56 protein-coding genes and 1 pseudogene (1 of these 57 only partly in view) are annotated in these 57015 nt (G+C 66.8%); 23 read left to right on the forward strand and 34 right to left on the reverse strand.

Features of this window, described 5'->3' with window-relative positions; translation table 11 throughout:
* The first annotated feature begins 152 nt into the window (after positions 1 to 152).
* Both JDV09_RS14280 and JDV09_RS14285 read left to right on the forward strand, forming a co-directional pair.
* Positions 153 to 1145, forward strand: a complete 993-nt coding sequence (locus tag JDV09_RS14280) for a phosphotransferase family protein (RefSeq protein ID WP_221369919.1) — start codon at positions 153 to 155, stop codon at positions 1143 to 1145.
* A 7-nt stretch (positions 1146 to 1152) separates the two neighbouring features.
* Positions 1153 to 2118 (forward strand): NADPH:quinone oxidoreductase family protein, encoded by a 966-nt coding sequence (locus JDV09_RS14285; RefSeq protein WP_221369798.1) that lies wholly within the window; start codon positions 1153 to 1155, stop codon positions 2116 to 2118.
* Between the two features lie 13 nt (positions 2119 to 2131).
* Here JDV09_RS14285 and JDV09_RS14290 read toward each other — a convergent pair whose 3' ends face one another.
* The 3 genes from JDV09_RS14290 to JDV09_RS14300 all read right to left on the reverse strand — a co-directional run bounded on the left by JDV09_RS14290 (position 2132) and on the right by JDV09_RS14300 (position 4103).
* The gene (locus tag JDV09_RS14290; protein WP_221369799.1) at positions 2132 to 2638 is read right to left on the reverse strand and encodes a hypothetical protein; all 507 of its coding nucleotides are present in this window, start codon (positions 2636 to 2638) and stop codon (positions 2132 to 2134) included.
* Positions 2635 to 3258 carry a TetR/AcrR family transcriptional regulator gene (locus JDV09_RS14295; RefSeq protein ID WP_221369800.1) on the reverse strand — a complete coding sequence of 208 codons (624 nt, stop codon included), beginning with the start codon at positions 3256 to 3258 and terminating at the stop codon, positions 2635 to 2637. Before JDV09_RS14295 ends, JDV09_RS14290 begins: the two co-directional genes overlap by 4 nt.
* Before the next feature lie 221 nt (positions 3259 to 3479).
* Positions 3480 to 4103 (reverse strand): TetR/AcrR family transcriptional regulator, encoded by a 624-nt coding sequence (locus JDV09_RS14300; protein WP_221369801.1) that lies wholly within the window; start codon positions 4101 to 4103, stop codon positions 3480 to 3482.
* 100 nt (positions 4104 to 4203) lie between these two features.
* On the opposite strand from JDV09_RS14300, the gene JDV09_RS14305 reads away from it, so the two are divergent.
* From JDV09_RS14305 to JDV09_RS14320, 4 genes are read left to right on the forward strand one after another with little or no spacing between them, the layout of a single operon-like run.
* Positions 4204 to 5034, forward strand: a complete 831-nt coding sequence (locus JDV09_RS14305; RefSeq protein WP_221369802.1) for a mycofactocin-coupled SDR family oxidoreductase — start codon at positions 4204 to 4206, stop codon at positions 5032 to 5034.
* Positions 5031 to 5834 (forward strand): mycofactocin-coupled SDR family oxidoreductase, encoded by an 804-nt coding sequence (locus JDV09_RS14310; RefSeq protein ID WP_221369803.1) that lies wholly within the window; start codon positions 5031 to 5033, stop codon positions 5832 to 5834. The genes JDV09_RS14305 and JDV09_RS14310 overlap by 4 nt, the downstream gene beginning before the upstream one ends.
* Positions 5835 to 5861: 27 nt before the next feature.
* Positions 5862 to 6671 (forward strand): carboxymuconolactone decarboxylase family protein, encoded by an 810-nt coding sequence (locus JDV09_RS14315; RefSeq protein ID WP_308124133.1) that lies wholly within the window; start codon positions 5862 to 5864, stop codon positions 6669 to 6671.
* Positions 6644 to 8131 carry an aldehyde dehydrogenase family protein gene (locus JDV09_RS14320; protein WP_221369804.1) on the forward strand — a complete coding sequence of 496 codons (1488 nt, stop codon included), beginning with the start codon at positions 6644 to 6646 and terminating at the stop codon, positions 8129 to 8131. Before JDV09_RS14315 ends, JDV09_RS14320 begins: the two co-directional genes overlap by 28 nt.
* Positions 8132 to 8667: 536 nt before the next feature.
* Here JDV09_RS14320 and JDV09_RS14325 read toward each other — a convergent pair.
* The gene (locus tag JDV09_RS14325; protein ID WP_221369805.1) at positions 8668 to 8979 is read right to left on the reverse strand and encodes a hypothetical protein; all 312 of its coding nucleotides are present in this window, start codon (positions 8977 to 8979) and stop codon (positions 8668 to 8670) included.
* On the reverse strand, positions 8936 to 10216 hold the full coding sequence (locus JDV09_RS14330; RefSeq protein ID WP_221369806.1) for a cytochrome P450: 1281 nt from the start codon (positions 10214 to 10216) through the stop codon (positions 8936 to 8938). Before JDV09_RS14330 ends, JDV09_RS14325 begins: the two co-directional genes overlap by 44 nt.
* Positions 10217 to 10461: 245 nt before the next feature.
* Here JDV09_RS14330 and JDV09_RS14335 point away from each other — a divergent pair, with 245 nt between their 5' ends.
* The 4 genes from JDV09_RS14335 to JDV09_RS14350 all read left to right on the forward strand — a co-directional run bounded on the left by JDV09_RS14335 (position 10462) and on the right by JDV09_RS14350 (position 12881).
* Positions 10462 to 11070: a TetR/AcrR family transcriptional regulator gene (locus JDV09_RS14335; RefSeq protein WP_221369807.1), complete on the forward strand. Its 609-nt coding sequence runs from the start codon at positions 10462 to 10464 to the stop codon at positions 11068 to 11070.
* A 177-nt stretch (positions 11071 to 11247) separates the two neighbouring features.
* Positions 11248 to 12087, forward strand: a complete 840-nt coding sequence (locus JDV09_RS14340; RefSeq protein WP_221369808.1) for a mycofactocin-coupled SDR family oxidoreductase — start codon at positions 11248 to 11250, stop codon at positions 12085 to 12087.
* Positions 12088 to 12282: 195 nt separating this feature from the next.
* The gene (locus tag JDV09_RS14345) at positions 12283 to 12477 is read left to right on the forward strand and encodes a hypothetical protein (RefSeq protein WP_221369809.1); all 195 of its coding nucleotides are present in this window, start codon (positions 12283 to 12285) and stop codon (positions 12475 to 12477) included.
* Complete coding sequence (locus JDV09_RS14350) at positions 12468 to 12881, forward strand: PIN domain nuclease (protein WP_221369810.1); 414 nt, start codon at positions 12468 to 12470, stop codon at positions 12879 to 12881. Before JDV09_RS14345 ends, JDV09_RS14350 begins: the two co-directional genes overlap by 10 nt.
* A 92-nt stretch (positions 12882 to 12973) precedes the next feature.
* On the opposite strand, the gene JDV09_RS14355 is transcribed toward JDV09_RS14350, so the two are convergent.
* The 7 genes from JDV09_RS14355 to JDV09_RS14385 form a co-directional block, all read right to left on the reverse strand.
* A complete protein-coding gene (locus tag JDV09_RS14355; protein WP_221369811.1) occupies positions 12974 to 14122 on the reverse strand; it encodes an acyl-CoA dehydrogenase family protein in 1149 nt (382 codons plus the stop codon).
* A gap of 20 nt (positions 14123 to 14142) precedes the next feature.
* Entirely contained in the window at positions 14143 to 15288 is a 1146-nt protein-coding gene (locus tag JDV09_RS14360; protein WP_221369812.1) for a thiolase family protein, read from the reverse strand.
* A 5-nt stretch (positions 15289 to 15293) separates the two neighbouring features.
* Positions 15294 to 16103 (reverse strand): enoyl-CoA hydratase/isomerase family protein, encoded by an 810-nt coding sequence (locus JDV09_RS14365; RefSeq protein WP_221369813.1) that lies wholly within the window; start codon positions 16101 to 16103, stop codon positions 15294 to 15296.
* The gene (locus tag JDV09_RS14370; protein WP_308124134.1) at positions 16096 to 17331 is read right to left on the reverse strand and encodes a CaiB/BaiF CoA transferase family protein; all 1236 of its coding nucleotides are present in this window, start codon (positions 17329 to 17331) and stop codon (positions 16096 to 16098) included. The genes JDV09_RS14365 and JDV09_RS14370 overlap by 8 nt, the downstream gene beginning before the upstream one ends.
* A 4-nt stretch (positions 17332 to 17335) precedes the next feature.
* A complete protein-coding gene (locus tag JDV09_RS14375) occupies positions 17336 to 18091 on the reverse strand; it encodes an SDR family NAD(P)-dependent oxidoreductase (protein WP_221369815.1) in 756 nt (251 codons plus the stop codon).
* 16 nt (positions 18092 to 18107) lie between these two features.
* Positions 18108 to 19286, reverse strand: coding sequence for an acyl-CoA dehydrogenase family protein (locus tag JDV09_RS14380; protein WP_372452920.1), 1179 nt, complete (start codon positions 19284 to 19286; stop codon positions 18108 to 18110).
* A 110-nt stretch (positions 19287 to 19396) separates the two neighbouring features.
* Positions 19397 to 20695, reverse strand: coding sequence for an amidohydrolase family protein (locus JDV09_RS14385; RefSeq protein ID WP_221369817.1), 1299 nt, complete (start codon positions 20693 to 20695; stop codon positions 19397 to 19399).
* 245 nt (positions 20696 to 20940) lie between these two features.
* Here JDV09_RS14385 and JDV09_RS14390 point away from each other — a divergent pair, with 245 nt between their 5' ends.
* The 7 genes from JDV09_RS14390 to JDV09_RS14420 are packed head-to-tail and all read left to right on the forward strand — an operon-like array spanning position 20941 to position 26757.
* A complete protein-coding gene (locus JDV09_RS14390; protein WP_221369921.1) occupies positions 20941 to 21471 on the forward strand; it encodes a carboxymuconolactone decarboxylase family protein in 531 nt (176 codons plus the stop codon).
* A gap of 5 nt (positions 21472 to 21476) precedes the next feature.
* Positions 21477 to 22808: an aromatic ring-hydroxylating oxygenase subunit alpha gene (locus JDV09_RS14395; RefSeq protein WP_221369818.1), complete on the forward strand. Its 1332-nt coding sequence runs from the start codon at positions 21477 to 21479 to the stop codon at positions 22806 to 22808.
* The gene (locus JDV09_RS14400; protein ID WP_221369819.1) at positions 22801 to 23130 is read left to right on the forward strand and encodes a hypothetical protein; all 330 of its coding nucleotides are present in this window, start codon (positions 22801 to 22803) and stop codon (positions 23128 to 23130) included. The genes JDV09_RS14395 and JDV09_RS14400 overlap by 8 nt, the downstream gene beginning before the upstream one ends.
* A gap of 40 nt (positions 23131 to 23170) precedes the next feature.
* On the forward strand, positions 23171 to 24412 hold the full coding sequence (locus JDV09_RS14405) for a metal-dependent hydrolase family protein (protein ID WP_221369820.1): 1242 nt from the start codon (positions 23171 to 23173) through the stop codon (positions 24410 to 24412).
* The gene (locus JDV09_RS14410) at positions 24390 to 24824 is read left to right on the forward strand and encodes a nuclear transport factor 2 family protein (protein ID WP_221369821.1); all 435 of its coding nucleotides are present in this window, start codon (positions 24390 to 24392) and stop codon (positions 24822 to 24824) included. The genes JDV09_RS14405 and JDV09_RS14410 overlap by 23 nt, the downstream gene beginning before the upstream one ends.
* Positions 24821 to 25948 carry an acyl-CoA dehydrogenase family protein gene (locus JDV09_RS14415; RefSeq protein WP_221369822.1) on the forward strand — a complete coding sequence of 376 codons (1128 nt, stop codon included), beginning with the start codon at positions 24821 to 24823 and terminating at the stop codon, positions 25946 to 25948. The genes JDV09_RS14410 and JDV09_RS14415 overlap by 4 nt, the downstream gene beginning before the upstream one ends.
* A gap of 14 nt (positions 25949 to 25962) precedes the next feature.
* The gene (locus JDV09_RS14420; protein ID WP_221369823.1) at positions 25963 to 26757 is read left to right on the forward strand and encodes an acyl-CoA dehydrogenase family protein; all 795 of its coding nucleotides are present in this window, start codon (positions 25963 to 25965) and stop codon (positions 26755 to 26757) included.
* Between the two features lie 138 nt (positions 26758 to 26895).
* Here the strand turns inward: JDV09_RS14420 and JDV09_RS14425 are convergent.
* Positions 26896 to 27703 (reverse strand): annotated as a pseudogene (locus JDV09_RS14425) (enoyl-CoA hydratase).
* A 131-nt stretch (positions 27704 to 27834) separates the two neighbouring features.
* Between JDV09_RS14425 and JDV09_RS14430 the strand changes: the two are divergent.
* From JDV09_RS14430 to JDV09_RS14450, 5 genes are all read left to right on the forward strand, one after another.
* A complete protein-coding gene (locus tag JDV09_RS14430; protein WP_221369824.1) occupies positions 27835 to 28554 on the forward strand; it encodes a TetR/AcrR family transcriptional regulator in 720 nt (239 codons plus the stop codon).
* A gap of 319 nt (positions 28555 to 28873) precedes the next feature.
* Positions 28874 to 29998, forward strand: coding sequence for a cytochrome P450 (locus JDV09_RS14435; RefSeq protein ID WP_255605386.1), 1125 nt, complete (start codon positions 28874 to 28876; stop codon positions 29996 to 29998).
* A gap of 55 nt (positions 29999 to 30053) precedes the next feature.
* A complete protein-coding gene (locus tag JDV09_RS14440) occupies positions 30054 to 30890 on the forward strand; it encodes a mycofactocin-coupled SDR family oxidoreductase (RefSeq protein ID WP_221369826.1) in 837 nt (278 codons plus the stop codon).
* Between the two features lie 10 nt (positions 30891 to 30900).
* Positions 30901 to 31992, forward strand: coding sequence for a phosphotransferase (locus JDV09_RS14445; protein WP_221369827.1), 1092 nt, complete (start codon positions 30901 to 30903; stop codon positions 31990 to 31992).
* A gap of 56 nt (positions 31993 to 32048) precedes the next feature.
* Entirely contained in the window at positions 32049 to 33500 is a 1452-nt protein-coding gene (locus JDV09_RS14450) for a WS/DGAT/MGAT family O-acyltransferase (protein WP_221369828.1), read from the forward strand.
* A 1-nt stretch (position 33501) separates the two neighbouring features.
* Here the strand turns inward: JDV09_RS14450 and fadD12 are convergent, their stop codons facing one another.
* Entirely contained in the window at positions 33502 to 35163 is a 1662-nt protein-coding gene (gene fadD12, locus JDV09_RS14455; RefSeq protein WP_221369829.1) for an acyl-CoA ligase FadD12, read from the reverse strand.
* A gap of 5 nt (positions 35164 to 35168) precedes the next feature.
* The gene (locus JDV09_RS14460) at positions 35169 to 35966 is read right to left on the reverse strand and encodes a lysophospholipid acyltransferase family protein (RefSeq protein ID WP_221369830.1); all 798 of its coding nucleotides are present in this window, start codon (positions 35964 to 35966) and stop codon (positions 35169 to 35171) included.
* 61 nt (positions 35967 to 36027) lie between these two features.
* Here JDV09_RS14460 and JDV09_RS14465 point away from each other — a divergent pair, with 61 nt between their 5' ends.
* Complete coding sequence (locus tag JDV09_RS14465; protein ID WP_221369831.1) at positions 36028 to 37089, forward strand: NAD-dependent epimerase/dehydratase family protein; 1062 nt, start codon at positions 36028 to 36030, stop codon at positions 37087 to 37089.
* 20 nt (positions 37090 to 37109) lie between these two features.
* On the opposite strand, the gene JDV09_RS14470 is transcribed toward JDV09_RS14465, so the two are convergent.
* From JDV09_RS14470 to JDV09_RS14560, 19 genes are all read right to left on the reverse strand, one after another.
* The gene (locus JDV09_RS14470) at positions 37110 to 37916 is read right to left on the reverse strand and encodes an SDR family NAD(P)-dependent oxidoreductase (RefSeq protein WP_221369832.1); all 807 of its coding nucleotides are present in this window, start codon (positions 37914 to 37916) and stop codon (positions 37110 to 37112) included.
* A gap of 11 nt (positions 37917 to 37927) precedes the next feature.
* Positions 37928 to 40354 (reverse strand): CaiB/BaiF CoA transferase family protein, encoded by a 2427-nt coding sequence (locus JDV09_RS14475; protein WP_221369833.1) that lies wholly within the window; start codon positions 40352 to 40354, stop codon positions 37928 to 37930.
* 7 nt (positions 40355 to 40361) lie between these two features.
* On the reverse strand, positions 40362 to 41330 hold the full coding sequence (locus JDV09_RS14480) for an enoyl-CoA hydratase/isomerase family protein (RefSeq protein ID WP_221369834.1): 969 nt from the start codon (positions 41328 to 41330) through the stop codon (positions 40362 to 40364).
* Complete coding sequence (locus tag JDV09_RS14485; RefSeq protein WP_221369835.1) at positions 41323 to 42456, reverse strand: M24 family metallopeptidase; 1134 nt, start codon at positions 42454 to 42456, stop codon at positions 41323 to 41325. The genes JDV09_RS14480 and JDV09_RS14485 overlap by 8 nt, the downstream gene beginning before the upstream one ends.
* Positions 42446 to 43714 carry a M24 family metallopeptidase gene (locus tag JDV09_RS14490; RefSeq protein WP_221369836.1) on the reverse strand — a complete coding sequence of 423 codons (1269 nt, stop codon included), beginning with the start codon at positions 43712 to 43714 and terminating at the stop codon, positions 42446 to 42448. Before JDV09_RS14490 ends, JDV09_RS14485 begins: the two co-directional genes overlap by 11 nt.
* Positions 43711 to 44904, reverse strand: a complete 1194-nt coding sequence (locus JDV09_RS14495; RefSeq protein ID WP_221369837.1) for an amidohydrolase family protein — start codon at positions 44902 to 44904, stop codon at positions 43711 to 43713. Before JDV09_RS14495 ends, JDV09_RS14490 begins: the two co-directional genes overlap by 4 nt.
* A 42-nt stretch (positions 44905 to 44946) precedes the next feature.
* A complete protein-coding gene (locus tag JDV09_RS14500) occupies positions 44947 to 46182 on the reverse strand; it encodes a cytochrome P450 (protein ID WP_221369838.1) in 1236 nt (411 codons plus the stop codon).
* A gap of 3 nt (positions 46183 to 46185) precedes the next feature.
* A complete protein-coding gene (locus JDV09_RS14505) occupies positions 46186 to 46380 on the reverse strand; it encodes a ferredoxin (RefSeq protein WP_221369839.1) in 195 nt (64 codons plus the stop codon).
* Position 46381: 1 nt separating this feature from the next.
* Positions 46382 to 47089, reverse strand: a complete 708-nt coding sequence (locus tag JDV09_RS14510) for a TetR/AcrR family transcriptional regulator (protein WP_372452926.1) — start codon at positions 47087 to 47089, stop codon at positions 46382 to 46384.
* Entirely contained in the window at positions 47089 to 47922 is an 834-nt protein-coding gene (locus JDV09_RS14515; RefSeq protein ID WP_221369841.1) for an SDR family NAD(P)-dependent oxidoreductase, read from the reverse strand. The genes JDV09_RS14510 and JDV09_RS14515 overlap by 1 nt, the downstream gene beginning before the upstream one ends.
* 24 nt (positions 47923 to 47946) lie before the next feature.
* Positions 47947 to 48765, reverse strand: coding sequence for an alpha/beta fold hydrolase (locus JDV09_RS14520; protein WP_221369842.1), 819 nt, complete (start codon positions 48763 to 48765; stop codon positions 47947 to 47949).
* On the reverse strand, positions 48762 to 49361 hold the full coding sequence (locus JDV09_RS14525; protein ID WP_372452921.1) for an NADPH-dependent FMN reductase: 600 nt from the start codon (positions 49359 to 49361) through the stop codon (positions 48762 to 48764). Before JDV09_RS14525 ends, JDV09_RS14520 begins: the two co-directional genes overlap by 4 nt.
* Positions 49362 to 50348 (reverse strand): cyclase family protein, encoded by a 987-nt coding sequence (locus JDV09_RS14530; RefSeq protein ID WP_372452927.1) that lies wholly within the window; start codon positions 50346 to 50348, stop codon positions 49362 to 49364.
* A gap of 17 nt (positions 50349 to 50365) precedes the next feature.
* Positions 50366 to 51205 (reverse strand): coniferyl-alcohol dehydrogenase, encoded by an 840-nt coding sequence (locus tag JDV09_RS14535; protein ID WP_221369845.1) that lies wholly within the window; start codon positions 51203 to 51205, stop codon positions 50366 to 50368.
* Positions 51206 to 51207: 2 nt separating this feature from the next.
* The gene (locus JDV09_RS14540) at positions 51208 to 52542 is read right to left on the reverse strand and encodes an LLM class flavin-dependent oxidoreductase (RefSeq protein WP_221369846.1); all 1335 of its coding nucleotides are present in this window, start codon (positions 52540 to 52542) and stop codon (positions 51208 to 51210) included.
* Positions 52543 to 52548: 6 nt separating this feature from the next.
* Entirely contained in the window at positions 52549 to 54270 is a 1722-nt protein-coding gene (locus JDV09_RS14545; protein ID WP_255605392.1) for an FAD-binding protein, read from the reverse strand.
* Between the two features lie 68 nt (positions 54271 to 54338).
* A complete protein-coding gene (locus tag JDV09_RS14550; RefSeq protein ID WP_255605375.1) occupies positions 54339 to 55259 on the reverse strand; it encodes a 3-carboxyethylcatechol 2,3-dioxygenase in 921 nt (306 codons plus the stop codon).
* A complete protein-coding gene (locus JDV09_RS14555) occupies positions 55207 to 56913 on the reverse strand; it encodes a bifunctional 3-(3-hydroxy-phenyl)propionate/3-hydroxycinnamic acid hydroxylase (RefSeq protein WP_308124136.1) in 1707 nt (568 codons plus the stop codon). Before JDV09_RS14555 ends, JDV09_RS14550 begins: the two co-directional genes overlap by 53 nt.
* A gap of 2 nt (positions 56914 to 56915) precedes the next feature.
* A protein-coding gene (locus JDV09_RS14560) for an alpha/beta fold hydrolase (RefSeq protein ID WP_221369850.1) crosses the window boundary here: on the reverse strand, positions 56916 to 57015 show its 3' end. The gene runs 767 nt beyond the window's last position; 100 of the gene's 867 nt are visible here — the last part of the coding sequence; its start codon lies off the right edge, out of view; the stop codon is at positions 56916 to 56918.

Consider the following 57015-nt stretch of genomic DNA (forward strand, 5'->3'; position numbering starts at 1 on the left):
GTGGGGAACCTGTGAGCGAACACGTCGACACCGCGGGGCAGGCCCCGCAATCGGACACCGCGGGGCAGGCCCCGCAATCGGACACCGCGGGGCAGGCCCCGCAATCGGACACCGCGGCCCCGCAGTTGGATACCGCGCGGCTCGCCGACTGGATGGATTCGGCCGCACTACCGGGCAAGGGCGAGCCCCTGACGGCGCGGTTCCTGTCCGGCGGCACCCAGAACGTCATCTACGAGATCAACCGGGGCGAGCAGCGGTGCGTGCTGCGAATGCCGCCCCCGGGCGCCCCCGCCGACCGCGACAAGGGCATCCTGCGGGAATGGCGGATCATCGAGGCGCTCGACGGCACCGAGGTGCCCCACACGGCGGCTGTCGGCGTCTGCGACGACGCGTCGGTGCTGGGCCGGCCGTTCTACCTGATGGGGTTCGTCGACGGCTGGTCGCCGATGGACACCCACGGCCGCTGGCCGGAGCCCTTCAACAGCGACCTGTCCCTGCGTCCCGGCCTGAGTTACCAACTGGCCGAGGGCATCGCGCTGCTGTCCAAGGTCGATTGGCGCGCGAGGGGACTGCAGGATCTGGGCCGCCCCGAGGGCTTTCACGAACGCCAGGTGGACCGCTGGACCGCCTTCCTGCAGCGGATCAAGCAGCGCGATCTGCCCGGTCTGGACGCAGCCACCGACTGGCTGCGGGCGCACAAGCCGCTGGACTTCGTCCCCGGCCTGATGCACGGCGACTACCAGTTCGCCAACGTCATGTACCACCACGGCGCACAGGCCCGGATGGCCGCGATCGTGGACTGGGAGATGGGCACCGTCGGTGACCCGAAGCTCGATCTGGCGTGGATGGTGCAGTCCTGGCCCGCGGACACCGCCAATCCGGAGCCGTCGGAGATGGGTTACGTCGACATGCGGGGCATGCCGTCGCGCGACGAGGTCGTCGCCCATTACGCCGCGGTGTCCGGACGCCAGGTCGATGACCTGGATTACTACCTGGTGCTGGCGAAGTGGAAGCTGGCCATCGTGCTCGAGCAGGGTTTCCAGCGCGCCGGCGACGACGAGAAGCTGCTGGCCTTCGGACCCGTCGTGACGGCCCTGATGGCCTCGGCCGCCGAACTGGCCGAGTCCACCGACTACCGGGGCTAGCACGTCCATGCGTGCCGCGGTCTGCCCGCACTACGGGCCACCGGAGGTGGTGCAGGTGGTGGAGCACACCGCACCGGCGGCCGGACCCGGCCAGGTCGGCGTGCGGGTGGACGCCGCGGCGGTCAACTATCCCGATGTCCTGCTGGTCGCGAACTCCTACCAGATCAGTGTGCCGCCACCGTTTGTCCCGGGCAGCGAGTTCGCCGGCGTCGTCGATGAACTCGGCTCGGGCGTGACGGCTTTCGCCATCGGCGACCGGGTGACCGGGACCGGCCTGTTCGGCGCCTTCGCCGAGCGGGTCGTCGTGGAGACGGCGAGCCTGTCACCCATTCCCGACGGCATCGATGCCCGTACCGCGGCGGCCTCCGGCGTCGCGCACCGCACCGCCTATCACACCCTGCGGTCGATGGCGCGGGTGTCCGCCGGCGACGAGCTCGTCGTACTCGGTGCGGGTGGCGGCGTGGGCCTGGCGGCGGTCCAGCTCGGCGTGGCGCTCGGCGCGCATGTCACCGCGGTCGCCTCATCGGATGAAAAGCTTGAGGTGGCAGGCAATTACGGCGCCCGACGGCTGATCAACCACCGCCATGCGGAGCTACGCTCGGCGTTGCGCGATGCGCTGCCCGACGGCGCGGATGCGGTCGTCGACCCGGTCGGCGGTGAACTCTCCGAGCCCGCTCTGCGATCACTGCGGCGCGGTGGCCGCTTCGTCACGGTCGGCTACGCATCCGGTGTGATTCCCCGCATTCCGCTGAACCTCGTGCTGGTCAAGGGCATTCACATACTGGGGTTCCAGTTCCGGGACGTCGCGCCCGAGGAGTTCGAGCGCAACGAGCGCGAGCTGCACGCGCTGCTGACCAGCGGCCGCGTCACACCCCACATCGGTGCCGTGTTCCCGCTCGACGACACCGTCGGGGCGCTGCGCCTGGTCGGCGACGGCAAAGCGATCGGCAAGGTGCTGATCGAGATGGGCTGACGCCGGGAGCCCCTCAGCTCGCGGGCACCAGGTCCGACGCCACCGACGGGCGCGCCATCACTCCGCACAGAAACGTCTCGGTATCCCCGACCGACGTGTCCCGCGTGTCGGCCGCCGCCAAGGCCTGCGTCTTGAACGCCCGGGCCGCCGCGCTGAGCTGGTGCTGGACCGATCCCACCGTGCTGTGCAGTTCCTCAGGGCACTGTCCGCCCCACAGCGTCACCTCGGTCAGCCCCTGGTCGAGCGCGTTGAGCACACCCTGTCGAACACGCTCATCCCGGGAGAACATGTCGGCCGCCACCGCGACGGTCTGCGGATGTGGGCGGTCGGTCCACTCCCCCAGCGCCGTTTCCAGGTCGTGGGTGCCGACGCCGAGGATCTCCAACGGGCGGGTGTCCTCACAGTCGGCGATCAACACGGTCACATCCCAGCCGGCCATCACCCGATCGACCAGCCAGCCACCGGCGAAACTCACGACCTCCGCCACCGAGGGCGCCACCACGTCGAGTCGATACCTCATCTCATGCTCCTGTCCACCGGCATGAAGTCCCGGGCCAGCATTTCGGCGTACCCCTTGAACACCTCGACGAGGGGAATTGAAGGATCGAGCAGCCATGCGGTCTCCATTCCGTTGACGAATGCCAGGATCTCGACGGCCTTTGCCGACGGATCGAAGTCGTTGCGGTAGCGCCCCTTGTCCTGCGCGCGGCCGATGAGCCCCGCGACGATGTCGACCGCCTCCTGCTGGCGCACCTTGAGGCGGTCGTGGAGCGGCGCGTCGGGCGAGATGTTCTCCACCAGGAGCACGGTGAACGTCCCGACGAGTTCTGGGGCGCGGTGAAAACGCTCGGCGACCCGGCAGATCTCCGCGACGAGGTCGCCGGTGCGGTCGGCATGCAGGTCGTCGTCCAGATCGCGGGCGTCGAGCACGGCATTGAGCAGCTGTTCTTTGGATTCGAAGTGGTGCAGCAGCCCTGCTGGAGTGACGCCCGCTTCACGGGCGATCTGGGCCAGCGAGGTGTTCCGCCAGCCGTTGCGGGCCAGCAGCCGCTCGGCCACCGCGAGAATGCGCTGTTTGCGATCCTCGCCCTTGGCGAGGAGCGTCGCGTACGGCCTGGCCGCCGCCTGGGGTGCGGACACCAAACTCCTTCGTTCAAACCAACCTAGTGAACACACAGTAGGTAGGTTTGGCGGCTGTGACAAGGGTCGCACTTAACAATCTTGTGCACGATTGTCACGGCGCAGGTCAGCGGGCATGCGGCGGTCAGGGCCGCTGTGACGGGTGTGGCCGGCGGGAGCGCCGCCCAGTATCCGATGATCGAATTGCCCGCACGCCGCAGCCTCGAGGAGCGGTGGCAGATTCAGGCCGAGTTCGAACACCTCTTGACCGACTGGCCAACCGACTCGGTCCGCGCCGCCTCGTAGCCACGGGTCAACCAATACACCGTCCGGTCCAGGATGGGGAGGATGTCGGTGACGGCGATCTCGCCCGCCGAGAACCGGCCGAGCAGGCCGTAGATCACGCTGGTGACAACGACGTTGAGGTCGTCGGCGAACTCATCATCGACACCGGCGAGGACTTCCATCCCGGCCGGGGCGACCATTTCCAACCCGAAGCGAAACAGCTTCTGCCCGTTAGGCGATGACCGTACCCGAAAGTAGGCCACGAGCATCTCCGGATGGCTCTCCCAGGGTTCGAAGATAGTGCGGAACAGCCCCATCAACGCGTCATACAGCGATGCGCCGGGTTGCCGCCCATGCACGGCGATGCCCGCGTACCGGTGCTGCCGCGTCCAGTACTCCAGTGCGGCCAAGATCAGGTCGTCGCGCGTCGGACAGCGCTTGTAGATGGTGGCCAGCGACGTCTTCGCCCTGCGGGCCACCTCGCGCAGTTGGACCGCGTCGTAGCCCTCGGTTTCGAGAATCTCGACGACGACATCGAGCAGTCGGTCGCCGTGTTGCCCGGGTACCGAAGGTTGGGTCATCGCCTCTTGCCCTCTCGTACGTAACGTGGTTACTCTAACCTGAGTAACTCGGTTACTCAGGTTCGCGAAGCTCCTGAGCACAGCAACGAAGCGAGGAAAAGTGGGGTCTCTGGACGGCAAGGTCGCCTTCATCACGGGTGTCGCCCGTGGTCAGGGCCGCAGTCACGCGGTGCGGCTGGCCGCCGACGGCGCGAGCATCATCGGCGTCGACATCTGCGCGGACATCGAGTCCAACGGCTATCCGATGGCCTCCCGCGCGGAACTCGACGAGACGGTCGCGTTGGTCGAGGCGGCCGGCGGGAAGATCCTCGGGTCGGTGGCCGATGTGCGCGACTTCCAAGCCGTCAAATCCGCGCTCGATGCCGGCGTGGAACAGTTCGGGCGCCTGGACATCGTGTGCGCCAACGCCGGCATCGCGCCGACGGCCTTCCGTGAGACCAGTATCGAGGAAGACCTGCAGATGTGGACCGATGTGGTCGACGTGAACCTGGTCGGGTCGTTTCATACCGCGAAGGCGGCGATCCCGCATCTGATCGCCGGCGAGCGCGGCGGATCGATCGTTTTCACCAGCTCGACAGCCGGGCTCAAGGGATTCGGCGGCATGCAGGGCGGCGGCCTCGGTTATGCCGCCTCCAAACACGGCATCGTCGGGCTGATGCGCACCCTGGCCAACGCCCTTGCGCCATACAGTATCCGGGTCAACACCGTGCATCCGACCGCGGTCAACACCATGATGGCAGTCAACCCGCAGATGACCGCGTTCCTGGAACATTATCCCGACGGTGGCCCGCACCTACAGAACCCGATGCCGGTGGGCATGCTCGAACCCGAAGACATCAGCGCGGCAATCGCCTACCTGGTGTCGGACGCGGCCAGGTACGTGACCGGGGTGACCTTCCCGGTCGACGCCGGCTTCTGCAACAAGCTATGAGCGGGCGCGTCGAGGGCAAGCGGGTCCTGATCACCGGCGCCGCCCGCGGCATGGGCCGCAGCCACGCCGTGCGGCTGGCCGAGGAGGGCGCCGACCTGATCCTGGTCGACATCTGTGAGTCGTTGCCCGCGGTCGAATACCCATTGGCCACCTCCGATGACCTCGCCGAGACCGCGTGCCTGGTCCGGGAGCACGGGCGCCGCGTGGTCACCCATATCGTCGACGTGCGCGATGAAGCGGGGTTGACGGCGGCGGTCGACGATGGGGTGGCCCAGTTGGGTGGGCTGGACGCGTCGGTGGCCAATGCGGGTGTGCTGACCGGCGGCACCTGGGACACCACCACCGCGCAGCAGTGGCGCACCGTGGTCGATGTGAACCTGATCGGCGCCTGGAACACCTGCCGGGCCGCGATCCCCCATCTGGTCGACCGGGGCGGCAGCCTGATCAACGTCAGTTCGGCGGCCGGCATCAAGGGCTCACCCCTGCACACCCCCTACACCGCGTCCAAACACGGGGTGGTCGGGATGAGCAACGCGCTGGCCAATGAACTTGCCGAATTGAACATCCGGGTCAACACGGTGCACCCGACCGGCGTGCCGACCGGCATGCAGCCGACGACGCTGCACTCGCTGCTGCACGAGCAGCGGGCCGACCTGGGGCCGATCTTCCAGAACGCGCTGCCGATCGTGATGGCCGAGGCCATCGACATCAGCAACGCGGTGCTGTTCCTGGTGTCCGACGAGGCCCGCTATATCACCGGCCTGGAGTTCAAGGTCGATGCCGGCGTCACGATCCGCTGAACCCGGCAAGCAAGAAAAGAGTTTGATGTGACCACATTTGACACCGAGCGACGGGAACGAGGCCGGCAGGCATTCGCCGAGATCATGACGTTCCCGGCACCCGAGGACACTTCGCCGGCGACGACACAACTGCTGGATTTCGTGTTCGCCGAGGTGTGGCGACGGCCCGGCCTGACCCGCCGGGAACGCCGCTTCGTCACGCTGCCCTGCGTCGCTGCGGCCGACGCCGACCAACCGTTGCGCGACCACGTCTACGCCGCGCTGAACAGCGGCGACCTGTCCATCGTCGAGATGCAGGAAACCGTGCTGCATTTCGCGGTGTACGCGGGCTGGCCGAAAGCCTCCTGGTTCAACATGATCGTCGACGAGCAGTGGGAGCGCATCCACCGCGAGCGGGGCCTGTCGGTGCCCGCGCCGGAACCGTTGTCGCCCTTGGCCACACCGAGTGACCCCGAAGCGCGTATCGCCGGTGGCGAGCGATCGTTCAAGGACATCAACTGCCTGGAGTACGCCCCGATCCGGGACAACCCCTATCACGGGGCCGGCATCCTCAACTTCGTCTTCGGAGAGATGTGGCAGCGGCCAGGTCTCGGGATGAAGGAACGGCGCCTGATCACCGTCGCATGCGTGGCCTTTCAGGACGCCGCCTACCCGATCCTGAGCCACGTCTATGCCGCGATGAAGAGCCGGGATGTGTCATTCGATGAAATGGACGAGCTGGCATTGCATTTCGCCGCCCACTATGGCTGGCCGAAAGGTTCCAACCTCAACCAGGTCATCGCCGAGCAGCAACAGCGGGTGCTGCAGGAATGGGCTGCCGAAGGAGCCGCGCCGTGACGCCGGTCGTTCTGCCGGCACAGACCGTCGGGCTGCTGGTCGGAACCGACCGCATCACGGCGACGTCTGCCGACCGGCACGCACACATCTACCCCGCCACCGGAGCCCCGAACGCGACGGTCGCACTGGCCGGCGCCCCCGAGATCGACCACGCCGTCGGTGTGGCGAAGGACGCTCAGCGACAGTGGATGGCGCTCGGTGTCGATGGGCGCCGCGACGCGTTGATCGACCTGGCCGATGTGGTGCACGCGCATCTCGACGACCTCGCCGAACTCAACACCCGCGACTACGGGGTTCCGATCTCGTTCGCCGGCAACGCAATCCTGCTGGAGCAGTTCCTGCGGCACTTCGCCGGATATGTCGACAAACCGCACGGGTCGAGCACACCGGTCAGCGGCAGCTCCGACGTCAACCTGATCGAGCGCGAACCGTACGGGGTGATCGGCGTGGTCGCCCCGTGGAACGGCTCACTGGTCGTGGCAGCCTCCTGCGTCGCGCCAGCGTTGGCGGCGGGAAACGCCTTGGTGTTCAAGCCCTCCGAGCTGGCACCTCTGGCCGCCCTGCGGTTCGGCGAACTCTGCCTCGAAGCGGGCATTCCGCCTGGCTTGGTGAACATCGTCCCCGGTGCCGCTGACGGGGGTGATGCCCTGGTGCGTCACCCCGGAATCGGCAAGATCCACTTCACCGGCGGCGACCAGACCGCCCGCACGGTACTGAAGGCGGCCGCCGATAACCTGACACCCGTCGTCACCGAACTCGGCGGCAAGTCGGCGAGCATCGTCTTCGCCGACGCCGACCTGGACACCGCCGCGGCATTGTCGGCGCACCAGGGCCCGCTGATGCAGTCCGGGCAGAGCTGCGCGTGCGCCAGCCGCATCCTGGTGCACGATTCGGTCTACGACGCCTTCGCCGAGCGATTCCTCGCCGCCATCGGCGCCTCGCGTGTCGGCGACCCGCTGGACCCCACGGTCACCTTCGGGCCGGTCATCTCTGCCGCGTCTGCCGACCGCATACTCGCGGCGGTCGACCAGGCCGTCGACGAACGTGCCGGTGAACTACTCACCGGCGGGCGTCGCCTCACCGAAGGTGCACTCGCACAGGGCTACTACGTCGAACCGACGGTGCTCGGCGATGTCGACAACCGCTCGGCGCTGACACAGACGGAGACCTTCGGGCCGGTGGTCTCCCTTATCCGGTTCAACGACGACGCCGACGCCGTCCGGATCGCCAACGACACCCCTTACGGCCTGAACGGCTTCATGCACACCCGTGACCTCGCCCGCGCCCACACGGTGGCCCGGCAACTGGAATCCGGTTCGGTGTGGATCAACCAGCTGTCCCGGATCTCCCCGCAGGGCCCCTACGGCGGTTACAAGCACAGCGGCGCCGGCCGCACCGGCGGTCTCGAGGGCCTGCAGGAATTCCAGCAGGTCAAGAACATCCGTATCGGGCTGGGCTGACAGACTGCGATCGTGTTCCGCGCGCTACGGCAACGCGTCGCGGCATCGACATATCACCCGGAGCTACGGCACAACACCCGGTTCCTGCCCAACACCCTGCTCACGCGGGCCACGGTCAGGGTCTTCCGCCGGATTCCGCGGCGCGAGCGACCTCATCCGAATACCGGTGTGTGACCACCTTGCCTTCAGGACCGCAGACGAAACCGCCGTGATGTCACGGCCCTCGACCCGCCCGCTGGCAGGACTACGTGGGGTGCGCAGATTGCGCAACCCCACGTACCTCTGTCTATTCGCCGCTCGATTTAATCGTCGCGTTACGCCCCGCTCTTGGCGGTCTCTGCCTTCTCTGGATCGGGGATGGACTGGGTGTCGCCATCGAGGGTCGAGGTGATGTGCCCTGTCACCGACTGGGTGAACTCATTGACCACAGCGTCGGCATCCAGGTTCCCTCGGTTGGCGCCGGTGGCGTCTGTGACATCGATATCGGCGAGGTAGGTAACGCTGCTTTGGCTCGGTCCGTAGATCGCCGATTCGGTTCAATTGAGGATCAGCCCATCCCCGTTGACGTAGTTGGTGTAGGTGACCGTGCGGGTTGTCTGGAACGTCGTCGGATTGACAACCTCGCTGACCACCGCCGCGCCACCGAGCGCGCCCTCATAGGTTCCAGTCGGCGGCAGCGGCGTCGTCTTGGCGACGTATGTGCTGAGCTCAGGGAACGCCGACGGGTCGAAGATCGTCGTGGTATCGCCGTGGCCCAGACCGCGCCGAGCGCGAGCTCCGCGGCCGAATAGCGCGCTGCTCGCGCTACGGCGCGCGATCGAATTCGATGTGCAGTTCGGTGAGACCACGCAGCAGGAACGTCGGCTCATAGGCATAGTTGTGCGCACCGACCCGACCGTGGAACGCCTCGTCGATGCGGACCTCGCTCATCCGGTCCAGTAGTCGGCGCACGGTGATCTGGCCCTCGACCCGGGCGAGCGGCGCACCGGCGCAGGTGTGGATACCCCGCCCGAATGCGATGTGCTCGCGGACGTTCTTGCGGTCGGGCCGGAACTCGTGCGGATCGTCGAACTTGCGCGGGTCACGATTGGCCGCACCCAGGCACAGCATCACGACTGTTCCAGCCGGCAGGTGCACACCACCCAACTCGGTGGTCCTGCGGACCAGGCGGAAATCGACCTTCGTGGGCGAGTGCATCCGCAACGCTTCCTCGATGAACGTCGCTACGCCGGAAGGGTTTTCACGCAACCTCTGCTGGTGCTCGGGATGGTCCCCCAGCACCTGCACCGCAGCGGACAACACCTTGGTGACCGTCTCCTGACCGGCGGCGAACAGGAACGTCGCGGGTTTGACGAGTTCGATCAGCTCGGGTGTCGACCCGTCGGGGTAGAGCGCGGCCGCCATACCGGACAGGACGTCGTCACGCGGTTCAGCGCGCCGGGCGGCCAGATAACCGGCAAACTTGTCATCGAGATATTGCAGCGGGTCCAACGCCACCGGTTGGCCATCGAGGGCACCGACCCGGGTGCCCTCTGGGCGCTCGGCGCCCAGGGCGGCGAGAAACTCGGGGCGGTCCTCTTCCGGTACGCCGAGCAGGTCGATGATGGCCGAGGTTGCGAAAGGTTTGGCGTACTCGGACAGGAATTCACAGCGGCCGTTGTCGATGAACTGGTCGATCTGCTGATCGACCAGTTGCCACATGAAGTCCTCGTTCTCTTTAAGGCGCCGCGGTGTGAGCAGTTTGCTCAGCAGCGAGCGGGCCTTCTCGTGCGCCGGCGGATCCATCACGACCATGTGCTCGTGGATGGGGAATTCGTGGCGATGCGCTTCGATCTGCTCACTGATGTCATCGCCCTCGGGCGTGAAGGGCAATGGCGGGAAGGGACCGCCGATGGCGTTGACGGCCGAGAACGTCGCATGGTCCTTGAATGCCGCCATCACCTCCTGGTAACCGGTGACTGCGACTACCCCCTGATGATGCTCCCGGAAGACCGGGTTCTGCTCGCGCAGGTAATCGAAGTAGGCGTAGGGATCCTGGGCGATCGCCGGGTCGGAGAAGAAGTCGACGTTGGCCAGATCGGTCATGAACGTGGCTGTCCTTTCGGTCCCGAACTCAGTTCCTGCAAAGTTGTGTCGTCAGTCTTCGACGCGTGCCCTTCGCACAACTGCGGATCGACCGACACTCGTCTATTGATGGTCGACATCGCAGACCGCCATTCTTGTCATCCATTCTCATCGAAACTGATCGACCGACCAAATTGTTAGTATGCTGCATACTTACCACGGCGCCGGATCAACGGTCAAGCAATCGAACGGCAGGAGCGCACCGAATGGCGGCACCCCGCAAGGCCCGGCCCGCGGACAACGGTGCACGCATGCGCCTGCTCGAGGCCACGGCGAAAATCATGCGCGACGAAGGCTACGCCGCGGCAACCTCGCGGCGGGTCGCCACCGAGGCCGGTGTCAAACAGGCGCTCGTCTACTACTACTTCCCGTCGATGGACGATCTGTTCGTCGAGGTGCTGCGAGCCGGCGCCGAGGTTTCCCTGGCGCGTATGCGAGATGCGCTCACCGACGACGACCCACTGCTCACGTTGTGGAAGCTGAACAGCGATCTGGGGATGACTGCCCTGAACTCCGAGTTCACCGCGCTTGCCAACCATCGCAAAGCCATCCGCGCCGAACTGAAGGCCTACGCAGAACGGGTGCGTGATATCGAAACCGCCGCCGTCACCGTTGCGCTGCGCGCCAGGGGGATCGACCTCGAGGCCTACCCGCCGGTGGCGGTGTCCATGCTGATCGCACAGACGGCGCGCAGCCTGTGCAACGAGGATGCCGTCGGGGTCACGCTCGGACATCGGGAACTGCGCGATTTCATCGAGCGACAACTGCGCCTTCTGGGCGCACCGGCGCAGGATACGACGGGCTCCGGGCGGTAGGCGCTGGGCACCCGCGGCCACATCGCCGATCCGGACCCGAACGCGATTCGCGCAGCCGCTATTGACAGCCGCGCAACAAACTGCCAACCTTGCTGATCGATCGACCAAATTGCCAAGGAGGGCCGCAGCCGGGCAGAGCAGGTCTTCAGGCGGTCTGAGAGAAGAGGTGGTTCCCCAATGGGCGGACGGGTAGAGGGCAAGGTCGCATTCGTCACCGGTGCGGCGCGCGGACAGGGCCGCAGCCATGCGGTCCGACTGGCCGAAGAGGGCGCCGACATCATCGCGGTCGACGTGTGCGGGCCGATCAGCCCCGACAGCCAGATCGCACCGTCGAACCCCGATGACCTCGCCCAGACCGCGGACCTGGTCAAGAACCTGGACCGGCGCATCATCACCGCGCAGGTCGACGTCCGGGATTACGACGCGCTGGCGGCGGTGGTGGATGGTGGCGTCGAACAGCTCGGACGCCTGGATATCGTGGTCGCCAACGCCGGCATCGGCAACGGCGGCCAGACGCTGGACAGGACCAGCGAAGCCGACTGGGACGACATGATCGGCGTCAATCTCTCCGGCGTCTGGAAGACGGTCAAAGCCGCTGTCCCACACATCCTTTCCGGCGGAAACGGCGGATCGATCGTCCTCACCAGCTCAGTGGGCGGATTGAAGGCCTATCCCCACACCGGGCATTACATCGCCGCCAAACACGGCGTCATCGGGTTGATGCGTACCTTCGCCGTCGAACTCGGCCAGCACTTCATCCGCGTCAACGCCGTCTGCCCCACCAACGTAAACACCCCGATGTTCATGAACGAAGGCACCATGAAACTGTTCCGGCCGGACCTGGAAAGCCCCGGCCCCGACGATCTCGCGGTCGCCGCCCAGTTCATGCACACCCTGCCGATCGGCTGGGTCGAGCCAGACGACATCAGCAACGCGGTGCTGTTCCTGGCTTCCGACGAAGCCCGCTATATCACCGGTGTTCCGCTTCCCGTCGATGCCGGCAGCATGCTCAAGTAGGTGCTGGTGCGGGACCAGAGCAGAAGGTCCGGAGACCGGACTCCATAGGTGGAGCAGTGGCAATCTTCGTCATCGAAACGGCAAATCCCAGAACCAGACGGTGGTCCAGGAATCACGCTCAGCCCTGAAAGTCTGGCCGGGACCTCATTCCAGCTCAGTGTATATATTGTAGACATCCCGATATATACTACCGCGGTGGGAAAGCATCTGATCGATATCGACGAGCAAGCCTTGGAGCAGGCTCGCGTGCAACTGGGCACCTCCACGATCAAGGACACCGTGAACGGCGCCCTGCGAGCAGCTACCGCGCAGCGCAAGCAGCGGGTGACGAACGCCCTGGACGCACTGGCCGCCGCGCCGCTCGACGACCGTGACGACGCATGGCGCTGAGCTACCTACTCGACACAAGCGTCATCAAACGGCTGGCGAACCCCACCGTCCGGCAAGTGGTGCAACCCCTAGCCGAAGCCGGCGAAATCGGCCGTGCTCGCATCACCGATCTCGAGGTCGGATACTCTGCCCGCAACGACCAAGAGTGGGATGAGCTCATCGACGCGTTGAACACGTTCGCCCTGGTCGAGTCGACCGCCGCCCACCACCGCCGCGCGCTGCAAGTCCAACGACTCCTTGCCCAGCGAAGCCAACGAGGGCACAAGATTCCCGACCTACTGATCGCGGCCGCCGGGGAAGAACGCAGCCTGACCGTGCTCCACTACGACGCCGATTTCGACATCATCGCCGCAACCACCGGACAGTCCACCCAGTGGGTAGCTCCCGCAGGAATCATTGACTAACAACTACTTTGAGTGCGATAAGCCCACGCAGGTCAGCAGGCATGCGCCGGCTCGACCCCTGTGACGGGCGTGACCGATGGGGTTCAGGCCCGCTACAGACCGAGCGACTTCGCGATGATGACCTTCATGACCTCGCTGGTCCCCGCGTAAATGCGGGCCACCCGGGCGTCGGTGTATAGCCGGGCGATCGGGTACTCCATCATGTAGCCGTAGCCGCCGAAGAGTTGCAGGCAGCGGTCCACCACGCGCTGCTGCATCTCGGTGCAGAACAGCTTCACCCGGGCCGCATCGGAGCCGGACAGCTCACCTTCGACGTGCAGCGCGACCGCCCGATCGAGCATCGCCTGGGCCGCCTCGACCTCGGTCGAACACGATGCCAGCTCGAACTTGGTGTTCTGAAACGACGCCACCGGGGTGCCGAAGGCCTTGCGGTTCTGCGTGTAGTCGATGGCGGCGGCGATCGCCGAGCGCGCCTGCGCGACCGAGCCCACCGCGACGGTCAGCCGTTCCTGCGCCAGGTTGTGGCCGAGGTAGCCGAACGCCTCGTCCACCTCCCCCAGCACGTTGGCGGCCGGCACCCGGACGTCGACGAAGGACAGCTCCGCGGTGTCCTGAACTTTGCAGCCCATCTTCTCCAGCTCGCGGCCGCGGGTGAAGCCCGCCATGCCGTCCTCGACGACCAGCAGCGTCAGCCCCTTGCGGCGGTTGTCCGGGTCGGTCGACGTCCGCGCGACGACGATGGTCAGGTCGGCCTGCATGCCGCCGGTGATGAACGTCTTGGCGCCGTTGACGATCCAGTCGTCCCCGTCGCGCACCGCGGTGGTGCGCATCCCGGCCAGATCCGAGCCGGTGCCGGGCTCGGTCATCGCGATCGCGGTCAGCAGCGTGCCGGCGGCCAGCCCGGGGAACCACCGCTGACGCTGCTCGGCGTTGGCGTAGTGCAGGAAGTACGGCAGGATCACCTCGAGCTGGGTGCGCACCGTCGACAGCGTCACCAGCGCGCGGGCGGCTTCCTCCTGCAGGACCACGTTGTAGCGGTAGTCGGGCGCACCGCCGCCGCCGTACTCCTCCGGGATGGCCATTCCGAGCATCCCGAGCGACCCCATCTGCTCGAACACCTCACGCGGCATCCGGCCGCCCTTCTCCCAATGCGGATAGTGCGGCACGACCTCCTTGTCGACGAAGTCGCGGGCCAGCTCGCGGAACGCCTCGTGGTCCTCGGTGAACAGATCTCTACGCACTCGGTTTCTTCCTCCAGGTATCAGGCGATCAACTCGACCAGCGTGGCGTTGGCGGTGCCGCCGCCCTCGCACATGGTCTGCAGGCCGTATCGAATCCCGTTGTCGCGCATGTGATTGATCATTCGGGTCATCAGCACCGCACCCGATCCACCCAGCGGGTGGCCGAGCGCGATCGCGCCGCCGAGCGGATTGAGCCGCTCCTCGTCGGCGCCGGTCTCGGCGAGCCAGGCCAGCGGAACCGACGCGAAGGCCTCGTTGACCTCGAACACTCCAACCTCGTCCAGGGCGACCCCGGCCTTGTGCAGCACCTTCTCCGTCGCCGGGATCGGCCCGGTCAGCATCAGCACCGGGTCGGCACCGGTGACCACGCCGGCGCGGTACCGCGCGATCGGGGTCAGCCCCAGCGACACCGCATTGTCCTCGGCCATCACCAGCAGTGCCGCAGCCCCGTCGGAGATCTGCGACGAGTTGCCGGCGTGGATGACGCCGTCCTCCTTGAACGCGGGTTTGAGCCCGGCGAGCTTTTCGACGGTCGTGCCCCGGCGGATACCCTCGTCGGCAACCACCGGCCCCCCGTCGGTCAGCACCGGATGAATCTGGGCCTCGAAGGCACCGCGATCCTGCGCGGCGGCGGCCAACTCGTGCGAGCGGACCGAGTACTCGTCGAGACGGGTACGCGAGAATCCCCACTTCTGCGCGATCAGTTCCGCGGAGATGCCCTGGTTGAAGCTGAAACCGCTGTAGCGGTCCAGGACCTTGGGCCCGTAGGGCATTCCGGTCGAGCGGGCCGCACCCAGCGGCACCCGGCTCATCACCTCGACGCCGCCGGCGACCACCACGTCCTGCTGCCCCGACATCACCGCGTGCACGGCGAAATCGAGCGCCTGCTGGCTGGACCCACACGCCCGGTTGACCGTCGTGCCGGGAATCTTCTCGGGCCAGCCCGCGGCCAGCACCGAGTACCGCCCGATGTTGCTGGACTGGTCGCCGACCTGCGACACACAGCCCCACACCACGTCGTCGATGATCTCGGGGTCGACGCCCGCCCGTTCTACCAGGGCGTTGAGGACCACCGCGGACAGGTCGGCGGCGTGCATCTCCGACAATCCGCCGTTGCGTTTGCCGACCGGTGTGCGGACCGCCTCCACGATCACGGTTTCGCGCATGTTGCTTACTCCGATCCCTTCTCGGTTGTCGATAGATAGGGCGACCAGTCGCCGGTGAACACCGGCTCCCGCTTGCCGGCGAACGCGGCGTACGCCTCCGTCGAGTCGGCCGTCGCGAAGTTCCCAGGCTGGGCGCGGGCCTCGTTGGCGACCGCCTCGCGCAGCGTCGTGCACGCGCCGTCGTTGAGCAACGCCTTGCTCTGCGCCAGCGCGAACGACGGTCCCTGCGCGAGCCGACGGGCCAGGCCCACGACGAACTCGTCGATCTCCTCGGCCGGCCGGACCCAGGTGACCAGCCCCAGCGCATGGGCCTCTTCGGCGTCGATCATGTCGGCCAGCAGCACCAGGCGCTTGGCCTGCTGCAGCCCGACCAGCTTGGGCAGCAGCCATGAGCCTCCGAGGTCGATCGACAACCCCCGCTTCGAGAAGATCTGGCAGAACCGCGATTCCGGGGTGGCGACGACCAGGTCGCAGCCCAACGCCAGGTTCCAGCCGGCACCGACGGCGACACCGGTCACCTTCGCGACGGTCGGTACCGCCAGCTCGTGCAGCGCCAGCGCCACCTCGCTGAGCCTGCGCAGCTTGTGCCGCGGATGAATGGTCTCCCCGGTGCCGACATCGGCACCCGAGCAGAATGCGCCGCCGGCACCGGTGATCACCAACGCCCGCAGGTCGTCTCGCGCCGCCGCGCGCAGCGCGTCGGCCAGTTCTCCCCACAGTTGCGCATCGATCGCGTTGCGCCGGTGCGGACGGTTCAGCGTGAGAGTCCGAACACCTTCGTCGTCGTCGACCAGCAGTACCGGGACGTCACCCATGGTAGGCCGGCCCGATCGCGCCGTCGGCTCGCAGCTGGGCCAATTCCTCTGGCGTCACTCCGAATTCGGTCAGGACGGCATCGGTGTGCTCCCCCAGCCCGGGAATCGCATCCATCGGCTGCTCGAAACCACGAATGACCGGAGGCGGCCGCAACGCCTGGATGTCGCCGTGCGACGTGGCCACCGTGCGCCACCGGTCGCGGGCGGCCAGCTGGGGATGACGGACCACCTCGCTGGGCTTGTTGTAGCGTGAGTTGCCGATACCGGCGTCATCGGCGGTCTTCTGGATCTCGGCGAGATCGTGCTCGGCACACCAGGATCCGATCGCCGCGTCGAGGATCTCGCGATGGGCGCAGCGTCCGGAGTTGGTGGCGAGTCGCGGATCCTCGGCGAGGTCGGGACGGTCGATGATCTCCCTGGCCACCCGCTGCCATTCCCGGTCGTTGGTGGTGCCGAGGACCACCGTCTGGCCGTCGCGGGTGGCGAACGCCCCGTAGGGCGCGACCGCGGGCGAACCGACCCCGAGCGGCTCCTGGTCGATACCAGAATGCTGGGTGTAGGTCAGCGCGTAGCCCATCACGTCGGTCATGACGTCGAACAGGCTCAGCTCGACCGACGGGGCCGGGCCTGCGACCGGGCGGCGGGCACGCCCGTATAGCAGCGCCATGATCGAGATCGCCGCGTACAGACCGGTGGAGAAATCGGCCATCGCCGGCCCGGGCTTCGCCGGCATCCCCGGGTAGCCGGTCACCGCACAGGATCCCGACTCGGCCTGCACGAGCAGGTCGTAGGCGCGCTTGTGGGAGATCGGCCCGCCGGGACCGTATCCGTCGATCTCCACCGGGATGACGTTCGGGTGGCGCTGCGCGAGGTCGGTGGCCGAGATCCCCAGCCGCGCGGTGGCACCCGGCGCGAGGTTGGACACGAATGCGTCGGCCCGGTCGAGCAGTCGGTGCAGCAGTTCCATGCCCGCGGGCGACTTGGTGTTCAGGGTGACCGACTCCTTACCCCGGTTGCACCAGACGAAGTGCGCCGCCAGGCCACCCGGCCCGTTGACGACGTCGTCGTAGTCACGTGCGAAGTCGCCGCCCTTGGGGTTTTCCACCTTGATGACCCGCGCGCCGAAATCGGCCAGCACCCGGGTGCAGATCGGCGCGGCGACGGCCTGCTCCATCGCGACGACGGTGACGCCGGCCAACGGCGCGGTGCTCGGGTCGGGTTGTGTCACGGCTTCACATAACCATGCCGCCATCGACCGGCAGCACCTGCCCGGTGATGTACGACGCGGCATCGGAGGCCATGAACACGAATGCACCGGCGATCTCGGCGGGGTCCGCCCAACGCTTCATCGGGATCCGGTTCATCATGTTGGCCGCGAACTTCTCGTTGGTGCGGATGGTCTCGGTCATCGGCGTGGCCGCCAGTGGAGCCAGCGCGTTCACCGTGATGCCCTTGGTCGCCAGCTCCCGGGCCAGTGACTTGGTGAATCCGATGATGCCGGCCTTGGCCGCCGAGTAGTTGACCTGCCCGAGGGTTCCGGTCAGCCCAGCGGCGGAGGTGACGTTGATGATCCGTCCCGTGCCGCCGGTCGGCAGGTAGGGCAGCGCGGCCTGCGTGACGTTGAACGCGCCCATCACGTGGATGTCGAACAGCAGCCGGAAGGATTCCTGGGTGGTCTTGTCGAACATCGCCGGTTTGGTCACCCCGGCGTTGTTGACGACGATGTGCAGCGCGCCGTCGGCCAGCGCGGCCGCCTGTGCGGCGGCCGCATCGGCGGAATCCCGGTCGGAGACGTCCAGGGCGGCCGACTCCGCCCGCCCACCGGTCTGCGAGATGCGTTCGGCCACCGCGGCGGCGGCATCCTTGTCCAGGTCGGTGACCAGGACCGCGGCCCCCGCGTCGGCGAGCGCGGCGGCGACCGCCGAGCCGATGCCGCCGGCCGCGCCGGTGACCAGCGCAGAACGGCCGGTGAGGTCGAAATAGGTCATCAGTAACGCTCCATCGTCAGTAGCTACGGGGCAGGCCCAGCACGTGTTCACCCAGGAAGTTCAGGATCATCTCCTGGCTGACCGGAGCGATCTTCATCAATCGGGACTCGCGGAAGTAGCGCGAGACGTGGTACTCCTCGGAATAGCCCATGCCGCCGTGCAGCTGCAGGGCACGGTCAGCGGCGCCGAAACCGGCGTCCGCGCACAGATACTTGGCGGTGTTGGCCTCGCGGCCACACGGTTTGCCGTTGTCGTAGAGCCAGGTCGCCTTCCGCAGCACCAACTCGGCGGCGTCGAGCCGGGCCAGCGAATCCGCCAGCGGGAACTGCAGCCCCTGGTTCATGCCGATGGGCCGGTTGAACACGACGCGTTCGTTGCCGTACTTGACGGCCTTCTCCAGCGCGACGCGGCCGATGCCCAGCGCCTCGGCGGCGATCAGCATCCGTTCGGGGTTCAGCCCGTCGAGGATGTACTTGAAACCCTTGCCCTCGTCGCCGACCCGGTGCTCGACCGGCACCATCAGGTCGTCGATGAAGAGTTCGTTCGAGCTCACCGCATTGCGGCCCATCTTCTTGATCGGCCGGATGTCGACGTGGTCGCGGTCCAGGTCGGTCAGGAACAGCGTCATGCCGTCGGTCTTCTTGGCGCCGCGCTTCTCCAGGTCTTCAGGAGACTCGGTACGGGTCAGCAGCAGGATCTTCTCGGACTCCAGGGCCTTGGAGATCCATACCTTGCGGCCGTTGACCCGGTAGTGGTCACCCTCGCGCTTGGCGAACGTGGTGATGCGCGACGTGTCCAGGCCCGCACCGGGTTCGGTGACACCGAAGCAGACGTGCAGGTCACCGTTGACGATACGGGGCAGCGTCGCGGCCTTGAGCTCGTCGGATCCGTGTTTGACCACCGGCTGCATGCCGAAGATCGACAGGTGGATGGCGCTCGCGCCGTTCATCGCCGCCCCCGACCGCGATACCTCTTCGAGGAGCAGGGTGGCCTCGGTGATGCCCAGGCCGTGCCCGCCGTACTCCTCGGGGATCGTCATGCCCAGCCAGCCGCCCTTGGCGATGGCGTCGTAGAACTCCTGCGGGAACTCGTGAGCCTGGTCCTTCTCCATCCAGTAGTGGTCGTCGAACTTGCTCGCCAGCTCCGCGACAGACTTGCGGATCAGCTCCTGATCCTCGGTCAGCTCGAAACTCATGCCACTCGGCATTGCTGTTTCCTCTCGTCCTTCTCACCGCCGAAATGGCATTCCAGCAGGCTCCCACTCGCTGTTTGGCTGCCGGAATGCCAGTTCGGCGGAGATGTCGTTCAGTCGGTGTTGCCGGACAGTTCCTTGGCGCTGGCGGCGAAGTCGGCGAAGGACGTCGTCACGGTCTTGTCCTTGTTGGACAGGGCCTGAATCGAGACGTCGTGGCCCTCTGCGGCCTTGCGCAGCGCACCCACGGTGGCCTGCTCCTTGGGGATGTGGCTGAACGGATCCCAGTGATACCAGCGCATCGCGTTCTGATAGGTCATCTTGTCGACCTCGTCGTCGGGCACGTCGTTGGCCTTGAGCACCTCGTCGAGCTGCTCGGGCGCCCCCGGCCACATCGAGTCGCTGTGCGGGTAATCGGCCTCCCAGCAGATGTTGTCCACCCCGATCTGATGCCGCGTGCTCACCCCCACCGGATCGGCGATGAAACAGGTCAGGACGTGCTCCCGGAACACCTCGCTGGGCAGTTTGCCCTTGAAGTCCTGCCCCGTCCACGTCGAATGCATCTCGTAGGTGCGGTCCACCCGCTCCAGGAAATACGGAATCCACCCGGTACCGCCCTCGCTCAGCGCGATCTTCAGATCGGGATACTCCTTGATCGGGCGCGACCACAGCAGATCGGCGGCCGCCTGCACGATGTTCATCGGCTGCAGCGTGATCATCACGTCCATCGGCGCGTCCGGAGCGGTGATCGCCAACCGCCCCGACGACCCGATATGCACGTTGAGCACCGTGTCGGTGTCGACCAGGGCGTCCCACATCGGCTTCCAGTAGTCGAAATCGTGGAAGCTCGGATACCCCATCGCCGACGGGTTCTCGCTGAACGTCAGCGAATGCACACCCCGCGCCGCATTACGCCGGATCTCCGCCGCGCACGCCACCGGATCCCAGATCACCGGCAGCGTCATCGGGATGAACCGCGCCGGATAGGCCCCGCACCACTCCTCGACATGCCAGTCGTTGTAGGCCTGCACCAACGCCAACGAGAACTCCGGATCCTCGGTGGCGAACAGGCGACCCGCAAACCCCGGGAACGACGGGAAACACATCGAGCCCAGAATCCCGCCGGCGTTCATGTCCTTGACCCGCTCGTCGACCTGCCAGCAGCCCGGCCGGATCTCGTCCAGACCCTGCGGCTCCAGCCCGTATTCCTCCTTGGGCCGGCCCGCCACCGCATTCAACGCGACGTTCGGGATCACCACGTCACGGAACTGCCAGGTATCCGACCCATCCGGGTTGTGCACCAACCGCGGCGCCTCATCCAGATATTTCTTGGCCAGATGGTTCTTGAACATGTCCGGCGGCTCGACAATATGGTCATCGACGCTGATCAGAATCATGTCGTCCTTGTTCACGACGACTCTCCTCCCGCCACAACGGCACCTGGGGTGTTGTTCTCCTACTGAGGAAACTAGCTTCTCCGCCAGAGAGAATCAATGTCCGATAGTGGCGTCATGGCTTCCCGTCAGCGGACTTGCCCATTACCGGTGGGCGGACTGACCGGCGGATCTAGCCTTGGGCGTTGACTCGTTCACAAAAAAGTGGAAATCTATTGGCGAAATATGAGAACCTGATTCTCATGAGCGAGAGGAGCATGACGGTGCGAGTCGCCCCACTGCCCACCGACGAGTGGGACGAGGCCGTCGACCAGGCACTCTCGGGCATGCTGCCGCCGGAGCGACGCAACCCGGCCGGGGCCGGCAACCTGCTCGCAACGATGGTGCGCCACCCCAAGCTCACCCGATCGTTTCTGCGGTTCAACAACCACCTGCTGTTCAGCTCGCCTCTTCCCGCCCGGCTGCGGGAGGTCGCGGTGCTGCGGGTGGCACACCGCAGCGACTGTGAGTACGAGTGGCAACACCATGTCGACATGGGTCGTTCCGTCGGCCTGTCCGACGCGGACATCGAGGGCATCACGCGCGGCGAGGCTGCCGACGAGCTCGACCGTGCGGTCATTTCGGCGGTCGACGAGCTCAGTAACGACGCGGTGGTGTCCGACCCGACCTGGGCGGTACTGTCCGCACATCTCGACGAGCGCCAGCTGATGGATCTCGTCTTCACGATCGGCTGCTATGGCTCCCTGGCCATGGCGATCAACACCTTTGGCGTCAAACCCGATGAGGAGAGGTAGACACCGTGTCATTTTTCCCGAAACCCAAAGCTGGGAGCTGGACCGAGAACTGGCCCGAACTCGGCACGGCACCGGTCAACTACGAGGACTCGATCGATCCCGAACAGTGGAAGCTCGAGCAGCAGGCCATCTTCCGCAAGACCTGGCTGCAGATGGGTCGCGTGGAGCTGATCCCCAAGAAGGGCAGCTACGTCACCCGTGAGCTGCCGTCGGTCGGTCCGGGCACATCGATCATCATCGTCAACGACGGTGAGCAGATCCGCGCGTTCTACAACCTGTGCCGCCACCGCGGCAACAAGCTGGTGTGGAATGACTATCCGGGCGAGGAGACTTCCGGAACCTGCCGCCAGTTCGTCTGCAAGTACCACGCCTGGCGCTACGACCTGCAGGGCAATCTGACCTTCGTCCAGCAGGAGGGTGAGTTCTTCGACCTCGACAAGGCGGACTACCCCCTCAAGCCCGTGCGCTGCGAGGTCTGGGAGGGCTTCATCTTCGTCAATTTCGACGACGACGCGGTCTCGCTGGAGGAGTACCTGGGTGAGTTCGGCCAAGGCCTGAAGGGTTATCCCTTCCACGAGATGACCGAGCATTACAGCTACCGCGCCGAGATCAACTCCAACTGGAAGCTGTTCATCGACGCGTTCGTCGAGTTCTACCACGCTCCGATCCTGCACATGAAGCAGGCGGAGAAGGAGGAGGCCGAGAAGCTGGCCAAGTTCGGCTTCGAGGCGCTGCACTACGACATCAAGGGCGATCACTCGATGATCTCGTCCTGGGGTGGCATGAGCCCGCCGAAGGACCTCAAGATGGTCAAGCCCATCGAGCGGATTCTGCACAGCGGCCTGTTCGGCCCGTGGGACCGGCCGGACATCAAGGGGATCCTGCCCGACGAGTTGCCACCGGCCATCAACCCCGGCGGCCACTCGACGTGGGGGCAGGACTCCTTCGAGTTCTTCCCCAACTTCACCCTGCTGTTCTGGGCGCCGGGCTGGTATCTGACCTACAACTACTGGCCCACCGGTGTCGACACGCACATCTTCGAGGCCGACCTGTACTTCGTGCCACCGAAGAACCTGCGCCAGCGACTCTCGCAGGAACTGGCAGCGGTCACCTTCAAGGAGTACGCGCACCAGGACGCCAATACGCTGGAAGCGACCCAGACCCAGATCGGCACCCGGGCAGTGGTGGACTTCCCACTGTGCGACCAGGAACTTCTGCTACGCCACCTGCATCACACGGCACACAAGTATGTGGACAGGTACAAGGCGGGCCTCAACGGCGATTCAGCGAATGGCAAGACCGCCACCACCAGCCAGAAGGATCACGCAAATGTCTAAGCTGCCAGAGGAATTCGCGGACCTGGAGAAGTTCAGCGACTGGTGTCTGCCCACCGAGGAAGAGCGCTACCAGAAGCGACTCAATTCGTCGATGGAGGAGATGCAGGAGCTCTACGATGCCGGCATGGCGCGCCTCGAGGACATCATGGTCTACGTCGACGAGCGATTCCCGCTCGACTCGATGCCGGAGGACGCCAAGGCCCTCGTCCATCTGGGGCAATCGATCGTCATGGTGAGCTTCCCGGTCGAGGTGTGGAAGCAACCGCGCGTGCTGGATGCCGGCGCCGCATACGTCCAATGCATCAAGGAGCCGGTGGTCTGACTTGTCGGCTCTTCGCGCAAGCGGCTCATCGCAGGGTGCGGTGGCGACCCTCAAAGCCGCGGGTCTGCTCGATGTCGATGCCGGGGAGATCATTCGCCCCGGCATCGTCCACGTCGAAGACGGCGTGATCGTCGGCGTCGGTGGCGCCGCACCGCAAGGGGCGGAGTCGTCGGCCGTCATCGACCTGGGTGACGCCATCCTGCTGCCCGGCCTGATGGACATGGAGGTCAACCTCCTGATGGGCGGGCGGGGCGAGAACCCCGGCCTGTCGCAGGTGCAGGACGATCCGGCCATCCGGGTGCTGCGGGCGGTGGGTAACGCGCGCCGCACGCTGCGGGCCGGCTTCACCACCGTGCGCAACCTCGGCCTGTTCATCAAGACCGGCGGCTACCTGCTGGACGTCGCGCTGGGAAAGGCGATCAACGCCGGCTGGATCGACGGGCCCCGGATTATTCCGGCCGGCCATGCGATCACCCCGACCGGCGGGCACCTGGACCCGTCGATGTTCGCCGCGTTCATGCCCGGTGTCCTCGAACTGACCGTCGAGGAGGGCATCGCCAACGGCGTCGACGAGATTCGCAAGTCGGTGCGCTACCAGATCAAGCACGGCGCCCAGTTGATCAAGGTGTGTTGCTCGGGCGGCGTGATGTCGCTGACCGGAGAGGCCGGCGCGCAACACTATTCGGACGAGGAACTGCGCGTCATCGTCGACGAGGCGCACCGCCGCGGGCTGCGGGTGGCGGCGCACACCCACGGCGCCGAGGCGGTCAAGCATGCCGTCGCCTGCGGCATCGACTGTATCGAGCACGGCTTCCTGATGGACGACGAGGCCATCCAGATGCTGGTGGACAACGACCGCTTTCTGGTCAGCACCCGCCGGCTGGCGGAGGCCATGGACGTTTCGCACGCCCCGAAAGAGCTGCAGGCCAAGGCCGCCGAGATGTTCCCGAAAGCACGCACCTCGATCAAGGCCGCCTACGAGGCCGGGGTCAAGATCGCGGTGGGCACCGACGCTCCGGCCATCCCGCACGGCCGCAACGCCGACGAACTCGTCACGCTCGTCGACTGGGGTATGCCGCCGGCGGCGGTGCTGCGGGCGGCCACCGTGGTGGCCGCCGACCTGATCAACAAAACCGACCTCGGCCGGCTCGCCGAGGGCTACCTGGCCGACATCATCGCCGTGCCCGGCGACCCACTGGCCGATATCACCGTTACACGGAATGTCTCTTTTGTAATGAAGGGAGGTAAGGTCTTCCGCAATGAGCACGCCAACGAGAACTGACGACCTGGTCGAGATCCAACAGTTGCTGGCCAAGTACGCCGTGACCATCACCCAAGGGGACATCGACGGTCTGACCAGCGTTTTCACCCCGGACGGCACCTACAGCGCCTTCGGTGAGACGTACACCCTGAACCGGTTCCCGGTCCTGGTCGACGCCGCACCGAAGGGGCTCTTCATGACCGGGACCGCCCTGGTCGACCTCGTCGAGGGCGCCGACACCGCGACCGGAACCCAACCGCTGTGCTTCATCGAGCACTCCAAGCACGACATGCGGATCGGCTACTACCGCGACACCTACGTCCGAACCGACGACGGGTGGCGGCTGCGGACCCGTGCCATGACGTTCATCAGGCGCAGCGGTGACCACGACCACGGTCGGCCACATGCCATCGGCAGGCCCGAATCCGGATGACCGATCTGCACGATCCCGCACAGTTTCGGACTGCGCTTCGGACCTGGCTCGACCAGACCGACCTCACCCCGCCCGAGGATCACACCCTGGCGGGACACATGCGCCAGTTCGCCCGGGTGCAGCGGGCCCTCTACGACGCGGGATGGAGCCGATACGGGTGGCCCGAACACGCCGGCGGGCTCGGCGGACCGGCGATGTTGCGCGCTATCGTCGGCGAAGAGATTGTCGGTCGCCGGCTGGCCGAACCGGGCCCGTACTCCATGCTCGAGGTCCTGGCGCCGACGATGATCGACTACGCCGCACCGACGTTGGCCGCCGAGATGGTCCCGAAGCTGCTGAGCGGCGAAGAGCAGTGGTGCCAGGGGTTCTCCGAGCCGGGCTCGGGCAGCGACCTGGCATCGCTGACCACCCGCGCGGTGCCGGATGCCGGCGGTGAGCGCTACGTCATCAGCGGCCAGAAGGTCTGGACCAGCTTCGCCCAGTACTCACACCGCTGCATCCTGCTGACCCGCACCGGGGATGCCGACACACCCAATCACCAAGCGATCACCGCATTCTTCGTCGACATGGACACCCCCGGCATCACCGTGCGCCCGCTGCGCACCATGCACGACGTCGACGAGTTTTGCGAGGTGTATTTCGACGACGTCGTGGTGGATCGCTCACGGATGCTCGGCAAGCTCGGCGACGGCTGGCAGCTGGCGATGGATCTGCTGCCCTACGAGCGCTCGACCTGCTTCTGGCAGCGCATCGCCTACCTGTACTCACGCTTCGATGCGTTGGTGGACGAGGTGAAATCCCAAGGCCAGTCGGCGGATTCAGAGTTGGGCGAAGTCTATCTGGCCCTGCACACCCTGCGTTGCCGATCCCGGGCCACCCAGCACCGGCTTGCCGACGGACACAAGCTGGGTCCGGACACCTCGATCGACAAGGTGTTGTTGGCCGGCGCCGAACAAGGACTCTACGACACCGCCAGGCACCTGCTGCCGGGTGTCATCGAGCTGGACGGCACCGACTGGCGGACCGAGTTCCTGTACTCGCGTGCGGCCACCATCTACGGCGGCACCGCCGAAGTGCAGCGCAATATCATCGCCCGCCGGCTGCTGGACCTCGGGAAGGAATGAAAGTGGCCGCAGGAATGGATGAAGAATCACTCGAATTGCTCGAGGACGGGCTGCGTAAGACCATGCTGTCGGCCTCCGGCCCCGAGCTCGACGCCGCGCTCGCCGACCTGGGGTGGGCCGACATGCTGACCGAAATGCCTGAACACGCGATCCCGCTGGTGTTCCGCCTGCTGGGCGAAACCGGTTCGCAAGCTTCGGTTCTCGTCGACGTTGTGTTGCATGCGACCGGCAATGAGATCGGCTCCCCGGTCGAGTTGCCGCTGCCGTACGCCGGCAACAGTTGGGTGGTGTGGGACCGCACGGGCGCGGTGGAATCCACCCTGGGCGGGCTCCCACTGCGGCGGGAGGAAGAGGGGTACCCGATCCGGGTGGCCGAGGCCCGCGTTGCGGCGGGGTGGTGGCTGGTGGGTTCGGCACGCGCGATGCTGGCCCTGGCCCGGCAGCACGCGCTGGACCGGGTGCAGTTCGGCCGTCCGATCGCGTCGTTCCAGGCGGTCCGGCACCGGCTTGCCGAGACGCTGGTGGCCATCGAGGGCGCCGAGGCGGTCCTCGGCACGCCCATCACCGACAACCCCGACCTCACCGCGCTGCTCGCCAAGGCCGCGGCGGGCAAGGCAGCGCTGACCGCAGCCAAGCACTGTCAGCAGGTGCTCGGCGGGGTCGGCTTCACCGAGGAGCACGGTCTTCAGCATCACGTGAAGCGGGCCCTGGTGCTCGACGGATTGCTGGGCAGTTCAAGTGAACTCACCCGCAAAGCCGGCGCGGGACTGCGCGCCCGTGGCTCGGCCCCCCGCCTCGTCGACCTCTGACACTCGTTCCGTGAGCGTGCGTGTCTGTCCGTCGACGCGCCGCGTTGTGCGTCATTTCGCGCGCGCTCGGCGCGGATGAGTGCGCGCACTGGGCACAGGGTGAGCGTCACCCCACGCAGAGTGAGCCGCTGCCGGCCACTACTTGATGTTGGCCTTCATCTCCTCGAGGTTGACCAGCACCGGCCAGCCACCGACGCTGAGCGCATTGCCGTGGCCGGTCTGGTGCACGTCGAACACCGATTGGATCGCGGCGTAGAACCCCTGCACATCCAGGGTCTGGTTGACCGCACGCTTGGCCTGGCGCAACGCGAACGGCGGCATCTTGGCGATCTGCTCGGCCAGCGCACGCGTCTGGGCGTCGAGCTCGTCGCGCGGCACCACCCTGTTGACCATGCCGGTGGCGAGGACTTCTTCAGCGGTCATCGCCCGTCCGGTGAACAGGATCTCCTTGGCCATTCGGGGACCGAGTTCCCAGGTGTGGCCGTGGTATTCGACGCCGCCGATGCCCATCAGCACCACCGGGTCGGAGAAACTGGGCGTCGTCTGCAGCGATGATCAGGTCGCACGGCCAGCACAGCAACAGGCCCCCGGAGATGCACCGGCCCTGGACGGCGGCGATGCACCCGCCCTGGACGGCGGCGATGGACGGCTTGGGCACGTTGCGCCAGCGCAGCGTGTACTCCAGATAGCGCTTCGCCTCGTGCTGGATGATGAACTCCAGCGTGATCTTGTCCGGCACCGGACCGCCGCCACGTAGGTCGTGGCCGGCGGAGAAGTGCTTGCCGTTGGCGCGCAGCACGATCACCGAGACATCGTTGTCCTCGGCGGCCCGGGTCCAGGCGGCGTCGAGCTCGTCGAGCAGCTCGGGATTCTGCGCATTGGCCGCCTTCGGCCGGTTGAGGGTGATGGTCGCGATCCGATCGACCACGTCATAGCCGATGCACACGGGGTCCTCGGGTCTCTGCGGCCACAGCTCCAGATCTGGGCCTTCTGTTATCTCGGAAATGAGAATACTATTCTCGTGATGAGGAAGTTACAATCTCAGACACGCTCGCCGAGGGGGGGTCGAGGACCGCTATGGCAAGGCGTTCTCCGGTACAGTCAGTTCATGTTTCCCCCAATCGGGCCGCCGCCGAGCCGCCGGTGACCAGCCCCAGCGAAGAACCTGCCTGGAAGCAGCGCGCGGTGGAGCGATCGATCAAGACCGCCAAGCTCCGGGCCGCCCAGCGCGTGCAGCGATTCCTCGACGCCGCGCAGGCCATCATCATCGAGAAGGGCAGCACCGACTTCACCGTCCAAGAGGTCGTCGACCGCTCCCGCCAGTCGCTGCGCAGCTTCTACCTGCAATTCGACGGCAAACACGAACTTCTCCTCGCCCTGTTCGAGGATGCGCTGAGCCGCTCGGCCGACCAGATCAGGGCCGCCACCGCCAGCCAGGACGACCCGCTGGAACGGCTCAAGGTGGCGATTCAGCTGCTGTTCGAGTCGTCGCGACCGGACCCCTCGGCCAAGCGCCCGCTGTTCACCGACTTCGCGCCGCGACTGCTGGTGTCGCACCCGTCCGAGGTGAAGGTCGCCCATGCTCCGCTGCTCGCGCTGCTCACCGAGCTCATGGAGGAGGCCAGCGACGCAGGTCAGCTGCGTGCCGGCATCAACCCGAGGCGGATGGCGGCGATGACGATGCAGACCGTCATGTTCGTCGCGCAATCCAGCAGCGACGTCGGCGAGGGCGCGGCCCACCCCATCACCGCCGCGGAAGTCTGGGACTTCTGCGCACACGGTTTCTCCGCCGAATAGGCGAGAACCACACTCTCACCGCATTAGAATCTGGTTCGCTACATCGGAAGCGCGTTTCCGCAAAATAGCGCGATCAGAAGCTCTGTGCTGCCCTGCGGAGAGGGCAGTTCTTCACATTGGAGAGGATGGTTGCGACAGGCGAGCCCGGCATTGACACTCGCATGCCCGCGATGACAAGGTTGTGAGACAAATTTTAGTCAGTTGTCTTACGCAAAGGTCTGGCGAGAGGGACACAGTGACGATCAGTGCCGAGAACTCCACGACGCAGGATGCCTCGCAGGAGGACCTGTACTACGACCCGTACAGCGTCGACCTCAACATGAATCCGTATCCGGTGTTCGCCCGCATCCGCGAGGAGGCGCCGCTGTACTACAACGACAGGCACGACTTCTATGCGCTGAGCCGGTTCGACGACGTCAACAAGGCGCTGATCGATCACGAGACGTTCATCTCCGGCCGCGGCGCGCTGCTCGAGATCATCAAGTCCGGCATGGAGATACCGCCCGGGACGCTGATCTTCGAGGATCCCCCGATCCACAACATCCACCGCAACCTGCTGTCGCGGATGTTCACGCCGCGCAAGGTGCTGGCGCTGGAACCGCAGATCCGCGAATTCACCGCCCGCTGCCTGGATCCGCTGGTGGGCACCGGGCGTTTCGACTTCGTCAACGACCTCGGCGAGCAGATGCCGATGCGGGTGATCGGCATGCTGCTGGGGATTCCCGAGGAGGACCAGCGCCGGGTGACCGACCATGGCGAGGCCACCCTGCAGAGCAAGCAGGTGGACCTGCTGGCCACCGGGGAGGTATTCGCCGAGTTCATCGACTACCGCACCGAGCATCCGTCCGACGACATCATGACCGACCTGCTGACCGTCGAGTTCGAGGACGAAACCGGCACGGTGCGCCGCCTGGGCCGCGAGGAGTTGCTGATGTATCTCACGGTGGTCGCCACCGCTGGAGCGGAGACGACCACGCGCCTGATCGGCTGGGCCGGAAAGACCTTGGCCGAGTACCCCGATCAGCGCCGCGCGCTTGCCGAGAACCCCGCCCTGATCCCCCAGGCAATCGAAGAGATCCTGCGCTGGGAACCGCCCGCGCTGCAGATCGCGCGTTACGTCACACGGGATATCGAGTATTACGGTCGGACGGTGCCCGAGGGCTCGGCGATGTTGATGCTCGTCGGCGCGGCCAACCGCGACCACCGGCGGTTCCCCCCCGATGGCGACGTCTTCGACATCCACCGGGAACCACATTCGCACATGACATTTGGCGCTGGAACCCATTTCTGCATGGGTAACGCGCTGGCCCGGCTGGAGGGGCGCATAGCGCTCGAGGAGATCCTCAAGCGCTTCCCCGAGTGGGAGGTCGACTGGGCCAACGCGGCACCATCGCAGACCACCGCGGTGCGCGGCTGGCAATCCATGCCCACGATCATCGCCTGACCCGAAGCCCGAACAGACCGAATCCCAGCCCCGACAAGACAAGGACGAGACAACCATGGCAGGACGCGTAGAAGGCAAGGTCGCTTTCATCACCGGCGCGGCGCGCGGACAGGGGCGGGCGCACGCAGTGCGGATGGCCCAGGAGGGCGCCGACATCATCGCCGTCGACATCTGCAAGCAGATCGACAGCGTGCAGATCCCATTGTCCACTCCGGAGGACCTCGCCGAGACCGCCGATCTGGTCAAGAACGCCGGCGGACGCATCTATACCGCCGAGGTCGACGTCCGCGACTATGACGCGCTCAAGGCGGCCGTCGATGCGGGCGTCGAGGAGTTCGGCAAGCTCGACATCATCGTCGCCAATGCCGGGATCGGCAACGGTGGCCAGCTGCTGCACGAGACCAGCGAGCCGGACTGGGACGACATGATCGGGGTCAACCTGTCCGGAGTCTGGAAGACCGTCAAGGCTGGTGTCCCGCACATCCTCGCCGGCGGCAATGGTGGCTCGATCATCCTGACCAGCTCGGTAGGCGGGCTGAAAGCCTACCCGCACACCGGGCACTACGTTGCCGCCAAACATGGTGTGGTGGGCCTGATGCGGACCTTCGCCGTCGAGCTCGGCGCCCAGAACATCCGGGTCAACTCGGTGCATCCGACCAACGTGAACACCCCGCTGTTCATGAACGAGCCGACGATGAAGCTGTTCCGGCCCGACCTGGAGAACCCCGGCCCGGAGGACATGAAGGTCGTCGGGCAGCTCATGCACACCCTGCCCATCGGCTGGGTCGAACCCGAGGACATCGCCAATGCGGTGTTGTTCCTGGCCTCCGACGAGGCACGCTTCGTCACGGGTGTCACGCTGCCGGTCGACGGCGGCAGCTGCCTGAAGTAGCGGCGCGCACGTGGCGGCCACCGAGCTGGCCATCCCCCAGGGTTGGGATGAGATCACCCCGCAGTGGATCACCGCGGCGTTGGCGCCGCACTTCCCGGGAGCCGAGGTCGGGGATCTGCGGGTCGTGCTGCGCGACGACGGCACGAATCGGCGAGCCCGGCTGGCGCTGGACTACGTCGCGGGTAGCGGACCTGCGACGGTGTTCGGCAAGGCCGTGGATCCGGAGCACGCCGATCTGGTGGCGCTCACCAGCGGGCTCTATCACGAGCCGCGGTTGTTCTCGAGCGGGGTGACCCTGCCGCTGGATCACCCCGCGGTCTATGCCGCGATCATCGACGAGGACCGCCGCGACTTCCTGATGATCATGGAGGACGTGGTGGCCCGCGGCGCCGATCCCCGGGACTCCACCCGGCCGTTGACCGTGGAGGAGGCCGCCTCGGGCGTGCGGGGGCTGGCGCGGCTGCACGGCGCCTATTGGGGCAGTCGACTCACCGGTCGGCCCGAACTGGGGTGGGTGGAGCCTTTCGTGGCGTTTTCGGGTCTCGAGTACGCGCCCCTGCACATTGCCCACGAGCGCCTGGGCGACACGGTGCCGTCCGCGGTCCTGGCACTGTCGGGCACCGAGTTGTTCGTCGACATCTGGGCGCGCTACATCGGCACCCTGACCGCCGCGGGCACGCCACCGACACTGCTGCACGGCGATCCGCACATCGGCAACACCTACGTCGCACCGGACGAATCCGGTGCGCCGAATGTGGGGTTCCTTGACTGGCAGATGGTCCGGCGCGGGAGCTTCTCGCTGGACCTCGGCTATTTCCTGCAAGGCGCCCTCACCACCGCAGACCGGCGTGGTCACGAGCGCGATCTTCTCGCGGAGTACCGCCGGGCACTGCCGCTGCCCGACGACGAGGTGCCGACCGAGCAGGACGTCTGGCTGGGTTATCGGGCGTCGGTCGCGCATGGGCTGGCCATCTGGATGGCCACCCTCTCGGGCGGCGACGCATGGCAGCGGCCCGACATCTGCCTGGCATTCGCTCAGCGTTATGCGGCAGCGTTCGTCGACCTGGAGACGCCGGATGCGATCGACGCGATCAGCGCCTGACCCGTTTCGGGCGAAACACTCGCGGTCACAAGGCCCGAGTGGTTGCATGATTCACCATGAAACGGCTCAACGGCATGGACGCGATGCTGTTGTACAGCGAGACACCGAATCTGCACACCCACACGCTGAAGGTGGCGGTGATCGACGCCTCGCAATACAGCACTGCCCACGAGGGCGAGTACGGGTTCGAGGCGTTCCGGCGCACCATCGCCCGGCGCCTGCACCTGCTGGAGCCGCTGCGCTATCAGCTGGTCGACATCCCGCTGCGACTGCATCACCCGATGTGGCTGCAGAACTGCCCGGTCGACCTCGACTATCATCTGCGCCGGGTGCAGGTGCCCGCGCCCGGAGGCCGTCGGGAGCTCGACGACGTGATCGGTCGGATCGCCAGCACACCGCTGGACCGCACCAAGCCATTGTGGGAGTTCCACTTCGCCGAGGGCATGGCCGATCAGCGGTTCGCGGTTATCGGCAAGATCCACCATGCGCTGGCCGACGGCATCGCCTCGGCCAATCTCCTTGCCCGCTTGCTGGATCTAACCGGCGCCCCACAGAATGAGCGCGACGAACCCCCGTCACCCGCAACGGTGCCCACCAAGGGTCGGCTGCTCTGGGAGGCGCAGGTCGACCACGCCCAGAACATTGCCGAACTGCCCAGGCTGGTCGCCGACGCCGCACGCGGACTGGCCAAGCTGCGCAGGCGATCCAAGCAACGCACCGTCAACCCGGACCTGGCCAAGCCGTTCAACGCCCCGCCGACGTTTCTCAACCACGTCGTGTCGCCGGTGCGCACCTTTGCGACGGCCACCCTGTCCCTGGCCGAGGTCAAGGAGACGACCAAACACCTTGGCGTGACGTTCAACGACACGATACTCACCGTGGCCGCGGGAGGGCTGCGTGAGCTGTTGCTTCGCTACGACGGCCGAGCCGACCGCCCGATCCTGGCCGTCGTCCCGGTCGCGACCGACAAGTCCGGCGACCGGATCACCGGCAACGAGATCGGCGGAATGATGGTGTCGCTGCCGGTGCACATGGATGCGCCACTTCGGCGCCTGGAGCTGACGACGCTGTCCACCGCCCGCGCCAAGGAGACCAACGATCTGCTCGGCGCGACACTGGAGGGCCGGGCAATGGGGTACCTGCCGCCTCCGCTGGCACCCGCGGTGTTTCGCGCGCAGTCAAAGCGCGCCGACCACAATCGGCTGATGAACGTCGCGCTGTCCAACGTCGCCGGCCCACGGGAGCGTGGCCACATCGGTGGTGCCCCGGTCAGCGAGATCTACTCCGTCGGAGTGCTTTCCGCCGGGAGCGCGTTCAACATGACGGTGTGGAGCTACGTCGACCAGGTCGACATCGCGGTGCTCAGCGACGACCGCACCTTCAAGGATACGCACGAGGCCACCGATGCGATTGTGCACGCGTTCGACGAATTGAGGCAGGCCTGCGGGCTACCACCGGCCACCACCGTCGACACCGCTATGGGACCGGCTCCGGCCGGCGACAGCTAGCTCACCTGCCACGCAGTTCGCTGCGCAGGATCTTGCCGGTGCTGCTCCGCGGGAGCTCCGGCAGGATCGTGACGTCCCGCGGCACCTTGTAGTTCGCCAGATTGTCCCGCACGTGCTGCTTGAGCTCGTCGACCGACGGTGCGGCGGACCCGTCGCCGCGGAGCACCACCCACGCAGCCAACCGCTGGCCGTAGTCGTCGTCGTCCACCCCGAGAACGGCAGCCTCGGCCACGCCGGGATGTGCCGCCAGGACCCGCTCCACCTCGATCGGGTACACGTTCTCCCCGCCGGACACGATCATCTCGTCGTCGCGTCCGACCACGAAAAGCCGTCCGGCTCCGTCGAGATACCCCATGTCGCCGGAGGGCATGAACCCCTGATGGAACTCCTTGGTACTCCCCGAGGTGTACCCGTCGAACAGCGTCGAGCTGCGCACGAAGATCTGGCCCACCTCACCTGCCGGCAACTCGCGCAGGTCGGCGTCGAGGATGCGGACCTCGGTGCCGTCCGCGGGCCTGCCGGCGGTGTCGGGTGCGGCGCGCAGGTCGGTGGGTGTCGCCGTGGCGATCATGCCCGCCTCGGTTGCGTTGTAGTTGTTGTAGATGACGTCGCCGAACTGGTCCATGAAGGCCGTGACGACGTCCGGCCGCATCCGGGAGCCCGACGCGGTGGCGAACCGAAGCGACCGGCAACTGTACCGGCCGCGCACGTCGGCGGGCAGATCCATGATGCGGTCGAACATCACCGGCACGACTACCAGGCCGGTCGCCCGGTACTTCTCGATCAGTGCCAGCGTCGCCTCGGGATCGAATTTGCGGCGGGTCACGATCGGGCAGGCCAGCAGCGCGGCGAAGAGCAGTTGCGAGAACCCCCAGGCGTGGAACATCGGTGCGGCGATCACGATCGGTTCCTCGGCGCGCCAGGGAATCCGGTCGAGCACCGACTTGAGGTCAGCTGCACCACCGCTACCCTCGGAACGCTTGGCACCCTTGGGCGTTCCGGTCGTCCCCGAGGTGAGCAGGATGATGTCGCTGGCGCGAGCGGCCGGATGCGGGCGCCGGCCCAGATGCGTGTCGATCATCGATTCGAGCGCCGGGGTGTCATGACCATCTCCCGTCGCTCCGCTCGCCCCGGTGTCGTTGTCGACCCAGCCCAGGATCCTCACCGCATCAGGGGCGTTCTGCAATGCGCGTTCGACCGTCGCGGTGAACTCCTGGTCGTAGATCACGGTGATGGGCCTGCCGGCGCCCTCGCGGTCGATCACCTCGGCCAGCGCAGGTCCGGCGAAAGACGTGTTGAGCAACAGCACATCGGCCCCGATGCGGTTGGACGCGACCAGCGCCTCGATGAAACCCCGGTGGTTGCGGCACATCACCGCCACGGTCGCCGGCGAGCCCGCGCCGCCATCCTGTGAGTTCAGCTCCTGCAGTGCGACGGCCAAGGCGTCGCACCGGTCATCGAGCTGCTTCCAGGTCAGGGTGCCGCGTTCGTCGATGACGCCCGGGCGATCGGGGCAGCGCTGCGCCGCGGCGGCGAATCCGACCGTGGCGGTCAGCCCCGCGCGCCGCATCGCCGCGCCCATCCGCAGGTAGCGGTCGGGCCGCATCGGTGCGATCAGCCGGGACCGCCACAACGTGGCGAGCAGACCCAGGTGATCCGCCACGAAGCTCAGCCCAGCACCGGGAATCGGCGCTCGCGGGCCAGGTCGTCGAGCGCTTTCTGCATCACCGAACGGACGTGCTCGTCGACCGCCTCGACGTCCGGGTCTTCACCGAACTGCGCCTCCACGTCGATGGGGTCCAGCACGCGGGTCACGATCTTGGATGGCAGCGGCAGGTTGGGTGGAAACATCACCGACAGGCCGAACGGAAGACCGACGCTGATCGGAAGGATCTCCACGCGTGCGCGGTTCAAGCCGACACGACGAGCGATCGACTCACCTCGGGCCAAGAAAATCTGGGTTTCCTGACCCCCTATCGAGACCATCGGAACGATCGGGACGCCGGACTCGATCGCAGTACGGACATAGCCCTTGCGGCCGTTGAAATCGATCCGGTTTCCGGTGCTGCTGGGCCGGTAGGCGTCGTAGTCGCCGCCGGGGAAGACCAGCACCACGCCGCCGTCGCGCAACGCTCCCGCGGCATTGTCCCGGCTGGCCTCGATGACGCCGGCCCGGCGCAGCAGGTCACCGAGCGGCCCGATGAACACACTGTCGTGCGCCAGCGTGTAGACCGGTCGGTCGAAACCGAAGCGTTCGTAGAACGCCGGGGCGAACACCAGCACATCGGGCGTGAACATGCCACCGGAGTGGTTGGACACGACCAGGGCGCCACCGGCGTCGGGAATCGAATCGATCCCACGCACCTCGGCGCGGAAGTATCGTCTGATCAGCGGCCCCACTCGATTCACGATCTGGCTCGTGAATCCGGGGTCCCATTTGGCCGTCTCGGCAAGGTCATCGGACATCGTGGCGAGATATGTTACTCTCCGATAAAGAGAATGTCATATCCGCAGGTAGGAGACTATAATGGCGGGCACCGTGCTGGTCACCGGCGGGTTTGGCCTGGTGGGTTCGGCCACCGTCCGACGACTGAGCGAGCTCGGCCGCACCGTCGTGGTGGCCGACCTGGAGAGCCCGGCCAACCGCACCGCGGCCGAGAACCTTCCCGCCGGGGTGTCCGTGCGGTGGGTCGACCTGACCGACGAGGACCAGACCGCGCGGATGGTCGCCGAGGTGGCGCCCGAGGCGATCATCCATCTCGCGGCGATCATCCCCCCGGCGATCTACAAGAACCGCACTCTGGCGCGGCGGGTCAACGTCGACGCCACGGCCACTCTCGTGCGCATCGCGGAGTCTCAGCCCACTCCCCCGCGCTTCGTCCAGGCTTCCAGCAACGCGGTGTACGGCGCCCGCAACCCGCATAGCGTGACCGGCCTGGAGACCGCGGACATGCCGATGAAGCGCTCCGACCTGTACAGCGCCACCAAGGCCGACGCGGAGTCCATCGTCCGGGCCTCGTCCCTGGAGTGGGTGGTGCTGCGCCTGGGTGGCGTGCTCAGCGTCGATCCCAAGGCGATTCCGTTCAACGCGGATGCGCTCTACTTCGAGAGCCTGCTGCCCACCGACGGCCGGATGCACAGTGTCGATGTCCGTGACGTCGCCTGGGCGTTCGCCGCCGCAACGACCGCCGACGTGGTGCACGAGATCCTGCTGATCGGCGGCGACGACTCGCACAAGTCGCTCTACGGTGAGATCACACCCGCGCTGGCCGCCGCACGCGGCCTCGCGGGCGGACTCGCCCCCGGCCGGAAGGGCAACCCGGACAGTGACGAGGACTGGTTCGTCACCGACTGGATGGACACCACCCGCGCACAGGAAGCGCTGCAGTTCCAGCACTATTCGTGGCAGGACATGATCGACGAGTCCCGCCGCAATGCTGGAGTATCACGGTACGCGCTGCAGATCGCGGCCCCACTCATTCGCGCCGTCCTCAAGCGGCGCGGCGCCTACTGGAGGCAACCAGGCCAGTACGCCGATCCGTGGGGGGCGATCAGGCGCAAGTTCGGAGATCCCTCGCCGGACAGTTAGCCGGACGGGTGGCTCCTAGCCTAGGCCGGTCCGAGGGTGGGCGCACCACCCTGGGGGTGGAAGTACCAGCCCCCGGCGGCGTGCGTGCCACCATCGACGTGGATCGTCTGCCCGGTGATGTAGCTGGCCATGTCGGATGCGAGAAACACTGCTGCAGAGGCCATTTCGTCGACATGTCCGGCGCGTCGCATCGGAATGCCATCGGCCAGTGAGCCCGAGATGTCCCCGGACGCGATGGCCTTCAGCCCCTCGGTCATGGTGAGGTCCGGGGCCAACGCGTTGACCCGGATTTCGTACGGGGCCAGTTCGAACGACGCGGTCTTGGTGTAGTTGATGACGCCGGCCTTCGCGGCCGCGTAGGCCGCGTAACCCGGTGCCGCGCGCACCCCCTCGATCGAGGTGATGTTGATGATGCTGCCCGGGGCACCGGCATCCACCAGCCGGCGCGCCACCCGCTGGGTGCACAGCAGCACGTGGCGCAGGTTGCTGCGGTACAACGCATCCCAACCGTTCTCGGTGGTCTGCAGTAGCGGCGAGTTGAACGTCCCGCCGGCGTTGTTGACCAGAATCGATACCGTGCCCAACGCACGCTCGGTGCGCTCCAGCGCCGCGTCGACCGCCGCCGCGTCCCGCACGTCGATGGGCTCGGCCAGGCCGCCGACCGCCTCCGCAGCAGCGGCGCAGGTGTCCGGATCGCGCTCCCAGATCGCGACCGACGCACCGAAGGCGGCCAACCCCTCGGCGATGCCCCGCCCGATGCCGGCTCCCGCGCCGGTGACGACGGCCACACGGCCCGTGAGCAGGATGTCCGATGGAGCGATCGTCATAGCAGACGAGGTTAGCGGGCGATGGTGTTGCCGATGACCCCATCCGCCTCCAGTCGGGCGATCTCCTCCTCGGCGACGCCCAACTCGCTCAGCAGCTCGTGGTTGTGCTGGCCGAGCAGCGGTGCGGGCGTGGTGTGCACGCGCTCGGGACCACCGCCCAGCCGGAAGGGCAGGGTGCTGTGGTCGGTGGTGGGGTTGATGGGGTGCTCGACCGCCTCGAAGAACCCGCGGGACTGCAGCTGTGCCAGTTCGGACTGCCGGTGCGGCTGCATCACCTTGCCCACCGGTACGCCGTGCTCCCACAGCGCGGTGACGATGTCGTCGCCGGTGCGCTCGGCGCACCACTGACCGAGATGCCGGTCGATCAGATCGTGGTGCGTCCGCCGGCCCGCCGCGGTGGCCAGCTCGGCTCCGGTCGCCCACTCCGGCCGCCCGAGCGCTTCGCAGAGCCCGGCCCACTGGGCGTCGGTGACCACCGCGATCGCGACCCAGCTGTCCAGGCGACCGAACTCGTCGATCTCGTTGGTGCGGTACAGGTTCTGCGGCGCGGCGGTCGGCCCTCGGTTGCCGGCGCGCTGCAGCAGGGCACCGTAGGTGGAGTACTCGATCACCTGCTCGGCAGCGATGTTGAGGGCGGCGTCGACCATCGACGCCTCCACGATCGAACCCTCACCGGTACGCCGTCGGTGTTCGAGCGCCAGCAGCAGTGCGTTCAGCGCGTGCACGCCGGCGTTCGGGTCACCGACTGAATACGGCTCGAACGGGTTGAGATCTGGATAGCCGGTCAGCCAGCTGATCCCGGCCGCCGCCTCGATGACGTAGGCGAACGCCGGGTTGTCCCGCCACGGTCCGTCCAGCCCGAAGCCGGGCATCCGCAACATGATGATGCCGGGTTGAACAGCCTTGACGGCGTCGTAGGTCAGGCCCATGCTCTCCAGGACGCGGGGCGTGAAGTTCTCGACCACCACGTCGGCGGTGGCGATGAACCGTTTGAGCAGCTCCCGTCCCTCGGCGCTCGCCAGGTTCAGGGTCACACCGCGTTTGTTGGTATTCAGGCCAGAGAAGATCGGCGAACGCTCCCACCAAGCCTCCTCGGTGGCCGGGATGCCGGCGATCAGCCGGGTGCCGTCCGGATGGCGGGTCGACTCGACGTGGATCACGTCGGCGCCCAGCATGGCCAGCAGATGGGTGCAGCTCGGCCCGGCCCAGAACGTCGTCATGTCGATGACGCGCACACCGGCGAACGGCAGCTCCCTTTCACCCGAACGTGCATTCCCTGTCACCGCCGAGCCGGATTCGCTACCGCGCGTGCACGTTCGCACGAGCTCGCGGTAGTGCTCGGTGTGCTCGCCAAGGCGGGGGGCCGGGGCCGGCGGGCGCAGCGTCGCCGGCGCGATCCGGTAGGGGTGGGTGGGCTGGGTGAAACCGTCGCGCGGGTTGACCACGAACGAGCCGCGCGCCACGAAATGGTCCAGGGAGGCGATGTTCTCGCCGTTGGCGACCGGAGCGTTCGGGATACGGAACGCGGTGGCCAGATCCCGGATTTCGTCGACGGTCTGGTCGGCCACCCAGGCGTAGAGTTCGTCGGCCTTCTCGTTGGCCTGCTCGGTGATCGACAGCGGCGAGTCCTCGTCGATCCACTCGTCATGGCCGGTCATCGCGCACAGGTCGAACCATTGCTGGGCGGTGCCGCAGCCGATGTCGACGAGGCCGTCCTTGGCGCGGGCGATGCCGGGCACGGTCAGCCGCCGGGCGTCGCGCCAGGGCCTGCCCAACATCTCGAAATAGCTCACCGGATAGTAGGTGAGTCCCAGCACCGAGGTCTCGAGCATCGACAGGTCGATCAGCTCGGCCCCGCCGCGCATCCGCGATGCCAGCGTCGCCACACTGGCGTAGGTGCCGGCAAGGTACTCGCCGACCTGCCCACCGACATACACCGGCGCCCGGTCCGGCGCGCCACGGCCGAGGCCGACGATCCCACCCGACCACGCCTGCAGGGTGAACTCCGTCGCCGGGCGGTCGTGCCACGGACCGTCCAACCCGAACGACGTGATCGCCGTGACGGTCAGATGCGGGTGCGACCGACGGATCTCCGACGGGCCGAACTCGGCCAGATCGGCTACGCCGGGACCAGGCGACCACACCACCGCATCAGCCCCGGCGAGCAGCGCGTTGACGAAATCGACATCGGATCCCGGATCGGCGACCACGCTGCGCTTGGAACACGCCAGGAAGGAGAACAGCGCACCGTCGGCGCCATCGGCGATGTCCGCCCCCGAGGCCGACCAGGCCCTGAGTGCATCACCCTGCGGGGGCTCGACCTTGACGATCTCGGCGCCGCCGTCGGCAAGCAGTTTGGTGCAGTAGGCGCCGGCGATCCCGTTGGACAGGTCGATGACGACGTAGCCGGAAAGGGGTGGATCAGGCACTGGAGGCACCGAAGTTCTAGTCCTCCTTGGCCCGGTTGCGCTTGCTCAACCGGAATTCGGGCGGGAACTTGCTGTCGTAGTCGTTGACCGCGGCGGACAGGCCGGAATCGATCGACTCGAACATGTCCAGGTCCTCGTCACTGTCGTTGGCGACCCCGTTGCCCATCGACTCGAAGAACGCACTGAGCAGGCTGCCCATGTACTCACCTTGTTGCTGCTTGAAGATCTCGAAGAACATCTTCTGCTGAAACACGGTGTCCACCGGGCGATTCCGCGCGCATGCCAGCGCGTACTTCTGGGTCTCGGCCTCCAGCTGGTCGCGCGCCACGACCTTGTTCAGGAAGTTGCAGTCGTACATCTCGGCGGCGGTGAACGGACGTCCGGTGAAGACCATCTCCTGGAACTTGCGCAGCCCCATCATCTGCACCCAGGTCCACATCCGTGGGCCCCAGCCGTGGTAGCGGAACGACGGATGACCGAACAGCGCATCGTCGGAGGAGATCACCAGGTCGGCGTCGGCGCACTGGTAGAAGTGCCAGCCGTAGCAGTAGCCCTTGGCCTCGACGATGCTGATCTTCTTGAAGTCCTGCAACGCGCGGTTGCCGGCCTGTGAGTTCGCATACCAGGAGCTGATCGTGGCGCCGTTGCGGAACGTCCCCTTCGGGGGATAGGTCACCGGGCCGATCCCCGCGACATCCGAGTCCTCCAGCCGGAGTTCGGCCAATCGCGCGGCGGGGTTGTCGTTGCCCTCCATGAACTCCGGGAGGTCCGCGCCGCTACCCAGGTTGTCCCCGACGCCGCGGATGATCACCACCTTGACGTCGTTGTCCGTGTTGGCCGCACGCAACACGTCGGCGTAGCGCAGGCGCGCCATCGAGGTGGGCGCGTTCAGGAACTCGGGACGGTTGAACGTGATGGTGGCGATCTTGGTCTTCGGATCCTTCTCGTAGAGAACGATCTCCTCGGGCGAGGGCCGCTCAGCCATGAACGGCTTCACCGTAGGCGGGGGCGGCCGAGAGCAGCTCGGCGCCGTCGGCGGTGATCAACACCGCATCACGGGTGAACACCGCTCCGACGCCCTGTTCCCAGACGTAGGCGGTGACCGCGAGCACCATGCCCTCTTCGAGGATGTCGGCCTCCGCGGTGGCCCGCAGACTCGGTGACACCACCGGCGGGTCGAAACCCAGGCCGAGGCCGTGCGCCACCGGCATGACCGGCAGTTGCTCACCGGCCTGCTGGTAGGCGTCCAACAACGCGCTGGTAGCCATGCCGGGTCGGCAGACCTCGACCAGCCTGTCCCACAAGGCATCTCGGCGCAGGTACAGCCCGCGCACGGCATCGGTCGGCTCACCGACGCAGAGCGTGCGGGCCAACTCGGCGACATATCCGTCGGCCAGCACCCCGGCCGACAACACCACCAGGTCACCCTCGCGTATCACACCGTCGTCCTCGACGCGGCGCCACGGATGCTCCTTCGACGTCACCCAGGCGGCCTCCTGGGTTGCCGGGGTACTCACCCCACCGGCGGCCTCCGCCTCCAACACCGCAGCGGTGATGGCCTTCGCGGTGGTCCCCGCACCGAGGGCTGCCACACCCGCGGCCAGGCCCTCCTCGGCGATCGCCAGCGCGTGACGCAACGCCTGCACCTCCTCGGGAGTCTTGACCCGGCGGGCAGCCTGCATGGCCTGCTCGGCGTCCACCAGCTCCGCGTTCGGGAAGGCCATCGGCAACAGCTTGGCAAAAGTCGGTGTCAGGGCATCGGTGCCGACGCGCCGTGCGGTGTCGGCGCCCTTGATGTTCTGCAGGATGCCGACCAATGTCATCGGGTTCCACGCGAACCCATACAGATTCTGGTGCGGGATCTCCTCGGGAATGCCCTCGTCCCATGTGCTGTTCAGATGGATCTCGCCGGTGGCGCGCACGAATTCGCAGATCGGCCCGAACGGGCGGGTGCCCACCACCCACAGCTGGGGGGCACCGGAAATGTAGCGGACGTTGGCCTGACGGCCGAGCACCAGCACGTCGATGTCGTGGGCCTCCATCTGGGCCAAGGCCCGCTCGCGACGACTGAAACGCAGAGCCCGGGCGTCGGCCTCGATCTCAATTCCCATTGGACACCTCATACGGTTCGTATGGATAGGCGGTCAGCGGCGTCCAGCCGCCCTCGGTGATCACCACGATCTCCTCGCCCCGATAGCCGCCGGTGCCGTCCTCCCACACCACCGGCTCGAACACCAACAACATGCCGGGCGGAAAGACGAAGTTATCGTCCCATTCCTGGCCGAGATCCGTTCCGATCATCGGCATTTCGGCCGCACTCGTTCCGATCCCATGACCCAGGTAGAAATGCGGCAGCCACGGCTTCTCCCCGCCGGCGGCCGCGGTCGCCGCACGTCCGAGGTCACCACAGGTGGCACCGGCCTTGGTCACCGACAGCACCCCGTCGACGATCCGGCTCCATTTGTCGAATTGGTGCTGCTGGGCCGGTGTCGGTTCCTGACCGACGATCCAGGTGCGCCCGTGGTCGGAGCAGTAGCCGTGGTACGAGATGGACACGTCGGTCCACAGCACATCGCCCTGTGCCAGTTCGCGCTCGGTCGTCAGCAGCGGCAGGGCGAGATCACCGGTGGTGGTCCAGGTTCCCTCGGCCTTCGATGTGGGCATGACCTGCCAGATCGAGTCGAACATGTTGGTGGTGGCGCCGAGTTCGAAAGTGCGACGCACGAATTCGGCAGAAAGGTCGATCTGACGGGCACCGGGTGCCAGCGACTTCTGAATCTCGGCGACGGCCAGTTCGGTGATCTGACAGGCCCGCCGGATGCAGGCGATCTGATCGATGGTCTTGACCAGTTTCGCTGCGCCGATCACCGGGCCCGCATCCACCGGCGCACTCGGGAACAGCACGCTGCCGGCCCGCCGCATCGCCCCGGTCAATTCGTCGGTCGCGACCGTCGCACCCGCCGGGATCAGACCGGCCAGGATCTTCGCGAATTCCGCCACACCTTCCTCGAATTCGAGGTAGACCGGCCCGTGCAGATGGTCATCGGGCAGGCCGGACTCCATCGCCGCGCCCTCGCGGAACGGCAGGAACAGGTGCGGGTGCTCGTCGCCGGCCAGGACCACCGCCACCGGCCGCTCGACATGCGACAACCCGGCGTCGGCCAGCGGCCAGCTGATGCCGGTGGCGTAGATGACGTTGCCGTTGCCCAGCAGGACCAGTGCGTCCACGCCCTGATCGGCCATCGCGGCATGCAGACGCGCGCCGACTTCTCTACGCATCCGGGCGAAGTCGGGCTCCTGCGGGATGTCCAGCCAGGTATACCCGGTCCGGGCGATCTCGGTGACGCCGTACTGGGTAGACGCCGTCACAAGACCCCCAGGAACTTCTGCACGTTGGTGCTGACGATCTTCACCGCGGCTTCGGCGCCGACCGCCTCGACCACCGACGCGAGCGACTTCTCCGAATAACCGAAAGTGCTCTCGTTGTGCGGGTAGTCCGAGGACCACATCACGTTGTCCACGCCGATCTGGTCGATCAGCTGCAGGCCGAGCGGGTCGACCATGAACGACGCGCTCATGTGCTTTGACCAGTAGTCGCGCACCGGGTGCTCGAGCTGATGGTTGAACATGTGCCGGTAGGAGGCCAGCATGTGCTCGGCATCCTGCAAAGCGGTGGGCACCCAGGCGATCCCGCCCTCGAACCAGCCGACCTTGAGGCTGGGATGCCGATCCAGGATTCCCGAGAACACGTACTTGGCGAACTGCTCGCGGAACGAGTCGACGTTGACCATCATGCCGACTACCACGCTGTTGTTCTGGCACGGCGTCTTGGGCGGGGTCTCGCCGATGTGGTGGCTGACCGGCAGGCCGGCCGCCTCGATCTCATCCCAGACCGCGTCCATGTCGGTGCTGCCGTAGTCGTAGATGTTGCCGTCGTCGTCCTTGCCCGGGTTCAGCGGCAGCAGGAACGTCTTGAGCCCCAGCGACTTGAGCTCGGCGAGGGTGGCCCGGGTTCCAGCGGGGTCCCACCAGTTGATCAGCCCGACGCCGTAGAAGCGACCGTTGGAGCGCTCCTGCAAGTCGGCGATGTGCTCGTTGTAGATCCGGAACACCCGCTCCCGCAGCGCTTTGTCCGGGTAATGAAACAAGGCGAGTACAGCGTTCGGAAAGGCGAGTTCCTTGTCGATGCCGTCCTCTTTGAGCTCGCGGATGCGGGCCTCGATGTTGTTCGACGCCGCTCCGGCCAGGTCGTCGTACTGCATGAGCACCCGCCCGAAGTCACCACCGGTCCAGGCCTTACCCTTCATGCCGACCATGTAGGCACCGTCCTCGTACCAGATGCGCGGGGCGGCACCCTTGAGTTCCTCGGGGAAGCGCTCGTAGAAGATGTCTTCGGCCACCGAGATGTGGTTGTCGGCCGAGAAGATCTCGGTCCCGGCCGGCAGCCCTGCGACACTGCCGGTCGAATGGCCGTGGCGGTTCTTGGGTGCGCCGAAACCCTCCGGGGGATAGAGCGTGGTCGGGGGGTGGGTGGGTGATACTCCAGTTGCGCTGGTCATTCTGGTCTCCAATCAGGGCTGTGGGATGTGGGGTTCGGGTGGCTACCAGGTCACAGGCACTTCGTAGACGCCGTAGGCGAGGTGGTCTTCCGCGAACGGCACCTCATCGAACGGGATCGCCAACTTCATGTTGGGCATGCGGCGCAGCACTGTGGGGAACACGATCTGCATCTCGGCACGGGCCAGCTGCTGGCCGACGCATTGATGCCGGCCGTACCCGAATCCCAACTGCTGGCTGGCATCGCGGGTCAGATCCAGCGTGCCGGGGTTGGCGTACATGGCGGGATCCCAGTTGGCCGGAGCCAGATCCAGGATCACGCCCTCACCGGCCTTGATGGTCTCGCCGGCGATCTCGATGTCCTCCAGCGCCACCCGGCGCTGACCGGTCTGGATGATCGACAGGTACCGCATCAACTCCTCGACGGCGTTCGCGATGAACTTGGGATCGTCGGAGTCACGCAGCAGCGCGGCCTGTTCGGGGTTCTCCAACAACGCCAGCAGACCGAGCCCGATCATGTTGGCGGTGGTCTCGTGCCCGGCGATCAGCAGGCCGGTGCCCAGCTGCGCGGCTTCCTTGACGTCGATCTCGCCGGCGGTGACACGTTCGGCGAGGTCGGAGATGGCGTCCTCGGCGGGCTCGTCCTGCTTCTTCTTCACCAGGTTGATCAGGTACTGGTGCAGAGTCATTGCGCCCTTTTGCATGGCGTCGGCCGCGGCGTAGCGGGCCAGCCCGGCGTTGGCGTGCTCCTGGAAGAACTCGTGGTCCTCGTAGGGCACGCCGAGCATGTCACTGATCACCCGGGTCGGCACCGGCAGGGCCAGCTTCGCAACCAAGTCGGCGGGCTGGGGTCCGGCCAGGATCTCGTCGATGCACTGGTCGGTGACCTGCTGGATGACGCTGCGAAGCGTCTCCACGCGGCGGAAGGTGAACGGCTTGGACAGCATCCGCCGGAAGCGGGTGTGCTCCTCGGCGTCGGAGGTGAACACCGAGCGCGGCCGCTTGTCGACCGTGGAAAGCATGTGCTCGTTCCAGTGCGGGAATCCGCTCTTACGGTCATCGACGCTGATCCGCGAATCGGCGAACAGCGACCGGGCCGCCTCGTAGCCGGTCACCAGCCACGGGGTGCTGCCGTTCCAGATCCGCACCCGCGACAGCGGCTTGGTCTCGTTCATCTCGAGTAGCTCGGGCGGCGGCGCGAACGGGCACCGCGCGTCGCGCTGCATCGGGTACTCCGGAAGCTGGGCTTCGACGGTGCCTTCGGCGAGCGTGTCGGTCATGTACTACTCCTCGATGTGGATGGCGAGGGCCGGGCAGGCGGCCGCGGCCCTTCGGGTCTGTTCGGCGAGTTCCGGGCCCGGCTCGGCGATCAACAGCACGACGACCCCGTCGTCGTCGCGCTGGTCGAAGACCTCACCGGCGTTGAGCACGCACTGGCCCGAGGAGACACACTTGTCCTGGACGACGGTGACTTTCATGTCAGGGCAGCTCCGTGACCGGCGCGTACCAGAGGCCGACGATCGCGTCGATCAGGCCGCTGGCCGCGGCCTGCCAGGTCGGCCGCCCCACCGCGGAGCCCTTGGCCAGGAGCCGTTCCCAATCGGCGCAGCTGTGCATCAACAGGTTGCGGCCCATGATGTTGCGTTCGACGCGCACCTCGACCGGCAGCTCCGGCAGGCATCCGTTGATGCCGTCGAGGACCTGGACCAGCGACGGCGAGGACAACGCGTCCTTGACGATGATGTTGTGGTAGGCCGGATCGGTCATCACCTGGGCCGCGAACCGCGCGTACCAGGTCGGGTTGCCCAACTCCGCCAGGTGGTCGGTCAGCGGACAGACCAGGGCGGCCACCCAGTCCCGCATGTCCTTCGAGTCGCCGATCTCGGCGACTCGTCGCTCGCGGAGCTCTTCGATGGGTCCACGGTGCTTCTGCTCGATCGCGCGCACCAGGTCGGCCTTGGTGCCGAAGTGGTAGCCGACCGCGGCGTTGTTGCCCTGCCCGGCAGCCTCGCTGACCTGGCGGTTCGACACGGCGAACACGCCGTGTTCGGCGTAGAGCCGTTCGGCCGCCTTCAGGATCGCCTCCTGCGTGTTGCTGGCACGGTCGGCACGCACTGTCCGGGCTGTCGTCACTCCCCCAGTGAACCGGGTCACAGCCACTAAGTCAAGCGACTGATTTAAAACAATCACAGGCCGTCGTCCCCGGGGCCTCCCTTACGGACGATCACCTTGCCCGCGGTGGTCCCGCCGTCCACCGGCAGCACCGTGCCCGTCACATAGCGGGACCGGTCGGTCGCGAGGTACATCGCGGCCTCGGCGACGTCTTCGGCCGTGCCCTCCCGCTTGAGCGGACGATCGTCACGCATCTGCTGGCGGATCCTGGCCTCGAACCGCTCGAGGCGTTCACGGTCCTCGTCGGTGGCCGAGGTCGCCAGGATGGGCGTCGGGATGTTGCCCGGTGCCAGGCAGTTGACCCGCACCTCATAGTGCGCCAGGTCGATCGCCGCACACTTGCTGAAGTGGATGATCGCCGCCTTGGACGCACGGTAGACCGAGACGCCGCCACCCGCCTGGATGCCGCCGATCGAGCCGAGGTTGATGATCGACCCGCCCCCGTGCTCGGACATGTACTTGCCGGCATCACGGGTACCTGCCATCAGGCCGAGCAGGTTGACGCGCATCACCCGGTCGAATTCCTCGAAGTCCTCGGCGAACAGGCCCTTGCGCAGCGGACTCGAGATCCCGGCGTTGTTGACCATGACGTCGAGCCCCCCGAAGGTCGCGACCGCCGTCGCCACCAGGTCCGCGACCTGGCCCTGTTCCGCGACATCGGTCGGGTGGAACACCGCCGACCACCCGGCCTCCGTGAGCTCGCCGGCGAGGGCTTCGCCGAGTTCCTTGCGTACGTCGGCGATCACGACGCTGGCGCCCTCGGCGGCGAACCGCTCGACGATGCCTCGCCCGATCCCTGATGCCCCCCCGGTGACGACGGCAACCTTGCCGGCGAGTTCGTCAGCCATCTTGGTGTCCTTTCAGTGTCGGCGTCATACCGATGCCAGGAATTCCAGCAGTAAGGCGTTCACGGCCTCGGGCTGCTCGATCTGAGGGCAGTGCCCGGCCGCGGCGATCACCGCGGACCGGCCTCCGGAAATCTGTCCGGCAATCTCCTCGGCCCATCCCGGCGGCAGTAGTTTGTCGCCGCCGCCCTCCACCACCAGCGTCGGCACGGTGATGCGGTGGTATGCGCGGGTGGCGCTCGGCGTGGACGGCGCCTCCAGGCCGGGCCGGCGGAATCTCGCCGCCGCCAACGACTCCCACGCTCCCGGAGCGATGCTGGACTCATAGCGCCGGGTCACGTATTCCTCGTCCTTGGGATAGGACGGATCGAGGAACAGCGCCGCGACGATCCGCCTCATCCCCTCGAAGGTGGCGTCGTAGTCATAGAGCGCACCGACGTGCTCGTTGCGCTGGATCTCCCCGCCGCCGCAGATGGCCACCAGGCTGCGCACCGGCAGCACCGGCGCCTCCGAGGTGGTGTCGACCAGCAGGTTGATCGCGCCCATCGAGTTACCGATGAAGTGGGCCGACTCGACGCCCAGCACCTCGCAGAAACGTGCGATGTGCCGTATCCGCATGCCACGACCGTCGGTGAAGTCGACCACCTTGGCAGATCCACCGAAACCCAGCATGTCCGGGGCGAGCACACGGTAGCGCTGGGCGAGCGCGTCGATCGTGTGCTCCCAGCCGATGCGGGCGTTGGCGCCGAACTCGCCGCCGTGCAACAACACGACGGGATCACCCTGACCCGCCTCCAGAAAGCTGGTGAGCAGCCCATCGACCAGCACGCTGTGCTGATCGGTCATGCTGTCGCCTTCCTGCTCCCGGCGAACGCCAGCAGCTGGGTGGCCAGCAGGTCGAGCTGGTTGCCGGCGGCCGCGGCCTGCGGGGTGTCGGCGAGCTCGCCCGAGGCGTCCCAGATCTTGTCGGCCGAGTTGATCGCCACCCCGAGCGGGGTCGGCCAGGCGCGCAGTGCGTGCCCGATACCGCGCAGTTGGGTGAGCGTTCCCACCGCTGCCTGCCAGCCGAACGCGCAGCTGATGCATCCCCAGGGGGTGTTGTCGAGGTAGACGCGCGGATCCTCGCGAAGATCCTCGATGTAGTCCAGGGCGTTCTTGACCAGTCCGGAGACCGCACCGTGGTAGCCGGGCGAGCCGACCACCACCGCGTCCGCGTCGCGCAACGCGTTGACCAGCTCCAACGCACGCGGCGTGCGTTCCAGCTCGTGTGGCGCATACATCGGCAGGTCGAGGTCCTCGGCGCTGAACAGCCGCGTTCGCCCACCCTGGCGTTCCACCGACGACAGGCAGTAGCGCAACGCGCGCTCGGTCGACGAGCCGGCACGCAGCGTTCCACCGAGGCCGACGATGAACGGTCGATCGATATCGGTCACTTCATCCACTCACTTGATCGCAATCGGACTGACAGGGGCGCCGACCGCGCCGACGACCTTCAAAGGTGTTGCGACCAACTGGAATTCGTACACGCCGTCGGCCGCGCAATCGGCAGCCAGCGGACCGAGATCCCAGTACTCACCGAGCATGATGCCCATGTCGCGCAGGCACAGCATGTGCATCGGCAGGAAGGTGCCCTCGACACCGTTGGCCGGGTCCGGGTCCTCCACCATCAGGTTGTCGGCGGCGACGGCGGCGGCCTCGTGCTCGTGCAGCCACCGCGCGCAGGTCCAGTGCAGACCGGAGCCGGCCTCGGCGCCGTCGCCGGTGGACAGGAACCGCGTCCACCACCCGGTGTGCACGACGACGATGTCACCGGAACGGATCTCGACGCCCTGCTTGGCGACGATCTCGTCGAGTTCGTCCGGCGTGATGGGCGATCCGGGTTCGCAGAACACGTCGGCGCCCCGGTGCGCCACCACATCGAGCAGCACACCACGCGAGGTGATGCCCTTGGCGTCCACCTTCTCGATCCCGAGGTGGAACGCCCCGAAGCTGGTCACCGAATCCGCCGGGAAACCGTTGTAGAGCTTGTCCTCGTAGTAGACGTGCGACAGCGCGTCCCACTGCGTGGCGGCCTGCAGTGGCATGACAATGATGTCGTCGTTGAACCGGAACGGGTTGTCGGCGAAAAAGGCGCTCATGTCGGCGGCCACCGCGTTGCGCAGCCACTGCGGGCCGTAATCGACGAGAGTGGACGCGTCACCGCCGTCGACGGTCATCACATGTACCGGGTTCTGCCGGAACTTGAACGCCCCCTGCGGCCCGCCCGCGGAGAAGTCGCCGCCCAGCGAGATGACCTTGCCCTGCTTCACCGTCGCCGCCGCCTCGGCGACCTTGTCCGGGGTGATGAAGTTCAGGGCGCCGATCTCGTCGGCGTCCCCCCACCGCCCCCAGTTGCGGACCTGGTCCGCCATGGCGCGGAAGTCACTCATGCTGCTGGTCGCCATCGTCAACTCCCTTGTGACACTTCGGCATTGTGGATTGATGAGATGAAACGCTGGGCGAGGATCCCGCCGTCGGTCCACACCACCTGCCCGGTGATGTAGCCGGCCGCCCGGCCGCCGAGGAACACCAGCACCGCGGCCTGTTCCGCGGCGTCCGAGACGCGCCCCAGCGGTGCGGTGAACGAGTCGAGGAACTGCTGGCCGTACGCCGAGCGCAGCTGATCGAGGATCGGGGTCTCGGTCACCCCCGGTGCGGTGCAGTTGATCCGGATGCCCCGCGCGCCCAGGTCGACCGCGCGGCGCATTCCGTAGAGGATGATCGCCTCCTTGGACAACCGGTAACCACCGTCGGCGAGCGCGTCGGGGTTCTCCGCACACCACTGCAGGCCTTCGGCGACCGACCCGGTCTCAACCAGGCCGATCGAGGTGGCGGCATTCTCGCGGTAGGCCGAGGCGGCCAGCGAGGACACGTTGGTGATCGCGGCTCCCGCGGGCATCCGCGTGCTCAGCGCCTCGGTGAACTGGCGCATGCCCAGAAAGTTGATCCGTACCACCAACAGCGGGTCGCCGATGCCCGAGGACACCCCGGCGACGTTGAACAACGCGTCGACCTCGCCGTCCACCGCCGCTGCCGCGGCGGCGACGGATTCGGGATCGGACAGGTCGATGGGGATGAATTTGTCGGGCACGCCGGGTGTCTGCGCCGGCGGGCGCAGATCCAGGCCGGTCACCCGGGCACCGAGAAGACCGAGCTGGTGCGCCACCTGCGCCCCGATACCGGAGGCGCAGCCGGTCACGACAACATGCCTGCCGTCGTAGCGCACCAGCTCGTCGAGTGCCGTCACGGTCAGCTCGCGGCTTCCCGCGCGGCCTTTTCTTCCTTTTCCCTGGCTTCTTTTTCGGCTTGGGCGGCCTTCACGCGGCCCTCGTTGATCTCGGCCATCGCCTCGGGGATCTCGCCTGCGGTGAACTTGCCACCCCGACCGGTCGGCAGCCCGCCGAACGCGTAGGTCTCGTCGAACAGCGGGGCATCCGACGGCTGGCGGCGCGCCTCGACCTTCTCGATGATCGGCTCGAGCCGCTTCGCCTTGTCCGCCACGGCTTTGGCATCGCGCTCGATGAACTCGGGCAGGATCTCCTTGCCCATGATCTCGATCGACTCCATCGTGCCCTCGTGGCTGCGCGGATTGAGCAGCAGGATGATCTCGTCCACGCCGCTGGCCTCATAGCCACGCAGGAACTCCCGCACCGTCTCGGGGGAGCCGATGGCGCCGCGGCCCGGCCCGTAGGCCAGTGTCGGATCTTCCTTGACGGCCTCCTGGTAGCGCTCCCACACCTTGGTACGGCCGGGCGTGTGCATGCCGGTCAGGTAGTAGTGCATGATGCCGAACGAGAAGAACCCGCCGCCGATGCCGAGCCGCTTGAGCGCCTCGTCGTCGGACTTGGCCACCATCATCGACAGGTCACCGCCGATGGCGAGGATGTTCGGGTTGATCGCCGGTGTGACGGGCGCGCCCTTCTCCTCGAATTCCTTGTAGTAGCCGTCGACTCGTTCCTTGAGCGCTTCCGGCCCCGTGTACGCGAAGCTCAGCGCACCGATGGCCTTCTGCGCAGCCATCTGCACCGAGGACGGGCGGGTGCACGCCACCCACACCGGCGGGTGCGGCGACTGCAGCGGCTTGGGGATCACGTTGCGGGCCGGCATCTCGATGTGCTCACCCTTGAAGCCGCTGAACGGCGTCTCCGTCATGCACCGGATGGAGACCTCGAGCGCCTCCTCCCACTGCGCCCTCTTGTCGGCGGGGTCGACGCCGAATCCGCCCAACTCGGCCACCGAGGAACCCTCACCCGTGCCGTACTCCACCCGGCCACTGGACAGATGGTCCAGGGTGGCGATCCGTTCGGCGATACGGGCCGGCGGGTTGATCGCCGGCAACAGGTGCATGACGCCGAAGCCCAGCCGGATGTTCTTGGTGCGCTGGCTGGCGGCGGCCAGGAACATCTCCGGCGCCGTGGAATGGCAGTACTCCTCGAGGAAGTGGTGCTCGGTCAGCCACACGGTGGAGAACCCGGCCTTGTCGGCGAGTTCGACCTCGTCGAGGCCGTGCTGGAACAGCTGGTGTTCGTCGTCCTCCGACCAGGGCCGGGGCAGCGGGAACTCGTAGAACAGCGAAATTTTCATACTTGGTTACCTCCTTGAGGTTCTGGGAAATTCGGTGGCTGGTGGGGCTGGGTCAGGCGGAGACGGCAACCCGGCCATGTGCTGTGCGGCCACATAGCCGAACGTCATGGCCGGGCCGATGGTGGCTCCGGCGCCGGCATAGCTGCGGCCCATCACGGCCGCGGATGCGTTGCCGACGGCATAGAGTCCGGCGACGACGGTGTCGTCGGCACGGAGCACCCGGGCATGCTCGTCGGTCCGCAGACCACCCGAAGTCCCGAGATCGCCCAGGATGACCTGGAACGCGTAGTACGGCGGCTTACCCAACGGGTGCAGGTTGGGGTTGGGTAGCGTCTGGTCGCCGTAGTAGTTGTCATAGGCACTGTCACCGCGGTTGAAGTCGTCGTCGTGACCCTTGGCCGCCAGTGCGTTGAAACGCTGTGCGGTCTCGCGCAGCGCCGCAGCCGGTACCCCGATCTCGCAGGCCAGCTCCTCCCAGGTCGAACCCTGTTTGACCACACCGGAATCCAGCCAGGCCTGCGGCACCTTGCGCCCGGTCGGCACCGGCGCGAACGGGACCTTGGGGATCGGCAGATGACCGCCCACCACGTAGCGGTGGAACGACCGGATGTCGGTGATCAGCCAGCACGGGATGTGCGTCACCCCCGAGCGCTGCCCGTCGATCATCGCGTGCGCGAAGTCCATGTACGGCGCCGCTTCGTTGATGAAGCGCCTACCGGCACCGTTGACGACGAACTGGGCAGGCATCATCCGTTCGTTGAGCATGAACTGCAGCCGCCCGTCGGGCCAGCAGATCGCCGGGAACCACCAGGCCTCGTCGAGCAGCTCGGTGGCGCCGCCGACCTTCTCCCCCGCGCGGATGCCTTCGCCCATTGCCGCAGGATTGCCGAAACTCCAGTCCTTTGCCTCGCCGGGCATCTCGCGAACGCGGCCGAGCTCGGGCAGGTGCTCCATCCGCCACTGCATGTCATGGTCGAAGCCGCCGCTGGCCAGCACCACGCCACGGCGCGCCCGAATGCGCCGGGTCGAGCCATCACGCTCGATCACTGCGCCGATCACCGCGCCGTCGACGTCGGTGATCAGCTCGGTCATCGGGGCGTTGAGCCACAGCGGGATGTCCTGCTGCTTCATCGCCAGCCGAAGCCGCGCAGCCAACGACTGCCCGATCGCGGCCATCCGGTCCCCGAACACGTGTGCCCGGAACATCCGCCAGATCAGTTTCAGCAACACCGCTTTGCCCCGCCACGACTGACGGACCTGGTAGAACAGCCGAAGATCCTTGGGCGCAAACCAGATTCCGCGCGGCGCCAGGGCCAGCGGCGCCAACAGGTTCTGCTCCTCGTCGCCGAGCTTCCGCAGGTCGATCTCGGGCACGTTGATCGTGCTGCCCAGCGCCGAGCCCCCCGGCAACTCGGGGTAGTAGTCGGCATAGCCGGGCTTCCACACGAACTCCAGCCACGGGCTGCGCTTCTCGAGGAACTCCATCATCTCCGGAGCGGCCTCGACATAGGTCCGCAGCCGCGCGTCGCTGACCAGTCCGCCGGTGATCTCCTTGAGGTAGGTGAAGACCTCGTCGGGATCCGGCACATAGCCTTCCCGGCGCTGCGATGGCGCACCGGGCACCCAGATACCGCCACCGGACAGCGCGGTGGAGCCACCGAAGCGCGGCGACTTCTCCACCACCACGGTTTCCAGGCCTGCGGCCTGTGCGGCGAGCGCGGCAGTCATCCCGCCGCCGCCGGAGCCGACCACCAGCACGTCGGTGACGTGGTCGAACGGCAGATCGGTTTCCGCGGTCACGATGCCGACACCGCCGTCCGGATGGCGAAACCCGCGATGAGGTCGGGTGCCGCGCGGTAGAAGTGGTTGTCGGTCCGGTAGCCGCCCTGCGCGGCCAGCGCCGCGAAAGCCGCCACCCACGTCCTCACCTCGTGGGCCGAGTTGCCGGCCTGCTCGGCGATCCACGCGTTGTCCCACGCATCCGTCTCGGAAAGCCGGTTGGTGTCGAGCAGGTCGAGGAACGCGTGATCCCAGTCGGGGTTCAGTGGCGCCAGCGACCCGTTGCCGGCCGCGAACTCGCGCGCCGCTTCCATCACGGCGGTCTGGCGGGCCTGGCGCTGTTCGGTGGTCATCGGCACACCGTGCACGATGCGGTCCAGGGCCGCGGGCGGCGCGGTGGCCAGGGTGGGCACCGGCGGGTCGTGGGACAGCCCGCCCGACCCGATGATCAACACCCGTTTTCCGAGCGTGCCCAGGTACCGGCCGACGGCGTCACCGAGCGCGCGCACCCGCCGCAGCGGCCCCAGCGGGGTGGCCACCGAGTTGATGAAGATCGGAATCACCGGCACCGATGCGGCGTCGCCGAACAGATTCTGCAACGGCTGCACCGTTCCGTGGTCGACGTCCATCGCCGCCGAAATCGCGATGTCGACGTCCGCATCCAGAACCGCTCGGACACAATCGGTGGCGAGTTCCGCCTGCACGTTCAGCGGGCCCTTGTAGGTGCCGTAGTCGCCGACCCCCTGGGCCGCGGTACCGATGCAGAACGGCGGCATCGCGCGGTAGAAGAACCCGTTGTAGTGGTCGGGCGAGAAGACAACGACGAGTTCGGGGTCGAACGCGGAGACGAACGCCCGGGCCGACGCAATGGCCGCCTCGATGTCGTCAAGCAGTTCCTGTGACGGTCCCGGAAGGTTCAGTAGCGGGCTGTGCGACATGCAGCACAGCGCCGTCTGGTTGTTGGTCGACATGAGAACCGGAGCCTCCTCCCTGGGTGAGATGCAGCACGGTGAACAGCTCGGCGGACACCTCGGGTGCACGCTGCGCGATGCAGGCCGCCGCGATGCACCGGTCCGGACGCACGAACAGCACCGAGTCGGTGTAGACGTCGAACCAGGACTTGAGGGCTCCGGTCCGGTCACCGACGACGGTGACGTCGGCATCGTCGTGACCGGGCCAGCGCAGCTGGGTGGTCGGACGCACTTCGATGAACTTCGCGCCCAATGCCTTCCACCGCTCGAAGGCCTGCGCCCCGAGGACCGCACGCAGGTTGTTGCTCCAGCACAGCACGGCGAACCCGGTACCCAGCACGTCGTCGAGAAGGACGTTCTGCGCGTCACGGGTGTCGACGCGGGGCTGGATGAACAGTGTCCCCGTCGGCGAGTTCGACGATTGGTCGATTCCCGGCTTGCCGTGGAAGACGGCGCCCTGCTGGTACCTCGGCATCGGTTTGAACCGCATCTCGAGCACATAGCGCTTGAGCGACGGCACCACCGACGCGTTGTGGATCACCCGGTCCCGCAACCACGCCACGCGCTTGTTGGTGGGCGAGATGACGCGACCGACCATGGTGGACAGATCGATCATCGCCCGGGCGTGCTTGCGCCGTTCGACGTCATAGCTGTCCAACAGGGATTCGCCGGCCCGGCCGGTCACCACCGCGGCCAACTTCCAGCCCAGGTTGCCCGCATCGCGGATGCCGCTGTTGTAACCCTGGCCCTGCCAGACCGGCATCAGATGAGCGGCATCGCCGGCCAGCATCAGCCGGCCCTTGCGGAACGACCCGGCGATGCGCGAATGATGGGTGTAGACCCGGTGCCGAATCATGTCGACGCGCTCGGGATGCGGAATCAACTTGGCGAGCATGCGCCGCACGAACTCCGGATCGTCGGCCTGCTCGTCGGTCTCGTCCGGGTGAATCATGAACTCGAACCGGCGGATGCCGTGCGCGATCGCGATCGACACATACGGCCGCTCCGGGTCCGCACCGACCTCGCTGTTCGGATGGCCGAGCGGATCGTTGGCGATGTCGACGACCAGCCAACGGGTCGAGGAGGTGGTGCCGTCGAAGGAAACCCCCATCAACCGGCGGGTGGCGCTGCGCCCGCCGTCGCAGCCGACGACATAGCGCGCCCGCACCGGCTCCTGCCCGTCCTCGAACTCGACGGTGACACCGTCGGCGGTCTCGACGCAGTTGGCCATTCGATGACCGAAGCGGACCTCGACGTGCCCGAAACGCTCCAGGCCGGCGAACAGTTCGGCATCCACCATCGGCTGTACGAAGCCGTTGCGCTTGGGCCAGCCGAATCGCGAGTCGGGCGGGGCCATCTCGGCCAGCAACCGGCGTTTGCCGTCGAAGAACCGCAGGATCTGGTTGGGCACCGTGTGCGGCAACACGCGCTCCACCAGACCGATCGACTGGAACGTGCGCAGCGACTCGTCATCCAGACCGACGCCACGCGGGTAGTCGATCAGCGTGTCGCGCTCGTCCACGACGAGCGTCCGAACTCCCTGCAGCCCAAGGATATTGGCCAGGGTCAGGCCGGATGGCCCGGCCCCCACGATGACGACGTCGGCACCGGGTGAATCCACACTCATCGCCTCCCCAGCAGGAAGTCCAGATGCAGCCGGTCGAACGTCTTGGGGTCCTCGTACTGCGGCCAGTGCCCGCAGCCTGGCATCACCTCGAAGCGC

The organism is Mycolicibacterium xanthum (genome assembly GCF_019710635.1).
In the GTDB taxonomy this organism is placed as follows: domain Bacteria; phylum Actinomycetota; class Actinomycetes; order Mycobacteriales; family Mycobacteriaceae; genus Mycobacterium; species Mycobacterium xanthum.

Excerpts from the sequence above, each read along its gene's own strand:
- JDV09_RS14420 (WP_221369823.1), top strand. The coding sequence starts at position 25,963 with ATGGATGAAGAATCACTCGAATTGCTCGAGGACGGGCTGCGTAAGACC.
- JDV09_RS14430 (WP_221369824.1), top strand. The coding sequence starts at position 27,835 with ATGGCAAGGCGTTCTCCGGTACAGTCAGTTCATGTTTCCCCCAATCGG.
- JDV09_RS14365 (WP_221369813.1), bottom strand. The coding sequence starts at position 16,103 with ATGGGTGACGTCCCGGTACTGCTGGTCGACGACGACGAAGGTGTTCGG.
- JDV09_RS14335 (WP_221369807.1), top strand. The coding sequence starts at position 10,462 with ATGGCGGCACCCCGCAAGGCCCGGCCCGCGGACAACGGTGCACGCATG.
- JDV09_RS14505 (WP_221369839.1), bottom strand. The coding sequence starts at position 46,380 with ATGAAAGTCACCGTCGTCCAGGACAAGTGTGTCTCCTCGGGCCAGTGC.
- JDV09_RS14435 (WP_255605386.1), top strand. The coding sequence starts at position 28,874 with ATGAATCCGTATCCGGTGTTCGCCCGCATCCGCGAGGAGGCGCCGCTG.
- JDV09_RS14495 (WP_221369837.1), bottom strand. The coding sequence starts at position 44,904 with ATGACCAGCGCAACTGGAGTATCACCCACCCACCCCCCGACCACGCTC.
- JDV09_RS14380 (WP_372452920.1), bottom strand. The coding sequence starts at position 19,286 with ATGAGTTTCGAGCTGACCGAGGATCAGGAGCTGATCCGCAAGTCTGTC.
- JDV09_RS14300 (WP_221369801.1), bottom strand. The coding sequence starts at position 4,103 with ATGACCCAACCTTCGGTACCCGGGCAACACGGCGACCGACTGCTCGAT.
- JDV09_RS14280 (WP_221369919.1), top strand. The coding sequence starts at position 153 with ATGGATTCGGCCGCACTACCGGGCAAGGGCGAGCCCCTGACGGCGCGG.
- JDV09_RS14470 (WP_221369832.1), bottom strand. The coding sequence starts at position 37,916 with ATGACGATCGCTCCATCGGACATCCTGCTCACGGGCCGTGTGGCCGTC.
- JDV09_RS14350 (WP_221369810.1), top strand. The coding sequence starts at position 12,468 with ATGGCGCTGAGCTACCTACTCGACACAAGCGTCATCAAACGGCTGGCG.
- JDV09_RS14540 (WP_221369846.1), bottom strand. The coding sequence starts at position 52,542 with ATGAAAATTTCGCTGTTCTACGAGTTCCCGCTGCCCCGGCCCTGGTCG.
- JDV09_RS14520 (WP_221369842.1), bottom strand. The coding sequence starts at position 48,765 with ATGACCGATCAGCACAGCGTGCTGGTCGATGGGCTGCTCACCAGCTTT.
- JDV09_RS14415 (WP_221369822.1), top strand. The coding sequence starts at position 24,821 with ATGACCGATCTGCACGATCCCGCACAGTTTCGGACTGCGCTTCGGACC.
- JDV09_RS14320 (WP_221369804.1), top strand. The coding sequence starts at position 6,644 with ATGGGCTGCCGAAGGAGCCGCGCCGTGACGCCGGTCGTTCTGCCGGCA.
- JDV09_RS14400 (WP_221369819.1), top strand. The coding sequence starts at position 22,801 with ATGTCTAAGCTGCCAGAGGAATTCGCGGACCTGGAGAAGTTCAGCGAC.
- JDV09_RS14545 (WP_255605392.1), bottom strand. The coding sequence starts at position 54,270 with ATGACTGCCGCGCTCGCCGCACAGGCCGCAGGCCTGGAAACCGTGGTG.
- JDV09_RS14480 (WP_221369834.1), bottom strand. The coding sequence starts at position 41,330 with ATGGCTGAGCGGCCCTCGCCCGAGGAGATCGTTCTCTACGAGAAGGAT.
- JDV09_RS14450 (WP_221369828.1), top strand. The coding sequence starts at position 32,049 with ATGAAACGGCTCAACGGCATGGACGCGATGCTGTTGTACAGCGAGACA.
- JDV09_RS14440 (WP_221369826.1), top strand. The coding sequence starts at position 30,054 with ATGGCAGGACGCGTAGAAGGCAAGGTCGCTTTCATCACCGGCGCGGCG.
- JDV09_RS14410 (WP_221369821.1), top strand. The coding sequence starts at position 24,390 with ATGAGCACGCCAACGAGAACTGACGACCTGGTCGAGATCCAACAGTTG.
- JDV09_RS14375 (WP_221369815.1), bottom strand. The coding sequence starts at position 18,091 with ATGACCTATTTCGACCTCACCGGCCGTTCTGCGCTGGTCACCGGCGCG.
- JDV09_RS14360 (WP_221369812.1), bottom strand. The coding sequence starts at position 15,288 with ATGCGCGAAACCGTGATCGTGGAGGCGGTCCGCACACCGGTCGGCAAA.
- JDV09_RS14515 (WP_221369841.1), bottom strand. The coding sequence starts at position 47,922 with ATGGCTGACGAACTCGCCGGCAAGGTTGCCGTCGTCACCGGGGGGGCA.
- JDV09_RS14285 (WP_221369798.1), top strand. The coding sequence starts at position 1,153 with ATGCGTGCCGCGGTCTGCCCGCACTACGGGCCACCGGAGGTGGTGCAG.
- JDV09_RS14460 (WP_221369830.1), bottom strand. The coding sequence starts at position 35,966 with ATGTCCGATGACCTTGCCGAGACGGCCAAATGGGACCCCGGATTCACG.
- JDV09_RS14330 (WP_221369806.1), bottom strand. The coding sequence starts at position 10,216 with ATGACCGATCTGGCCAACGTCGACTTCTTCTCCGACCCGGCGATCGCC.
- JDV09_RS14500 (WP_221369838.1), bottom strand. The coding sequence starts at position 46,182 with ATGACCGACACGCTCGCCGAAGGCACCGTCGAAGCCCAGCTTCCGGAG.
- JDV09_RS14290 (WP_221369799.1), bottom strand. The coding sequence starts at position 2,638 with ATGAGGTATCGACTCGACGTGGTGGCGCCCTCGGTGGCGGAGGTCGTG.
- JDV09_RS14340 (WP_221369808.1), top strand. The coding sequence starts at position 11,248 with ATGGGCGGACGGGTAGAGGGCAAGGTCGCATTCGTCACCGGTGCGGCG.
- JDV09_RS14310 (WP_221369803.1), top strand. The coding sequence starts at position 5,031 with ATGAGCGGGCGCGTCGAGGGCAAGCGGGTCCTGATCACCGGCGCCGCC.
- JDV09_RS14530 (WP_372452927.1), bottom strand. The coding sequence starts at position 50,348 with ATGAGTGACTTCCGCGCCATGGCGGACCAGGTCCGCAACTGGGGGCGG.
- JDV09_RS14485 (WP_221369835.1), bottom strand. The coding sequence starts at position 42,456 with ATGGGAATTGAGATCGAGGCCGACGCCCGGGCTCTGCGTTTCAGTCGT.
- JDV09_RS14465 (WP_221369831.1), top strand. The coding sequence starts at position 36,028 with ATGGCGGGCACCGTGCTGGTCACCGGCGGGTTTGGCCTGGTGGGTTCG.
- JDV09_RS14550 (WP_255605375.1), bottom strand. The coding sequence starts at position 55,259 with ATGTCGCACAGCCCGCTACTGAACCTTCCGGGACCGTCACAGGAACTG.